At 46.7% G+C, this 57,671-nt stretch carries 46 protein-coding genes (1 of these 46 only partly in view); 7 read left to right on the top strand and 39 right to left on the bottom strand.

Features of this window, described 5'->3' with window-relative positions; genetic code table 11:
• Positions 1-171: 171 nt before the first annotated feature.
• From F4V51_RS13235 to F4V51_RS13160, 16 genes are all read right to left on the bottom strand, one after another.
• Positions 172-564, bottom strand: a complete 393-nt coding sequence (locus F4V51_RS13235) for a hypothetical protein (protein WP_153978320.1) — start codon at positions 562-564, stop codon at positions 172-174.
• Positions 565-754: 190 nt separating this feature from the next.
• Positions 755-1,468 carry a glycosyltransferase family 2 protein gene (locus tag F4V51_RS13230; RefSeq protein WP_153978319.1) on the bottom strand — a complete coding sequence of 238 codons (714 nt, stop codon included), beginning with the start codon at positions 1,466-1,468 and terminating at the stop codon, positions 755-757.
• 122 nt (positions 1,469-1,590) lie between these two features.
• Positions 1,591-2,823, bottom strand: coding sequence for a beta propeller repeat protein (locus F4V51_RS13225; RefSeq protein ID WP_153978318.1), 1,233 nt, complete (start codon positions 2,821-2,823; stop codon positions 1,591-1,593).
• A gap of 19 nt (positions 2,824-2,842) precedes the next feature.
• Positions 2,843-3,211 carry a hypothetical protein gene (locus tag F4V51_RS13220; RefSeq protein WP_153978317.1) on the bottom strand — a complete coding sequence of 123 codons (369 nt, stop codon included), beginning with the start codon at positions 3,209-3,211 and terminating at the stop codon, positions 2,843-2,845.
• A 231-nt stretch (positions 3,212-3,442) separates the two neighbouring features.
• The gene (locus F4V51_RS13215; protein ID WP_153978316.1) at positions 3,443-3,910 is read right to left on the bottom strand and encodes a hypothetical protein; all 468 of its coding nucleotides are present in this window, start codon (positions 3,908-3,910) and stop codon (positions 3,443-3,445) included.
• Entirely contained in the window at positions 3,907-5,934 is a 2,028-nt protein-coding gene (locus tag F4V51_RS13210) for a S9 family peptidase (RefSeq protein WP_153978315.1), read from the bottom strand. The genes F4V51_RS13215 and F4V51_RS13210 overlap by 4 nt, the downstream gene beginning before the upstream one ends.
• A gap of 26 nt (positions 5,935-5,960) precedes the next feature.
• Entirely contained in the window at positions 5,961-6,890 is a 930-nt protein-coding gene (locus tag F4V51_RS13205; protein WP_153978314.1) for an ABC transporter permease, read from the bottom strand.
• Between the two features lie 15 nt (positions 6,891-6,905).
• Positions 6,906-7,823 carry an ABC transporter permease gene (locus F4V51_RS13200; protein WP_153978313.1) on the bottom strand — a complete coding sequence of 306 codons (918 nt, stop codon included), beginning with the start codon at positions 7,821-7,823 and terminating at the stop codon, positions 6,906-6,908.
• 104 nt (positions 7,824-7,927) lie between these two features.
• The gene (locus F4V51_RS13195) at positions 7,928-9,496 is read right to left on the bottom strand and encodes an ABC transporter substrate-binding protein (RefSeq protein ID WP_153978312.1); all 1,569 of its coding nucleotides are present in this window, start codon (positions 9,494-9,496) and stop codon (positions 7,928-7,930) included.
• Positions 9,493-10,704 (bottom strand): M20 metallopeptidase family protein, encoded by a 1,212-nt coding sequence (locus F4V51_RS13190; RefSeq protein WP_153978311.1) that lies wholly within the window; start codon positions 10,702-10,704, stop codon positions 9,493-9,495. The genes F4V51_RS13195 and F4V51_RS13190 overlap by 4 nt, the downstream gene beginning before the upstream one ends.
• A complete protein-coding gene (locus tag F4V51_RS13185; RefSeq protein WP_153978310.1) occupies positions 10,704-11,450 on the bottom strand; it encodes a FadR/GntR family transcriptional regulator in 747 nt (248 codons plus the stop codon). Before F4V51_RS13185 ends, F4V51_RS13190 begins: the two co-directional genes overlap by 1 nt.
• Positions 11,451-11,662: 212 nt before the next feature.
• Positions 11,663-12,754 (bottom strand): Gfo/Idh/MocA family protein, encoded by a 1,092-nt coding sequence (locus F4V51_RS13180; RefSeq protein WP_153978309.1) that lies wholly within the window; start codon positions 12,752-12,754, stop codon positions 11,663-11,665.
• Positions 12,747-13,691: an AraC family transcriptional regulator gene (locus tag F4V51_RS13175; protein WP_236146755.1), complete on the bottom strand. Its 945-nt coding sequence runs from the start codon at positions 13,689-13,691 to the stop codon at positions 12,747-12,749. Before F4V51_RS13175 ends, F4V51_RS13180 begins: the two co-directional genes overlap by 8 nt.
• A 21-nt stretch (positions 13,692-13,712) precedes the next feature.
• The gene (locus tag F4V51_RS13170; protein WP_153978307.1) at positions 13,713-14,717 is read right to left on the bottom strand and encodes a Gfo/Idh/MocA family protein; all 1,005 of its coding nucleotides are present in this window, start codon (positions 14,715-14,717) and stop codon (positions 13,713-13,715) included.
• 302 nt (positions 14,718-15,019) lie between these two features.
• A complete protein-coding gene (locus F4V51_RS13165) occupies positions 15,020-20,236 on the bottom strand; it encodes a S8 family peptidase (protein WP_153978306.1) in 5,217 nt (1,738 codons plus the stop codon).
• 664 nt (positions 20,237-20,900) lie between these two features.
• Complete coding sequence (locus tag F4V51_RS13160; RefSeq protein ID WP_153978305.1) at positions 20,901-22,358, bottom strand: alpha-L-fucosidase; 1,458 nt, start codon at positions 22,356-22,358, stop codon at positions 20,901-20,903.
• A 121-nt stretch (positions 22,359-22,479) separates the two neighbouring features.
• Between F4V51_RS13160 and F4V51_RS13155 the strand changes: the two genes are divergently transcribed.
• The gene (locus F4V51_RS13155) at positions 22,480-23,313 is read left to right on the top strand and encodes an AraC family transcriptional regulator (RefSeq protein ID WP_153978304.1); all 834 of its coding nucleotides are present in this window, start codon (positions 22,480-22,482) and stop codon (positions 23,311-23,313) included.
• Between the two features lie 86 nt (positions 23,314-23,399).
• Here F4V51_RS13155 and F4V51_RS13150 read toward each other — a convergent pair whose 3' ends face one another.
• Complete coding sequence (locus F4V51_RS13150) at positions 23,400-24,455, bottom strand: glycosyltransferase WbsX family protein (RefSeq protein WP_153978303.1); 1,056 nt, start codon at positions 24,453-24,455, stop codon at positions 23,400-23,402.
• Positions 24,456-24,483: 28 nt separating this feature from the next.
• Positions 24,484-25,575 (bottom strand): glycosyltransferase family protein, encoded by a 1,092-nt coding sequence (locus tag F4V51_RS13145; protein WP_162009930.1) that lies wholly within the window; start codon positions 25,573-25,575, stop codon positions 24,484-24,486.
• 218 nt (positions 25,576-25,793) lie between these two features.
• Here F4V51_RS13145 and F4V51_RS13140 point away from each other — a divergent pair, with 218 nt between their 5' ends.
• Positions 25,794-26,192, top strand: coding sequence for a hypothetical protein (locus F4V51_RS13140; RefSeq protein ID WP_153978301.1), 399 nt, complete (start codon positions 25,794-25,796; stop codon positions 26,190-26,192).
• Between the two features lie 62 nt (positions 26,193-26,254).
• On the opposite strand, the gene F4V51_RS13135 is transcribed toward F4V51_RS13140, so the two are convergent.
• The 6 genes from F4V51_RS13135 to F4V51_RS13110 form a co-directional block, all read right to left on the bottom strand.
• On the bottom strand, positions 26,255-27,607 hold the full coding sequence (locus F4V51_RS13135; RefSeq protein WP_153978300.1) for a glycoside hydrolase family 30 protein: 1,353 nt from the start codon (positions 27,605-27,607) through the stop codon (positions 26,255-26,257).
• Between the two features lie 21 nt (positions 27,608-27,628).
• Positions 27,629-29,263, bottom strand: a complete 1,635-nt coding sequence (locus tag F4V51_RS13130; protein ID WP_416226536.1) for a type 2 periplasmic-binding domain-containing protein — start codon at positions 29,261-29,263, stop codon at positions 27,629-27,631.
• 94 nt (positions 29,264-29,357) lie between these two features.
• Positions 29,358-30,245, bottom strand: a complete 888-nt coding sequence (locus F4V51_RS13125; RefSeq protein ID WP_095287395.1) for a carbohydrate ABC transporter permease — start codon at positions 30,243-30,245, stop codon at positions 29,358-29,360.
• A 15-nt stretch (positions 30,246-30,260) separates the two neighbouring features.
• Positions 30,261-31,256 carry an ABC transporter permease gene (locus F4V51_RS13120; RefSeq protein WP_236146754.1) on the bottom strand — a complete coding sequence of 332 codons (996 nt, stop codon included), beginning with the start codon at positions 31,254-31,256 and terminating at the stop codon, positions 30,261-30,263.
• Between the two features lie 116 nt (positions 31,257-31,372).
• Positions 31,373-32,395, bottom strand: a complete 1,023-nt coding sequence (locus F4V51_RS13115) for a LacI family DNA-binding transcriptional regulator (RefSeq protein ID WP_153978298.1) — start codon at positions 32,393-32,395, stop codon at positions 31,373-31,375.
• Positions 32,396-32,501: 106 nt separating this feature from the next.
• The gene (locus tag F4V51_RS13110) at positions 32,502-32,834 is read right to left on the bottom strand and encodes a thioredoxin family protein (protein ID WP_153978297.1); all 333 of its coding nucleotides are present in this window, start codon (positions 32,832-32,834) and stop codon (positions 32,502-32,504) included.
• 201 nt (positions 32,835-33,035) lie between these two features.
• On the opposite strand from F4V51_RS13110, the gene F4V51_RS29255 reads away from it, so the two are divergent.
• Positions 33,036-33,167, top strand: coding sequence for a hypothetical protein (locus tag F4V51_RS29255; RefSeq protein ID WP_260504145.1), 132 nt, complete (start codon positions 33,036-33,038; stop codon positions 33,165-33,167).
• A 133-nt stretch (positions 33,168-33,300) separates the two neighbouring features.
• Here the strand turns inward: F4V51_RS29255 and F4V51_RS13105 are convergent, their stop codons facing one another.
• From F4V51_RS13105 to F4V51_RS13085, 5 genes are all read right to left on the bottom strand, one after another.
• Positions 33,301-33,906 (bottom strand): pentapeptide repeat-containing protein, encoded by a 606-nt coding sequence (locus F4V51_RS13105; RefSeq protein WP_153978296.1) that lies wholly within the window; start codon positions 33,904-33,906, stop codon positions 33,301-33,303.
• Positions 33,907-34,105: 199 nt separating this feature from the next.
• Positions 34,106-34,399 (bottom strand): DUF3817 domain-containing protein, encoded by a 294-nt coding sequence (locus F4V51_RS13100; RefSeq protein WP_153978295.1) that lies wholly within the window; start codon positions 34,397-34,399, stop codon positions 34,106-34,108.
• 145 nt (positions 34,400-34,544) lie between these two features.
• On the bottom strand, positions 34,545-35,549 hold the full coding sequence (locus tag F4V51_RS13095) for an ROK family protein (RefSeq protein WP_153978294.1): 1,005 nt from the start codon (positions 35,547-35,549) through the stop codon (positions 34,545-34,547).
• A gap of 192 nt (positions 35,550-35,741) precedes the next feature.
• Positions 35,742-36,905: an MFS transporter gene (locus tag F4V51_RS13090; RefSeq protein WP_153978293.1), complete on the bottom strand. Its 1,164-nt coding sequence runs from the start codon at positions 36,903-36,905 to the stop codon at positions 35,742-35,744.
• A gap of 92 nt (positions 36,906-36,997) precedes the next feature.
• Positions 36,998-37,750 carry a TrmB family transcriptional regulator gene (locus F4V51_RS13085; RefSeq protein ID WP_153980685.1) on the bottom strand — a complete coding sequence of 251 codons (753 nt, stop codon included), beginning with the start codon at positions 37,748-37,750 and terminating at the stop codon, positions 36,998-37,000.
• 151 nt (positions 37,751-37,901) lie between these two features.
• Here F4V51_RS13085 and F4V51_RS13080 point away from each other — a divergent pair, with 151 nt between their 5' ends.
• Positions 37,902-38,030 (top strand): DUF4023 family protein, encoded by a 129-nt coding sequence (locus F4V51_RS13080; RefSeq protein WP_095358309.1) that lies wholly within the window; start codon positions 37,902-37,904, stop codon positions 38,028-38,030.
• 641 nt (positions 38,031-38,671) lie between these two features.
• On the opposite strand, the gene F4V51_RS13075 is transcribed toward F4V51_RS13080, so the two are convergent.
• The 5 genes from F4V51_RS13075 to F4V51_RS13055 all read right to left on the bottom strand — a co-directional run bounded on the left by F4V51_RS13075 (position 38,672) and on the right by F4V51_RS13055 (position 45,741).
• Complete coding sequence (locus F4V51_RS13075) at positions 38,672-40,315, bottom strand: extracellular solute-binding protein (protein ID WP_153978292.1); 1,644 nt, start codon at positions 40,313-40,315, stop codon at positions 38,672-38,674.
• Positions 40,316-40,437: 122 nt separating this feature from the next.
• Positions 40,438-42,096, bottom strand: a complete 1,659-nt coding sequence (locus F4V51_RS13070; protein WP_153978291.1) for a response regulator — start codon at positions 42,094-42,096, stop codon at positions 40,438-40,440.
• Positions 42,074-43,849: a sensor histidine kinase gene (locus F4V51_RS13065; RefSeq protein ID WP_153978290.1), complete on the bottom strand. Its 1,776-nt coding sequence runs from the start codon at positions 43,847-43,849 to the stop codon at positions 42,074-42,076. The genes F4V51_RS13070 and F4V51_RS13065 overlap by 23 nt, the downstream gene beginning before the upstream one ends.
• Before the next feature lie 80 nt (positions 43,850-43,929).
• Entirely contained in the window at positions 43,930-44,820 is an 891-nt protein-coding gene (locus F4V51_RS13060) for a carbohydrate ABC transporter permease (RefSeq protein ID WP_127535962.1), read from the bottom strand.
• 15 nt (positions 44,821-44,835) lie between these two features.
• Positions 44,836-45,741, bottom strand: coding sequence for an ABC transporter permease (locus F4V51_RS13055; RefSeq protein WP_153978289.1), 906 nt, complete (start codon positions 45,739-45,741; stop codon positions 44,836-44,838).
• Positions 45,742-46,040: 299 nt separating this feature from the next.
• Here F4V51_RS13055 and F4V51_RS13050 point away from each other — a divergent pair, with 299 nt between their 5' ends.
• A complete protein-coding gene (locus F4V51_RS13050) occupies positions 46,041-46,706 on the top strand; it encodes a potassium channel family protein (protein ID WP_095287409.1) in 666 nt (221 codons plus the stop codon).
• Positions 46,690-48,087, top strand: coding sequence for a TrkH family potassium uptake protein (locus tag F4V51_RS13045; RefSeq protein WP_153978288.1), 1,398 nt, complete (start codon positions 46,690-46,692; stop codon positions 48,085-48,087). The genes F4V51_RS13050 and F4V51_RS13045 overlap by 17 nt, the downstream gene beginning before the upstream one ends.
• A 118-nt stretch (positions 48,088-48,205) precedes the next feature.
• Here the strand turns inward: F4V51_RS13045 and F4V51_RS13040 are convergent, their stop codons facing one another.
• Positions 48,206-51,979 (bottom strand): alpha-L-arabinofuranosidase C-terminal domain-containing protein, encoded by a 3,774-nt coding sequence (locus tag F4V51_RS13040; RefSeq protein WP_153978287.1) that lies wholly within the window; start codon positions 51,977-51,979, stop codon positions 48,206-48,208.
• Between the two features lie 344 nt (positions 51,980-52,323).
• Here F4V51_RS13040 and F4V51_RS13035 point away from each other — a divergent pair, with 344 nt between their 5' ends.
• Entirely contained in the window at positions 52,324-54,726 is a 2,403-nt protein-coding gene (locus F4V51_RS13035; RefSeq protein WP_153978286.1) for an arabinan endo-1,5-alpha-L-arabinosidase AbnB, read from the top strand.
• A gap of 140 nt (positions 54,727-54,866) precedes the next feature.
• Here F4V51_RS13035 and F4V51_RS13030 read toward each other — a convergent pair whose 3' ends face one another.
• From F4V51_RS13030 to F4V51_RS13015, 4 genes are all read right to left on the bottom strand, one after another.
• Positions 54,867-55,088, bottom strand: a complete 222-nt coding sequence (locus F4V51_RS13030) for a cupin domain-containing protein (protein WP_153978285.1) — start codon at positions 55,086-55,088, stop codon at positions 54,867-54,869.
• A 93-nt stretch (positions 55,089-55,181) separates the two neighbouring features.
• Positions 55,182-56,156, bottom strand: a complete 975-nt coding sequence (locus F4V51_RS13025) for an MBL fold metallo-hydrolase (RefSeq protein WP_153978284.1) — start codon at positions 56,154-56,156, stop codon at positions 55,182-55,184.
• A gap of 35 nt (positions 56,157-56,191) precedes the next feature.
• Entirely contained in the window at positions 56,192-56,836 is a 645-nt protein-coding gene (locus F4V51_RS13020) for a protein kinase family protein (protein ID WP_153978283.1), read from the bottom strand.
• A 288-nt stretch (positions 56,837-57,124) separates the two neighbouring features.
• Positions 57,125-57,671, bottom strand: partial view of a DHA2 family efflux MFS transporter permease subunit gene (locus F4V51_RS13015; RefSeq protein ID WP_153980684.1) — the end only. 935 nt of this gene lie beyond the right edge of the window; 547 of the gene's 1,482 nt are visible here — the last part of the coding sequence; its start codon lies beyond the right edge, outside the window; it ends in the stop codon at positions 57,125-57,127.

Genomic DNA, 57,671 nt, shown 5'->3' with positions numbered 1-57,671 from the left:
GAAAGGAATTTAGTTGCTATTCGATAAATAATATTTATCAATTTGTTATTTTTCAAGAAAATCATTTTATAGCATTCTTTGGATTCGACATGAGGATTAATGACAGTACATAGGCATAAGAAAAAACCGCATTGCTGCGGTTTTATACGTTAATTGGTTTGAAATGAATTGTTACGGGATGTAAGCATCCACAACCTCTACCTTTTTCACTGCCCCATCCTCTATGTATTTCACATCTATTACGCTTCCTCTCTGAAATTTGGGGACATGTATGATTGGAATATACGTCTTCACAATAGTTTGAAAGGTCTGACCATCTTCCTGAGTAACTAACAGATCAAGACGCACGCCAGGCCGTCCATCCATGCTGGATGAAGTCTCAGCGATATCCTGGATGATTGCTTCTGCAGGCATTCCGAAGCTCAAAATCTCCTTTTTGTTCTGCATCTTCTCTTGACCCGTTCGCAGCCTTTTGGTGACATTTAAGACGAGAATCAATCCTGTGGTCAGCCCGAACACAACAATTACTATACCAATGATTACGGTCGTTAACGCTGTCGTCATTTCATCCTCCTTTAAATGAGACTTCATACAAGATTACTTCAAGATTAGATATGATATTCCTGCAACTGTTTGAATCTGTGTGCATTGATCTCGTGTGTACACCAGGTTTGATTTCAGCCTTATCTTCGATCACTCGATAGTTCAATAGGGCGCTCACAGGAGCGCCTTTTTACTTCATAGATGCCGCCTATTAAATTTCCTTGTCTGCGAATGGGCGAAACTGATCTGTAACGGTGAGTAGCTTACTGCCTTGCAGATAAAATGTATCATCCGCTTTCCACGTATGGCTTTTCTTGTTCTGCCTCCGGTGATAGACATAGTTATAGGGTGAGGTCGCAAATGTTTTGAACCCTTTCCTCCTGCATTGCCTCAGAAAAGTAACATCTTCGCCCACGGAACGGTCGGAGAATCGAACCTTCTTGAGGACTTCCTTTTTGAACAGGATCGTGCCCCCCTGCACGAATTCTGAGAATTTACTGGCTTCTTTAGGGGATCTGATCAGTAGTTTTTTCGAAGCCCCGAGATATACCAGACAGGAATGTTTGCCCACAATATCACTTCGGGTCCGTCTTAATGCCCCTACTTGTTCTTTCAGATAATAGGCAGAATAATAATCGTCGTCATCAAACTTAGCAATTAACGAATACCGGGCACGTTCAATCCCTGCATTCAAACATTGTCCCAACGAGATTCTCTCAGGAACCTGATATACATGAATATTGGCTTGGCCTCGAACACGGTTTCGATATGATTCCAGATTCATGCCGTCGTGATTCAGAATGATAATCAACTCTTTGCTCCGGTACTGCTGTCTCTTAAAATTCGTCAGAATGTTATCAAAAAACTGTGACCGGTTCGTACATACAATTATGGAAACCCCATGTCCACCCTCTGTCTTGTTCAAGGCTTAACCTCTCTTCTATGAATGATCCTTCATCATATGTAGAAGAATAGATCAGGTGTAGGCTAATAGAAAAGAATTATAGATTGAGCCCTGGCTGACCTGCCAAGGCTCCCCAAGCATGGTTACGTACCAAAATACACGTCCAGTTTTCCTGTTGGTGGCGTGGTCGCCATCCACACGGCAGCCAGATTATCAGGAGCGGCAGTAGCAGCCGTAATATAATCCCCAATGAGCGGTGTGGGAACCGGATTATTTCCATTCGGATTAAAAGAAGTCGTCGTGAGTCTACGATTACTGAACGTAACCCCACCGTCAAAAGATTCAGCAACGAATACGTCCAGAAGGAATCCGTCGATCCGGTTGGTCATATAAATGACCCGAATCGTTCCGGCAAACGGGGACACGGTAATAAATGGGAAGAAGTTCTGTGTACCTGCAGGGGCACCCGTTATACTTATGGGAGCTGACCAGAGCAGTCCATCGGGAGATTGACTGAGGAACACATCCGTGTAACCATTTCGGGCATCGTTCCAGACCCCGTATACGGTTCCACTTTTCGGTCCAATGGATATGTCGGCCCCCAGACACAGGTTGGTTTGAACTCGAAAAGCATAATTTGGCACTGGTAGTGGCGAAGGAGCTGGTACAACTGAGGAGATAAACGTAGCCTGACGTTCAATGGGAGGCTGATAAATGATTCCTCCATCATAAGATATCCTCAGTAATGCAGAAGGACTGGCAGGTCCTGTAATAATATACCCGGCATAGACCTCACCAGAAAAACCAACGGCTAACGCTGCACGGTCATGGATCCCACGTGGGTTGGACTGTCTGTCCGGTGGTTCCCAGGTCAAACCCTGATTCACTGATCTTTGCGTAAAAATGGCAGAAGATGTCGTCGCAAGAGGTGTATACCCCACGTAGGCATGCCCCCGATAAGGACTGCCTGGAGACCGATCCACGGCAATGAATGGCTCATCATTATGAACAATTGTCCCATATCCTGCTTGCACGATTACGGGAGGCTGCCACGTTTCACCATCATCAAACGAAGTATAACTTACAATTGTCCCATCATTGATTCCATTGAACACGTGAACGGTCACTATAAAGGTACTTGGAAAAGTATAGTCAATGGTAGGTGCCTCTGCTCCCGAATATCCGGCTGGCTGTGGAAGCACTGTCGTCGACCATGTGTTGCCACCATCGATTGAACGATAGAAACCTGTTAGCGTGGGCCCTGTACTGGTATCCACAGCAACAACACACATAATATTCGGATTTAGCGTATTTACAGCAATGGAAGGTTCAAACTGGCTGCCTGCCAAGGCGCCGGTAATATTCACTACTGGCAATATGCTCACCTCTATTCCTTTAAGGGATATTTGTAAATCGGTCTATTAACGTCATTTCCGACTGGAGAATTCGCTGGATAATTTGACCTGTAGAGTCAATAGCATATACATTGATAATGGTGCTTGTAGCACTGAAATAATCACTTTGCACTTCAAAAAAAGCAGCGTTAAGCAGTGGATAGATAAATGTTCTCGTAGCTTGGGGAGTCAATTGAAACAGCTCATGACCAACTGGAATACGCGTAGTTTGGGTTGTGTCCCACCGGAATACTTCAAGTTCAATATTGACGGGGGCATTAAGTGAATCATTGATGCAGTTTACAATGACCTGAGTGGATTGGGTCGCTCCAGTTACGGGATTATAGACAAGACCTGTACTATTTGGCAAAAGATTTCACTCCCTTCACTTTAGAAAAAGGTACTATTCTTCCGTTTAGACTATACTATGTTCCTGTCTATCAGCCGTCACGGCTAATATAAGTGCCTCATCGAAGGATCCTGCTCCTTTTTCATGAACCGCATAATCGTGCACATCTTGCCCTTCGCTCAACAAAACCAAAAAAGCCCTGGGAACCCCCCAGGACCTTGGCATATAGGATTGCGATTTATATAGGTTGAATTATTGATATTTTAGTTTAATCTCCACGAGAGGGAGCGTATCGGTTGAGAGCACTGCACCTGCCTCATTATTTTCTTCTTCAACCACGTCCCACTGCCTGCCAATAAGCATGCACAGCAATTCTATCTCTTGAGCGCTTAATTGGATATGCCGAAGCGTTAACTCCTCTTGGCTGTAGTCCCGATCAATCTTACGATCAAAACGAAAGTCCAGCACCCTTTTCAGACCGTTGATATGCAAAAACTTAAACTTGTATCCGCTCCGAAGAGCCTCCGCCCAATCCTCGGCAACTTCTTCTGCCGCCTGCAACCGTTCTTCCAAATCCATGGTCGGTTCCTTGATCTTGGACAGCAAAGGAGCGAGATCTCTCCGCTGCAAACGATCGATAATAGTCTCAATCGGTTCACCACTCGTCAAAACATTCTCCACCAGCATCCCTACAGGAATCGATAGCCGCACCTGACTCATGCTGAGACCCCCTCTTCTCGAAGATACTGATTGAACCAGGCATTGATCTGTTCGTAACTGTCCACTCGTAGTGAAGGCTTGCCGCTTTTCAGCAGCGAATGATTGGAACCAGGGTAGCGAATCAGTTTGGTTGTTTTGCCGTAACGTTTGAGCGTGGTATAGAGCTCCTCCGCCTGGGCAATCGGAGTCCGATAGTCCTGCTCTCCATGCATGATAAGAAGCGGTGTGTCAATCTTATGTGCATGAGCCAGCGGTGAACGGGACCATAACAGCTCAGCATTCTCTGCCGGATTGTCCCCAATGACTCCCTCCACATAAGATATGCCTATATCACTGGTACCGTACATGGACAGCCAATTGGAGATGCAGCGCTGGGTAACAGCTGCCTTGAACCGAGTGCTGTGGGCAACGATCCAGTTCGTCATAACCCCTCCGTAACTGCCGCCTGCAACACCCAGACGTGACTCATCTAATAGTTCATATGTGTCAAGGGCATGGTCAACCGCCTCCATTAAATCACGGAAGTCTCCACCCGCGAAATCGCCACGACAAGCTCTGGCAAATTCCTGTCCATATCCCATACTCCCTCGCGGATTCACCCATAAAACGGCATACCCTTGTGCTGCAAGTGTCTGCATCTCATAACTGAAAGTGCCCGTATACATTGCATGCGGGCCTCCATGGATTTGCAGAATCAGTGGAGTTTTGGCACTCGAATCCTGCCTCGCAGGCTGCAGCAGCCAACCCTGGATGCGCCAGCCATCTGTGGATGTAAATTCAATCCGTTCAGGTACATTCACTTGGAGTGCGTTGATCCATTCGTCGTTTCTCCGGGTGAGCCGGATCATTTCGCCAGTCTCAACATCCACCCGATATAGCTCTGCAGGGTGATCAGCTGTCAGTGCAGCAATGACGAGTGTAGCTCCATCAGGTGACAATGTATATTGGTACACATCCTTTTCCCCTTTTCCCGTCATGGGCTGGCAGTCTCCATTTGCATGGATACGGTACACATCCACGCTTCCATCGTGCGTACCGAGTACAAGCATGCCTCGTTCAGGATGGTTCGCATCCCAGACCGGAGATGGAGACGGACCGGCAGATTTCATATCTCCAAGTGCAGCGTTGCCTAACTGCATATCCAATTTCGCTGTGATCGGCTTAGGCGTTCCGCCTTGTACGGGGACGGTATATAATCGGTTATGACTGCCGCTGCCGAATTCCCGGTCACTGGCAATCAGATTGAACATCTGTCCATCGGGAGAATAGGAGAACTGGCTCACCAGCAGACTGGAATCCGTCACTTTGAAAGGCTCACTCACTCCCGGCCGAATAGTATACACGTCAGTGAAGTACAGCAGATCCGCATCGCCCTCCTTATCCTCCACCTGCTTCGAGATAAAAGCAATGCTCCGGCTATCCGGGGACCATGTTGGTCCACTGACGTTCCATAATCCGGTGATCACTGAAGTGGCCACCCCACTTCGAACCTCATAAACAAACAGATGGCTGTATAGACCGTCCCACCAGCCGGATCCCTCCGCTTTCGGCGTTGTACGTTCATATACTTTGCCACGCAGCTCAGATGCCGTTTGATTCCTCGGCTTATCTTGGTCATCTTGGTCACCTGCATCTGTTAACTGCGCTTTGCTGGTGAAGGCAATATACTGGCCGTCAGGCGACCAAGCGTAATCCAATATTTTTCGCTCGGGCGGAATAAGTTTAACAGGTTCGTCCTCACCTGACGCAAGTATCCATAATCCTTTGCCGCCCTCTTCCAAACGCAAGAAAGCAAGCCGTGTTCCGTCCGGTGTCCAGCTCGGCGCTGTGTCCTTGGTGCCATTCGTGAGCTCGACATCATTGCTGCCATCCAGCGAGATTCCCCGAATCCGGGTGTTGTACACGTTCTTTTGCCGATCTATAGTCTGTTCTACGTAGGCCACCTGTCCATTCGGATGGATTACGGGTTGGCTAATGGAACGATAGTGATATAAATCCTCCGGTATGATCGGTCGTTTGTTCATATGAAGGTCCCCTTTCCCCAGTCCTGTTATTTTTTATTCGTTTCCGTACGTGGATCAAGTACATCGCGCAGCCAATCCCCGAGGAAAATAACACCAAGCACTGTGAATGTAATGGCTAGTCCCGGGAATGTGGCGACCCACCAGCTTGTGGCTACATATTGTCTTCCATCACTGAGCATGCCTCCCCATGAAACGTCCGGCGGCTTAATGCCGAGACCGAGGAAACTGAGCGAAGCTTCCATAATAATGGTCGTTCCGACGTTCATACCGCAGATGACGATAAAGGAAGACAGGATGTTTGGCAGAATGTGTTTTACAATCAACCGTCCATTCTTGGCTCCTATGGACCTGGCAGCATGAACGAAGTCACGCTCCTTGATGCTGAGAACCTCACTTCGAACGATACGGGTAAACGGAACCCAGTTGGTCACGCCGATGACAAAGATCAACGTCGTTATTCCCGGGCCAACGATGGCCATCACAACGAGCATGAACAGAATGGTAGGAATGGCCATGAAGGCATCCCCCACCCGCATGATGACCGCATCCAGCCATTTCCCATAAAATCCGGATAGCAGTCCCAGTATGGCTCCGATCACTCCTGAGACAATGACTGCCCCCATACCGACGATTAATGAAACGCGTGCACCATACACGATTCGGCTCCACATATCTCGGCCTAAATTATCCGTACCAAGCCAATGTTCCGAGGCTCCTCCGTCCAGCCAGGCAGGAGGTTTGAGGCGATTCAGCGGATCGACAGCTGCAGGATCGTGACTCGTTAGCAGAGGTGCACATATGGCGATCCAAACGACCAACAAAACGAGCACAGAGCCAAGCATCCCGGTCTTGCTGATGATCAGTTGTTTCCATATATAGCGAAATCCCCCTTGCGTATGTGAACTCTCCTTTTTCTGTTCCGAACCCGGAATTGGCATTTCATTGCTCCCTGTCATAGATTGCACCTCCTTCTAGTCGAATTTAATGCGCGGATCAAGCAGCCGGTAAGCTACGTCCGTCAGAATATTGGTTATAACTACGATTAATGCAATGACAAACACGGCCGCCTGAACAATCGCCATGTCATGTGTATTGACGGCGACGACCAGAAGCTGTCCCAAGCCCGGCCAAGAGAACACCGTTTCCGTAATCAGTGTTCCGCCGATCAGACTCGTAAACTGCAAGCTCATAATCGTTACAACCGGGATCAAGCCGTTCCGAAACGCATGCTTCCCAATCACGACCATCCGGCCAAGCCCCTTGCTGCGTGCTGTACGAATATAATCCTGACTTAGAATTTCCAGCATACTGGAACGAATGAGACGGGTCATCTGTGCGGCCAGACCTACGCCAAGGGTAAATGCGGGCAGGATCAAGTGCGACAGACCACCACGGCCCGAGACGGGCAGAACGCCCAACATAACGGAGAACAGCAGGATCAGCATGATACCCATCCAGAAGTTTGGCATCGCCTTACCGATCACGGATATCCCCGAAATGATCAGATCGGTAAACGTATTACGTTTAACCGCCGAAATGACTCCCAGCGGCACAGCCATAAGCACCGCAAAAAACATGGCTGCTACAGCCAGTTCGAAGCTGGCAGGCAATCTCTCCAGAACAAGCTGCAGAGCTGGTTGTCCATAGCGAAAAGATTGACCGAAATCGCCCTGCAATGCGCTGACGAGGAATTTCATGTATTGCGTGTAGAGCGGTTGATCCAGCCCAAGCGCTTCCGTTAGCACCGCGCGGTCTTCCGCTGTGGCAGTCTCGGGCAGCATCAGGGCAACAGGATCACCCGTGACCCTGACCAATATGAAAACAATCAGCGATACAATGAATAATACCGGTATGACTTGCAGTAAAGATTTGAATACGTACTTCCCCATCCTCATTCACCTCCATGCGATACAAAAGAACGGCAGGAACTTGGTCAACCCAGTCCCTGCCGTTCACGGCCTATCGTTGCAATGACCAGTTGTTCTGCCGGGTCTTACTGTGCTGCAGGTGTAATCTCGTCGGCATAGAACATTTCATCACTGCGCGGCGTGAAGTTCACGCGTGCATTCGTTCCGTAGACCCCTTCCATCTGGTACAGATACACGGCTGGACGTTCCTCTGCGAAGATCTGCTGTACTTGTTGGTACTCTTTTTCACGAGCCTCAGGGTCCATATTTACCAATGCAGATTGAAGCAATTTCTCCACTTCCGGATTATTGTAATCCGATTCTCCTTTAGCTTCTTCCAACATGTAACGGTTGTAGTTATTTGAAGCGTCGAACAAGGAGTTGCCGATACCGATCATGAAAATTTCCTTGAATGATTTGGAGCTGTAACGTTCACTGAAAGCACTTGGCTCCAGCACGTCCATATTGATTTTGAAGCCTGCTTGCTCCAGCATGGCAGCAACTACTTCAACCTGTTCCTTATATTGTGATGAAACGGAAATGGTCATCTCGGCTTCGCCTTCAGCGTAACCCGCTTCTTTCAGAAGCTGTTTGGCTTTTTCCAAATCATATAGGGATGTTTTGTATAATGACGGATCTGCACCAAAGTTACCTGGCGTTACAGATGTACGAGTGACGATACCTGCTCCGCCTGCAATGCTGTCGACAATACCTTGTTTGTCGATGGCCAGATCAATGGCTTCACGGACTTTCGGATCAGCTGTAATGCTGCCTTCTGTCTGACGGAAGATCAGCTGCAGCACGCGCTGGATTGGCGCTTTGACAATTTTCTTGTCTGCTTCACCTTCAATGCGGGCGATGTCTGTAGATGGAATCGATGCAGCGACGTCAACTCCACCCGCGAGCAGTTCGGATACCCGTGTGGAAGCCTCAGGAATTACGCGGAATACGACTTCATTCCATTTCGGTTCATCGCCATAGTAGTTCTCATTCTTCACGAGTACCACACGATCATCTTTGGTCCATTTGCTGAATTTATATGGTCCGGTTCCTACCGGCTGTTTCAGGAAAGCATCCATGCCATTATCCTCGATATATTTGGCAGGAAGGATGCCTGCTCCCATTTTCGAGAGGCGGTTAAGCAGGAGCGGATCCGGACCGTCTGTAATGATATCCACCGTATGCTCATCAACAGCTTTAACTTCAACGATATTCTTGAAATAGCTGTTTTGTTTAAGCGTTTCATCTTTGGCTACACGCTCTATTGTATATTTGACGTCTGCTGAAGTGAATGGATCACCATTATGGAACGTAACCCCTTCACGCAGCTTGAAGCGCCAGGTGGTGTCATCCACTTGTTCCCAGGATTCAGCAAGTCCAGGCACTTTATTTTGTTCACTGTCGTTTTTGATCAGATAATCGAATACGTTAACCAGAACCGCCTCACTGGATGTATTGTTGTTGTTATGCGGATCGAAGCTCTCAATATCCGTTGCTGCTGCGATCGTAAGTGTTGTGCTGGCAGCTCCGCTGCCTTCCGTTCCACTTGATGCCGAATTGCTGTCTGTACCCGTGCTTGTTCCACCGCATGCGCTGAGCACCAATACTACAGCCAGTAATGTAATCCACATGCCAGTCCATTGTCTTTTTTTCATTTGGAACGTTCCCCCTCAGAAGTTGTGTTTCTTGCCAAAAACTCAAGTGCTATGGATGACAGCATGCCTACACCATACGGCATTGCTGTTTCATCCAGATCAAACATCGGATGATGAAGCGGATATCTTGTCCGCTCTTCCTCATTGCCCGAACCAAGACGGAAGAAAACGCCAGGAATCTGTTCGCAATAGAAGGCAAAATCTTCACCGCCAGTAGAAGGCGGAATGCTGCTCCATCCTTTTGCCCAATCCAATCCATCAACAGTTTCGGTAAGCAAGTCCACCATCGCATGATCGTTAACCACGACCGGATATCCATCGCCATAAACAACTTCATGCCCTGCGCCGAAGGAAGCGCACACCCCACTAACGACTTGTTCAATCAATGCAGGCATGCGTTCACGAAGGGTGGGTGAGAGTGTGCGCACCGTACCGATCATCTCCACCTCTGGCGCAATGGCTGTGCCCATATACCCGCCAGTGATTTTGCCAATGGTGACTACAACGGGCTCCAGCGGATCCACCAAACGACTGGCGATATTCTGCAGCGCTGTGATGACCTGAGCCGATACGGCAATCGCATCGATGCCTTCATGCGGCCGTGCAGCATGTCCACCTTTGCCGTATACACGAATCACCAGACGGTCTGCCGAAGCAAAAGCTACCCCTTTACTCACACCAACGGTACCCGTATCCTGGCCAGGTGTCACATGCAGACCTGCGATCGCATCCACTTTCGGATTCTCCAGTACACCGTCCTGAATCATGGCGCGTGCACCGGCAAGCCCCTCTTCTGCTGGCTGGAACACAAACTTGATGTTGCCCGATTTCGGTCTGCCGAGACCTGTAAGCAGTTCTGCCGCTCCCATCAAAATGGTGGTGTGGGCATCATGACCACATAAGTGAGCCTTGCCTTCAACCTGGGAACGATACTCCGCCGATTTCTGATCCTGGATCGGAAGAGCGTCCATGTCTGCCCGGAGTGCAATGGTTGGACCATCCGTTTCCCCGCGAAGCAAACCGACAACCCCGGTCCTGCCAACATGACGGGTCACTTCAAGCCCGAGGCTCTCCAGATGCTCGGCCACGATGCCTGAAGTCCGAATCTCTTCGTATCCAATTTCCGGATGGCGATGGAAGTCTCTCCGCCAGTTCGTGAGCTTCGGCTGCAGCTGCTTTGCGAGTTCAAATAGTGAAGTTTGTTCCATTAGTGCTCATTCCTTTCCTGTGGTTCTGATGAGACCAACCTTGAATAGATGGCATCAGCGGAAAATGCAATGTGACGTTTCATCGTATCTCGAGATTTCTCCGGATCACGTGATTTCAGTGCTTCAAGGATCTCGGTATGTACTCCTTGGTTAAGAACCCGAATGTTTTCATCGTATGGCATCAGATCCAGCGCAGGATTGATCTTGGTACGAATCTGTCTGACTGCCGTTTCCAGGTAAGGATTCCCTGAGGCCTTGGCAATCGTCAGATGAAACTTGACATCCAGTGCCCTGAACCATTCCCGGGTACATTCTGGCTCGGTACTCTGTTTGATGTAACCTTCCAGCAGCTCCAGTTCGCCTGCGGTGATCCGCTCAGCAGCCAGAAAAGCGCCTTCCGGCTCCACGATTGTCCGATATTCAAACACATGTAACATCTGATCCCAGTCACGCATGATTTCTTCCTTGGTTCTTTTGTGTGCATTCGCCGTGATGGGGAGTACGAATGTTCCTCCCTTGGCACCAACACGTTTTTCAATCAATCCCTTACTCTCAAGAGCAGATAATGCTTCACGAACCGTAATTCGGCTTGCATTGAACATTTCGGCAAGTTCACGTTCCGAAGGCAGCTGATCTTCACTCATGATTTCTTTAAGGATAATAGCTTCCTCTAACTGTTCTCTGATGAACTCACTGACCTTTATTGCCGAAACTTTCTCAAACTGGAAAGTCGCTTGGTTGAACATATCAACACTCCGATCGATATAATGTCTAAACCTTATACCATTAAACTCATACTCATAATATAATTCCGACTAAACAGATATGCAATGTTTTTTTCAAAATATCACATATATTTTTTTAAATCCGACGAAAATCCCTAAGCTAATAACGAAAAAGACGCTACCGATTGACAGCAGCGTCTTCCCTTTGTTTAATTTGTGGTGCTTCGAAACAATTAGTTTTGCTCGTTCAAGTACACCGCTTTTCCCGTGCGGGCAGATTCATAGAGTGCTTCGAGAATTTGCGATACAACCAGAGCTTGTTTAGGTGTAACTACAGGCTCTTGATCCTTATCGATCGCTTCAATCCATTTTCTCATCTCAACATCCGGCGCACTTTCCGACTTCCCGTCGTAGAACGCTACGCCGTCTGCACTTAGCGAGATCTCATTCGTATACAGACGGCTGAATTTCTCGCCGTTAATGCGCAGGCCATTCTTCATGTCCGCTCCGGCTTCCGTTCCGCTAAGACTGCATTTTGCTTCATCCACATCCAGCGAATTCAGCGCCCAGCTGGATTCCAGCATAATGGTCGCCCCATTTTCCATCACGATCATGCCGAAGGCCGAATCCTCAACCGAGAATTTCTTCGGATCCCACGGACCCCATGCATTCGCAGCGTTTTCCTTTTGGGAGAGCTCATGATACGTCGTGCCCAGAACCACTTTCGGTTTGTAATTGTCCATCATCCAGAGTGTCAGGTCCAGTGCGTGTGTACCGATATCGATCAGTGGTCCGCCGCCTTGTTTTTCTTCATCGAGGAAAACACCCCACGTCGGTACGGCTCTTCTGCGAATCGCATGTGCCTTGGCAAAATAGATCGATCCCAGCTCGCCTGCTTGGCACATCTGCTTCAGGTACAAGCTGTCTTCTCTGAAGCGGTTATTGTATCCAATGGTCAGCTTTTTGCCTGTGCGTTCAGCTGCTTCAAGCATGCTCTGTGCTTCGGCGGATGTCTTCGCCATCGGTTTTTCACACATGACGTGTTTGCCCGCTTCAAGAGCAGCAATGGAGATTTCAGCATGAGAAATATTAGGTGTGAGGACATGAACGATATCAATCGTTTCATCCTTCAGCAGCTCCTGATAATCCGTGTATACCTTGGCTTCTGCACTGCCATATTTCTCTTTGGCTTCCTCAGCCCGTTCAGGAACAATATCACAGAATGCAACCAGTTCAACATTATCGAGCTTGCTCAAACTTGGCAGATGCTTGCCATTCGCAATCCCGCCACATCCAACAATTCCAATTCGATACACTTTACTCATATCCATTCACCCTCACTTTTGATTTGGTTTGTTTCATCTTCCGAAAAGCAGACGGGGTCATGCCCAGGCGCTTGCGGAAGACGGCATGCAAATAGTTGGCATTGGTAAAACCGGAGACAAGCGCAATTTGTTCAATTGATCCATTGCTTTCCTCCAGATTGCGGCACACCGCGCCAAGGCGAATATCCTCCAGCACACGGCTGAACGGCATGCCTGGCTGCACCTGATAAAATATCCGCTGCAGTTGTCTGGTGCTGATATGTAGCTTCTCTGCCACATTCTCCAGTGTTACGGCATTGGAATAGTTGGCCTCCATATACTGGACAGCGTATTCATACCTGTACATGGACATATCCCGCTCCGGTGCTTCAACCCGGATTTCGCCGTTATCATGTGCACGAACGGTTCTCAGCAGAATGCTGATCACAAGTTGTTTAATGGATGTATAATACCCGATCAGTTTACGATCACATGCTTCATACGCTTCCAAAAAACAGTTCATGGCCCGGTGATAATCATGCACCGGAACGAGGGGCAGCGCTTTGAGCTTGGCGATCGTTTCCTCGGATTCTGCAGCTTCCCACGGATCGACATCCTCTCTGGGCTGCTCAACAATATCTACATGGAGACATAGTTCATCCATGTCCTCTTCGGCATCGGCCTCCTGATAGTGAACGACGCCAGGCCCGGTCAAATAAAGCATGCCTTCGGACAAGGAATGCATCTGGTCTCCCAGAATAACTTTCCCCTTGCCCCGCGGTATAAAATGAAATTCAAATTCCGCATGGTTATGAAAATCAACGATTCGTCCTGCCGGAAACGACGTCAAGTGAAATCGTAAAACCCGTATTTCGTAATGTCCCCAAGCAATGGTGATGTCCAAACGCTCGAGGAGATCCTGTCGTTCAAGCATTTTTTCAAAAGGATATCGGTTCAATATCGTACCTCCCCAACCCGCCTAGCCTTGCAAATCACTGAGGGAGATCCTGCGTCCTTCCTTGGAAGAGGTATTGGCAGCTTCCATCAGGCGTGTCAGCTCGGCGGCAATCTGCAGATTCTCTGCAGCCAAGGAATCATTCTGAATATGGGAAACCCACTGACTGAATGCGCTTTCTCTTTTCTCCAGCAACGGAAGCTCAGTCCACTCTTTAACCGCCTCTGTACCCGTATTGGTCCGGATCAGCAGCCTGTCGTCAGGTGTACCATACAACAAGGTGCCTTCCGTTCCATGAACTTCAATGGTAAATGGAGAGTGACTGTTCACGAAACCGGCCTCAACCACACCGATCGCTCCAGAATCCGTAAACAGGGTTGCAACTGCATTATCTTCTACCTCTTTGCCTGTGACATAGCCGAAATTGGCACTCACAGCTGTCACTTCCTGACCCAAAAAGAGTCTGGTTAAATACATCGGATGGCACCCCAGGTCAATCATAGCACCTCCCTGACATTCCTCCAAGTTATAAAAATGCTGCGGCAGCCAGTCTGCAATCGCTCCGTTATGAGACAGGCGAACCCGGACATAAGTCACTTTCCCCAATAAACCTTGCTGGAGCACATCCTGAATGGTTAGCGTATACCCGTCATTCAAGCGAGGTAAGGATACGGTCATCTTGACTCCCTGCTCACGGACTTCAGCCAGGATGGCATTCACCTCTTTGACCGTTGAAGCAATAACTTTTTCCGTAAAAATATGTTTACCTGCTCTTGCAGCAGCGGTGATGACGTCTTGGTGGTCACGAGTAGGTGCATCCACGATCAAGGCGTCAATGTCCTTCTGTGCCAGCATCTCTTCAAGAGATGAAAAGTAGGGTACATTCAGTCGTTCGGCAGCTTCCTGCCCCCGCTGAACATTGTCATCCCATACGGCTGCAATTTCAGTGTCCTCATGTTCCTGGACTTGCTTGATATAATCCCATGCATGCACATGCCACAAGCTTATTTTACCAATTCGAATGGTCACGATGTCTTACCTCCTAGTATATAATATCCTGACATTTAAATATAAGTTATCACAGACTTCATTTAATTTTAATAGAATCAGACGACAACAAATATATAAAATTACGACATCCCATTCAGAGTCGACGTTCTGAGTTCAACAAACCAAGAAGCTGTCTTCTCCATGATTTTGCGGTTAAAAGGCTTTCCATTGAGGTTGAATGGCTAATCATGAAAATGCAAAAAAAAGAACCAGGGCTCATGCTAACGCATGGCCCTGGTCTTGCTTCATTGAATGGATTCTATTTCATGGACATTCTCGATTTAAGGAAGCAAATTCTCTTCGGCAGTTACTTCCGGTTCCGGTTCAGGGGTGTTCTCTTCCCCGGCAGTTACGTATAACCGACCTGGTGCTTCGGTCTCGATTTTGTTGCCCGCTGCATCCTGAACGCGAATAACAATGACTCCACCCTCAAGGACTAACGAGGAAGGTGTAGTATATGTTCCCGTATAATGACCGGGCTCTGTCTCCACCAGTGGAATCTCCGATCCGCCTTCCGCATTCAGATTCAGCGGCAGCTGGATTCGGAATGAAGCCTGCAGTCCTGGAGCACTGTCGAAGGAAACTGTTACGGTTTCTCCGGATGCAATTCGCACATCTTCGGCAGGTGCAATATTGGTCAACTCAGGCAGCGTTGTTTCCACGTAGACTTTACGGGTTACCGTTGTTTTATTGCCCGCGACGTCCGTCGCAATGACCGTAATCGTGTTTTCGCCTTCATTGACGAGAATACGATGACTGAAGCTTCGGTCTTTCTCCAATTTGACTGTCTCGCCGTTTACGGTAACCTTGTTGAGGAATTGATCCACTGCGCTGCCTGTAACATGCACCACTTCAGCGTTGGTTCGACTTCCTTCCTCAGGCGTAAGAATAGTCAATTGCGGAGGCGTCAGATCCTGGATAATAACAACAGGAAGTGAGCGATCCGTTACTTTACCATCAATTATTGCCTCTGCAGTAAAGGCATTGACTCCTGAACGAAGTTTGGCGTCAAACTTGAACGTTCCGTTGGTTACCGTTGTTGTTCCCGCTACATCTTTGCCATTGTAGATTTTGATCTGAGCTCCATTCGCCGGAGAAGTACCTGATACGGTGAATGTCGTTTTATTGGAATACGTATTGCTTGGTGCCGTAAGTACGGGTGCGTTTACCGGATATCTCACCACCGCCCGAATCATATAGTTACCTTCTTCTGCCGGTGCTGTGTCCCATACGCCGCTTACGCGCTGCCAGCTTCGTCCGGCATTGGTTACGTTCTCGTCGGTAGCCAGTCCCGGTGCACTTGTTCCTGCAGCGGATTGTATATACACAATATAGAAATCTCCACTCGTGATGACCGGTTCCGGGAATTCAACGCTGGTCCACTGATCGTTGCGCAGTGCAGTTCCCTCAAACGGTCCTGCCAGCAAACGCCCCGGTGCTCCATTCGCTCCGGAAGCATCATAGACAGCATATTGGAATGCGGTCCCACCAGGCACAGGCCACTCTGTGTTCCAGAATCGGAACGATGCGCCTGTTACTTGAGCGGTTGCTTGCTCAGGTGTCATCCGGACCGCCCAGGCATTATCTGCCGCTACAAAGGCTCTTGCATTCTCCGCTGTACCGTCATCATATGCGATTTCTCCAGGGAAACCGATAAACGGCTTCAATGCCACACTTGCATCCGCAGCACCATTCCCTGGTACCGTCACAGTAACGGTTTTGCTGTAATAGTCTGCAGCTCTGACGGAGACGGTATAACTTCCTTCCAGCACATCCAGTACGAAACTACCGTCCGACCCGGTACGAACCTCACCTACCTGGGCATCTTCCAGTACCAGAACGGAAGCATCGGCCACCGGTTCGCCTGTACGCTCGTCGGTAACGATACCTTCAATCGTACCATGAGGTATAGCTTCCAGATTGAAATTGGCTTTTGCACCACTACCGTCGGTAATGGTTACTGCTTGTGTACGCGGATAATAACCATAAGCCTCCGCTTTCAAAGTATAATCACCCGCCACATGAGTGAAGCTGTATTTCCCTGTGGATGGATCTGTTTTTACCGAACGCCCGGTTTCAATGACCGTAACCGTTGCACTTGCAGGCAGGCTTTGTGGATTAACGGAGCCTGTTTCCGGTTTCTCAGCCTCAGGCTGCTGCTGCTTGGATTGATTGAATTCTGCCTTATCGGTTCGTGTAACCTTATACCAGGAATTGTCATATTCCGGTTTTGGCTTGTCACTGCTGAGCACTACCGAACTATCCTGTGTAACCGTCTCTGGAGCAATGCTCAAGATGCGGAAATCATCAATATACCAACCGGTCTTGACCACACTGCTATCGGAGGTCAGGCGGAATCGGAATTGAACTTCGTTTCCAGTCAGCGAACTCAGGTCATAAAATACCGGTGTCCACTGCTTGCCATTCGAATTATGTGAGAACTTGCCCAGCTCTGACCATGTGCTTCCACCATCAGATGAAGCTTCCACATAGCCAAAATCATATCCGCCCTCAATTTCATACCAGTGGTTGAATGTCAGGGTAGCATCATTGGTATCCGTCAAATCCACAACAGGTGAAACCAGTGAATAGTTTGAACCATTCTCATACGTACTGTCCAGATCCGTTGCCCAGACATTTGGCGGAGAAACGGCACTTGCTGGTCCATTGACTGGAACCCCGCGTTCCCATTCATCCTTCGTTCCCGAATGAGTCCAGCCATTATCGTCACTACCGTCAAACTGGTCGACGTAAATGTCTTCCGGCACCTCAACCGAGATGGATACCTCATTCGACTTTCCACTCTCATTGCCGCTATAATCCAGAGCCGCAACGGTGTAATAGTACGTTGTATCCGTAACTGTAGCTGTATCCGTAAATGTTGTCGCTCTTGTATTTCCGATCGCCTCGTATTCGTCACCCGAAGTTGTCGAACGATACACGACATAAGACTCCAGATCCTCATCGTCAGGTCCATTCCAGGATAACGCCACATTACCCAAAACGTCAGCTGTAGCGCTAAGTTCTACAGGTGCACCCGGGGCGATATCATCAGGTGCTTGTACAGAGAAGTCATCGATATACCAGCCTGCCTTCTGTACAGTGTTGTCACTGGTCAGATTAAACTGGATGAACACCTGTTGTCCTGCATATTCATGCAGGTCCACATACTGGGTTTTCCAATCACCGCTTGTGCCCGTAAAGCTTAATAGTTCTTCAAATACATAGTCACTGTCTTCTGTCGCGATGTATACCTTACCGAAGTCAATATTGCTCTCCAGATCAAACCAGTGTTTGAACGAGAGTAATGCCCCTTCTGGACTTTCCGTTAGATCAATAGGTGGAGCGAGCAGATAGGCGTTGCTATTAGCTGCGTACGTACCTTCCAGATTGGTCGCAATGACCTTCTCGCCGGAGGCTGCACTGCCAGGTCCGCTGGTTGGCGCACCCCAAACCCATGTGCTTCCTGTACCTCCTGTTGTGAAGCCCAACTGATCTTCTTCAAAATCCTGAACATATCCAGGCTGGACTCCATTGGACACAGCCACTTTATACACCTGGCTGTCGAATCCGTTGTTCCCGTAATCGTTAACCCGAATATAATATTCCACGCCTTCAGGCTCGATCAAAAATGCCGGAATGGAAGTGGAATAGGTACCATCCTTGCTGTCCCCCGCTATGCGATTCATCGGCAGATAGACATACTGGCTTGTTCCCGTCGTTTTGGCAAAGGCATCTACGGAAACCACTCCCACATTGTCCGTTACATGAGCCGTCAGCGGAATATCGAGTCCGGTAAAAGCTGAATTCACAGGTGTATGCTGGAGGACCGGCTCTTCCAGATCATCTCCTGCCGTTACCACTCGTCCGGATACGGTTCCTATTCCTTCAAGCACCGAACCCACAGCGTCCAAGGCATTGATAATGCCATGCCCGTAACCGTTGTTGGGCGAAGTTGGAAATTGACTGTCCGTTCGCGGTGTTGCTGTATCCATAATGATCTGTTCCAGTTGATCTACAGTCAGGGAATGATTGGCCTGGAGCAGTAATGCAGCAAGTGCTGTCGTATGGGGACCCGCCATGGATGTTCCATCCCAGCCTCCCTCGTACACCCCGCCAGGAACAGCAGATCGGATATTGACTCCTGGTGCCGAGACTTCCGGCTTGATCTCATCATATGGAGATGGACCCTGAAGTGAGAATGAGGCCAGGTTACCGTTAATATCTGTTGCTCCTGTGGCGAAGCTTTCCGGATAATTCGCTGGATTCGCAACTGAGCCTGGGCCACCCGGATTCGTTAATCTCACATTACCAGCCGAAAACTCAGGGAAAATCTGTGCATCCCGCCAGGCTTGTACCATGGGCCGGAACCACTCATCCAGTCCTGCGCCACCACCCCAGGAATTGTTGACAACATCCGGGGCAAGCTCAGGATGCAGGTTGCCTTCGGCATCCACTGGTGCGATCAGCCATTGCCCGCCGTCCAGGATGATGGCATCAGTGGTTTCCGGATTGAATATCCGCACACCGATCCATTTGGCACCTGGAGCCACACCGATCTGATTGCTTCCATCTTCCTCCGAACCCACCATCGTACCCATCGTATGTGTACCATGCCCGTCTTCATCCGCAGGCAGGGAAGCGTTACTATGTGGATCATACCAGCTAAGCTCTGGATCAACGATATTACCAGATGCATCGAATCCTCTCCATTTGCTGCGAAGAGCTGGATGATTGTAATCAACCCCACTATCCAAGTTGGCAACGACGATGCCTGTTCCATCGATCCCTCTCTCCCAAACTGCGGGTGCATTGATATAATCGATATTCCATTCGACATTTTCTGTTGCCAGATTATCCTTTGTTGCAGCTGCCGAGTCCTTGGAAGTTGCTGCATCTTCCTTGACCGGTGTTTTTGCAGGATCTGCAGACGGAGCTGCACTTGCCTTTTCTTTGCTCACCTCAGCTTTTTGCAAGTAACGCGTTTCGTTAGGGAGAACTTTCTCCACTTCAGGCAGCAGAGCAATCTGTTCCATGACTTCCTTGGTACTCGTTACGGCGAGTGAATTGACGATAAAATAGCTTTTATATTCTTTAACATTGCCTTTGTCAATTTCTTTCTCGAGATAGCTTTCAAGCGTGTACTGCGTCCGCGAAGCCGTTTCCCGGAGAGTGCTGACAACCGAATTTCGTACGGACAGCTTGGTCGCTGAAGCCGTCTGTTTCTCGATCGTCGCCTTTTCCATGGCCTGTTTCGAGACCGCTGACGTATCCACCTGCTCCTTCATTTTCACGAGATAGGTGACATAGTCGCTATCCTCAAACTGTTTGGTCAATTTCGCGTTGACTTTGGATGTCGAAACCTTGGCCTGGCTTGATTTCATGTCGATTTTTTGTGATGTGGAGTTTTCAGCTGAAACCGGATGTACAATCGAAAATGCAAGGAGAAGCGAGAGGCCCATGGAGATGGGCTTGCGTAACCGATTACTCTTAATCAAACTTTTCCACTCCTTTTACCCGGTTTTTGGATTATTCTGATGCTTAAGCCCTTCTCAATTTAAATCAAAATGGAATTACGGCCTTTTGCGGACACCAATAGACGCCCGAATCATTACATAGAGCCTCACCTCCTTTAAAGGTCTGGTTACACAGGCGATATGAAACGGTAGCAGCAGATTGTAAGTCTTGGAAGTTTAGAAATGGAAGAATGATAGGCCCAAACATGAGAGTGAATGTTGATAAGCATTCATATAGGAGGGTAATCACGTGCGTTAGCAGAAAGCTTGCCAGGGAGTGAATGAAACGTTCATTTGCGATTTGTGCGAGTAATGTGGGAATCTCTTTAAAATTACATGTAATAACCAAATTGCAATTTAACTGGATTTTTATGGAATAGTATATCGCCACCATTTGATATGTACAAGCACTTTTCTAGAAAAATATAGAAAATAAGACTTTTTAATGCTTTTATATGTCTGTTGTCTCTCTTAACTTGGTATCGTTTTTTCACAATTGCGCACCATTGGTACCATCATAGATTCAAATCATGCCTTTATGACTAAGACTTGCTGTGTAAGAGACAGCTGAAATGCATAGCACACTCTCGACACAACGATTGGAATAACAAAAAGAACCGACAATGCTGCCGGCTCCATCCTTTGCTTAGTCCATTTCAATCTTGAATACAACCGGCGAGTCGCTCTTCACATCAGTTGTTGTGATCGTCAGCGCATCTGCTGTTCTTCCCCATTGCGGGCGTTCATCAAATCCCAAAATCTCAATATTTTTGATTATCCCTTGGAAGTGATGTGAATTCTCTTTCAAGGATCGAATACGAACCTCTCCGTTGTCCGGATAGACAAGAACCGTGGCGTAGAGACTGCTGTCTTTTACTGTAAAACGAATATCTTCACTGGTAAACATCTTAGTATCTCCGTCTGTGAATTGGCCTTCCTTCACTTCTGTAGGACCTTCGCCGTAAGTACGCCAGAAGGAAGTATCATAGATGGCCTCTCCATTCACGCCGAGCCACTCCCCTATGGCTAACAAAATATCCCGGTCCTCCTCCGGTATGCTGCCATCCGCTTTGGGTCCAACATTGAGAAGCAGATTGCCGTTTTTGCTCACAATGTCGACCAGATCCCTGATGATTTCATTCGCTGATTTGTAGTTGTTATTTTCCGTGTAGCACCAGGAGTTTTTGGCGACGGCCGTATCGGTTTGCCAGTAGTAGGGCTTGAGTTCGGCAAACTGCCCTCGTTCCACGTCGGGAACGGCACAGCCCAGCACAAACGCATCATGTTTGTAGTTAATGACTACAGGAATTCCCCACTCTTCTCCTTTGTTATAGTAATATGCGCTGAATTTTTTCAGGTAGGGCTTGAAGGCTGCAGTCTGAATCCACCAATCAAAATAAAAGACTTGAGGCTGATATTGATCCACCAGCTCACAGCAGCGAACCAGCCAGTCTTCCAGAAACTCCTTGGAAGGAGGCGAGCCATACAGATCATGGTGATCCGGTTCAGGCATGGCAGGCCAGTAGAAATCTCCGCGTTTTAGGGGTTCCTGGATATCCGATTCGAATTCCTTCCCGTGGGACATGAAGAACCAGTGCTCTGCCCGGTGCGAGGAGACGCAAAATGTAAGATCCTGCTTCTCATAAGCGGTCTTCATCTCCCCGAGAAGATCCCGTTTGGGTCCCATTTCAACTGTGTTATAGTGGGAAATGGAGCTTTTATACATTTGAAATCCGTCATGGTGCTCAGCGACAGGCATCACATATCTTGCTCCAGCCTTTTTAAATAATGTGGCCCATTCGTCTGCATCGAACTTTTCCGCACGGAACATGGGAATGAAATCCTTATATCCAAAATCCTTCGGGTGTCCATATACTTCAAGATGATGTTCATGGGCTTTGGAACCCTGGATATACATATTACGTGAGTACCACTCACTATCATAAGCCGGAATGGAATACAATCCCCAGTGAATGAAAATGCCGAACTTGGCATTCCGGTACCAATCCGGGACCTGATACGCACGGAGTGACTTCCAGTCATCCTTGAATCGCCCTTCAGCAATGGTGGCTTCAATCTTTTGCAAAAATTCGGTATGCTCCATCGTTTATTCTCATCCCTTTCGTTATCCTGTTCCCTTGTATTGTAGCGGTAGGTTGAAGGGATGGACATGCAGAACACTAACTTTTGGATGCACAATAATAACCTTGTAAGGAGATACACTCATGAATCATCAGACGCTGCTTACGAACTACCTGTCCAACCTGCAGGTGGAATTATACATGGTCAACTATAATCGGTGCGATAGCGACTGGCGTGATCTGGATTACACCCCCGACTACAGCAAATTCTATTGGATCAGCGAAGGAGAAGGATGGTTAAAGATTGGGGATCAGGAGTATTATCCTGTACCTGGACAGCTATTTTTGATGCCTGAGGGGGTTACTCAATCCTATTCAGTCATTAGCGATCAGCCTTTTCTGAAGTACTGGTGTCATTTCAGCGCCAAGGTCGGGGGAATCAATTTATTTCAAATTTTGAAGTTCCCTCACTTTTGCACCATAGAACGCCCTGAATTGATCAATGAAATCTTCAATCAAATTCTTCTGTATGCGAGATCCGGTGAAGTATATGCTCACTTGATGGCCAAAAGCAAACTGATGGAGCTGATATCCCACTATCTGATGAATCTGGATCTGGAACAGATCACGTATCTGAATATACCCGTCATGGAGAAAATGTCTGCCATACTCGCCTATATTGATGCGCATATTGAAGAAAATATTACCGTTCAGGATCTAGCCCAGATCGCATATATGCATCCCAACTATTTCATTCGCTTCTTCAAGCAGCAGGTTGGCATACCCCTCATTCACTACATTACGGGTAAAAAAGTGGACAAAGCCAAGGAGCTGCTCAGCTGTACGCCGAACACCATTACCATGATCGCTGAACATCTCGGATTTCGGGATTTGTATTATTTTTCAAGGCTGTTCAAGAAACATACCGGGTTAACCCCGACTGAATTCCGCAAACAAACGACACGATTGGTAACATAATACTGGTTATGTATCTCTGTTTCTGAACATCAAAAGGAGTCCCCTGACTAAGGAACCCCGTGAGTTACAACAGCTAGTTATGAATTTCAATGATTCCTTGCCTGGATGATTTTCTTGATTTCTTTCAAATAGGCATATCCGTACTCTTCATCCGGTTCAAGGTATGCCCCTTCCGCCCACTCGTTCCAGGCGTTAACGAACATGAACTCACTTTTGTACCCATTTCGGCTCCGTTCCAGCTGTCTTGACAGATATACCCCAAATTTCTCCGGAGTCGAGCCGATGGTACTCTGCCCGTCTATGCCCCGACGGGGTGTATTATCCCAATTAACAAAAGCACCAGGGTAGATGATCTCCCCGTTTCGATGCGGTGATCTTTCCAGAATGGCAGACCATACCTTGTCGTAGTTCACCACAATATGTTTGTGACTGCCGATATTCAGCTCGATCCAAATTTCGTTTGTGTGACCATGGGCAAAGGTATAATGCGGCTCAAATTCCATGCTTGCATCAAACACCTGACTGTCGTAAGTCGGGAAACCGCCTATCGTTTCAACAAAATGAATCCCCTCTAGCCCGTGCTTCACTGCGAGCTTGCGCCAGTACCGAATCATATCCTCACAACGGGGGATGCTGGCAGGCCGATAAATAAGGAACATGGGCTTGCCGTCTACCCGGATATACCGTTTGTCTTTAAATGCCCTCACCAAATATTCGAAATGTTCTTTCCAGTCATTCTCATCTCCATAGTCCTGTGAAATGAGAACGTCCGATTCCTGACCATCCCATTTACGTGTCCAGGTTTCATTTGCCCACGACAGGCAAAACGGAAAATCAGGTTCCCCGGTTTGTATAATCTCATCAAACGGCTTTTCGAGCAGACGCTTGCCCTTAAACCAGTAGTGATAATAACAAAATCCGTATATTCCGTGATTCCTTGCAGTATCTGCCTGCCATTTGCGCACTGCAGGGTCGGTCAGATCATAGTAATACTCTTGTAACGGTTTCCTGGGCTGAACATGCCCGGAGTATAAGGGAACTGACTTTTTCACATTGGTCCATTCGGTGAAACCTTCTCCCCACCACCTGTCATTCTCGGCAATACGATGAAATTGAGGTAAATACAACGCAATAAGTTTCAATCGGGATTCCTCCATACGTCAGCCGGATTTATCGGAAGATTCGGTCCAGAAGCTGCAGGCTGCTCTGAAGATAGGAATGATTGTATTTGACATAAGCCATCGCCCTGGAAGCCGCCAGTCTTCGCTGATCCACCCGGTTCCAGTAGAAGTCAAACTTCTCTATGAGCTCCTCCTGCGAGTTAAAGCTTTGGAACACGTCCGTATCCAGATTCCTATTCATCGATATCGAATTCAGCTGGAACGTGCCGCAAGCAGCTACCTCCAACACGCTTCTAACCGGAGAGTTGTCCTGAATAACCATTTTGCTGCCATTGTATAACGCAGCCCGATCCTCATGAGCATGCACGGGGATAAACGATTCGAATCGCTTCCACCCTTTCCCCTCCACTCGAACCACTTTGCCGGATAACAACGCATGATTCGCCAAATCGACAAGGCTGCTGCCCGGCTGAGCATCTCCAATAATATAGACATCTGACTCATCTTGCGTCAGTACGGACTGCGGGTAATATACGTTTGGATCGGGCGGAAAAGGGACCTCATAACATCGTGCATTACTCATGCGTCCATAGGTTGGAATGTTCTCCGCTTTCTGTGTAAACACATAGTCAAATATGGAAATGAATGATTCCGAATGCTTTACACCGGATAGGTCGGTTAACCATAAGGCCTTTTTGACCGGTGAGGTCCTTAAGGCTTCCATGCTCTCCTCTGGCAGAATCTCTCCATCTTCCCCGCCCAGTACGAGAACCAAGTCCGTTTTGGAACGTTCCAAATAAGGTCCAACAGGCTGAATCGCCTTTATTTCGTATATGCTTTTCACCAGATGCCTCAAACTCTGTTCCACAAGAATGGAAATGGAGGAGGATGCACGATCATTACAAGGCGTAATGAAGAGAACATTCAATTGTTTGTAGACGACATCCGGAGGAACTTCCTTGGGTGGATGAATGACATCCTGTAGCGTTTGCATCAAATGCTGCTGCAGATCCGCCTGTTGGGCGGTCAGATGATGCTGAATTGACTTCAGTTTCCGATTCAACGTGGCATTCATCTGTTTTATCAACACTCGGTTGGGCAGTTCTGCAGAGAGCTTGTTTTTTTGAGATTTGACTTGCATCCGTCTCTTTTTAGTGATGACCGATCCCTCCCGTCTCATGCGGATTGACGCTCACTGCCTACAATATGCATGGAAGACTGGCTAGGTTTCTAGAGTTGTATTTTTAGGTGTTCAACCAGGAGTGAGTGGGAAATCTCCTCATAAATGTGCAAGAACCCCGTGTCCATCCGGTTCTTGTCCTCATAGAATATATCAAGACCAGATGGGAGTTGATATGTTTGCCAACATTTAATAGCATTCTCGTAACGGGAAGCCAGACCATCAATCAGGATCTGCAAGTGAATGGCAATGAAACGATCGGAGTAGACCTGCAGGTCAACGGAAGCCAGACCATTGCGAACAGCCTGCAGATTAACGATAGTGCATCCATTACGAATAATCTTGGTGTCGGTGGAGTGATCGAGGCAGGTGACAGTGTAAAAGCAGCTACCCAGATCATGGCTCTGAATCAGCCAACCCTTCCCGCCGTCTTACCAGCTCTGCAGCAGTTGTTATATTATAATCCGGGCGTCCTGAATCAACCCGGCCTTGTCTTGACTGGAACGAGTGGGAATCAATATGTATTATTCGTCGATGATAGTGGAGGAACGCCGAATCTGGCTATTCAGATGTTATAAAAGCTATGCAAAAAGCCGGTACGCAGAGTGGTTTCTCTCTGCATATCGGCTTTTCTCTGTTCTTATGATGGATTGGGAATCAAGATAGACCAGGCGCTTTGTGGCTCCATTGTCAGATTCAAAAGCTTATCATTGCGTATGTTCAATCGGATATTTTCGGACACTTCTCCCTCATTGAAGAGCACTACGGCAATTGAACCATCCTTGTTACGGAAGGCAACGTTATATATGGATTCTTGACTGGAACTCGATTCAATGCGAACGGCCTGCGGGCGAATGATTGCGCTAAAATGAGCCAAAGCATAATAATCCAGCGTATACACAAGCTCACCTGTTTGCTGATTCACCTGCACGATTCCCCGGCAAGTACTGCGACCGAAGCCCGGAACTGTCGGCCCATTGTTTTCATCAAGCGCCATATTCCAAAGTACAAAAGACTTGCTGTAGTTGCGTAATATTTGAATTCCCGTTCGCATGACATTTGAGAAGGCTTGTTTGAACGGAGGAATCCATTCCCCTCCTGATCCTTCTGTAAAATGTACTTCCTTTCCAGCATACGCTTGATACACCTTTGTTTGTGCCGATGCTTCACCCCCGTACCAGTGCCAGGCAACGCCGTCAACGTCCTCTCCCGCCTGCTTAAGCACGGTAAGTGGATAACCCGGTTCATCCCAGTTGTGATCATAACAGAGAATCTTGGTCTGAATGCCTTGGCTGACAAAGGCAGGTTTCAGATGATTTTTGATAAAATTGGCCTGTGCTTCCGCAGGCATCAGCATGCCTGGATAATGGCCCGGTTCATACAATGCCTCATTCTGCGGTGTCACTGCATGGACAGGCAGTCCATGTTCCGCGTACGCTTTGATGGTTTTGGCAAAATATTCGGCGTACACCGGATAATACTCGTGCTTCAGTTGTCCCGTAATCATGGACCCGCTTGTTTTCATCCAACCCGGAGCACTCCAGGGCGAAAGAAAGAGCTTCAGATCCGGGTTTAATTCGAGCGCCTTCCGGGTTAAGGGAATTACATCCTCCTCATCATGGGCAATACTGAAACGAGCGAGATCCGGATCAGTTTCCCCTTCAGGCAGATCATTATAACTGTATACCGTTCTGGCATAATCTGAAGCGCCCATTGGATTGCGAATGACCGACAAGCCGATGCCATCCTGCGGGTGAAATAGCCTGATCATCAGCTTCTCTCTCTGTTCTTCACTCAATATCTGATGAATCAGATACGCTGACGAATCGGTAAATGAAGCTCCGAAACCATCCATCTCCTGAAAAGTATGCCGATCATCCAGCTTGACTTCAATTGGCTCCCGGTCCGATTGAAGCAAGTTCAATTGTTCTTCTGATACCGGCTTAAATAGTTCATGTTCTCCTGTTGATCGATAGATCTTGAATTGGCTCATCTGATCCCCTCCGGTTTTCTTTTATTGGATGCCTAATTTCTCCTTATTCTGTTTCATCTTCTCACTGCGGACCTTCACGATCTCATCCCAGCGATTTTCGTCCAGGAATGCCTTGTAAGCGGCAAGTGCACCATCAAATGCAGCATCATCCTTCGCTCGAACCATGCTTACCAGTGTCGAATTCCATTTGGTATTGATGGCAGACAAGGCACGTGCTTCCTGGGTTCCTTGATCCGGATTGATATTCTCCAGAATAAAATGAGGTTTCAGCTTGCCTTTGCCCCATTCCTGCATTTGTTTAATCGACTCAGGAAAAGCATCGGCGCTTAACGCTTTGTGACGATCATGACCGAAGAACATGAATTCGCCCATGCGATAATCCTTTTTGAACTTATCCGCATTGTTGAGCTGCAGGTCCTTCACGGCTGGCAGTAATTCAACCGTACCGTCCGCTTGGGTCTCGTAGGTTTCACCTTCGATACCGTAGTTCATCAGCGTCTGCCCCTCCTCACTGAGCAGATATGTGAAGATCTGAATGGCTTTGGCCGGATCCTTGCTGTCCTTGGAAATAAAGTTGATCATCCAGCCCGTTATGCCGGATTGATTCAACGTTGGAGCATGGCCTTTGGTACTCTGTGGACCGTCAATTGCGATATACTCCTTGCCAGGGTTAGCACTCATATAAATTTGAAGATTGCCTCCTTGCTGTGGTGTGCCGTCCAGCAGCATCGTTGCATATTTTCCCGATTTCACTTTTTCCTCGAAGGCCGTACCGTCATCTGCGAAACTGTCATCGCTGATATTGCCATCTCTGTATACGGTGTTCAGCGTTTTCAACCAAGTGAGGTAGTCTTCATCCAGATTACGATCATAAAACTCGCCGTTCTCGTTCTCCAGAGGTACACCGATGAAATCCTGCAGCGTATCTCCCAGCGAACCAGTACCTTCTCCGATGGCGTTAAATCCGAATGGGATCAACGTTGGAAACTTTTCTTTGATCTGCTTCATTACGCTCTGGAATTCTTCTGGTGTTCCAATAACTGGACTTCCCAGTGCCTCATAGACATCCTTACGGATGATAAATGCTGTTTTGGCTGGAATGTTACCGCTATCATAATCAGCTTGTGTATTGGAATAGTTCGGATATCCGTAGGTCTTGCCATCAGCCAGCTGGAACCAGTTAAGAGTATCTGCCGCAGCCACCTTGTTGAAATACGGATCATATTTCTCAGCCAGATCATTCAGCGGCAGCGCCCAGGTTGCAGCCTTCTGCACGACAGGAGAGTTCGAATCGAATACGGTCAGCAGGTCCGGCATCTCCCCACCGGCAAAAAAGGTATTTAGTTTCGTGTCATCCCCTGTAATGAATTTGATGTTAATGTTCAGATCCTCTTTGATTTTCTTCGTGACGATGTCTTTGCCAAAATCGGTATTCCACCAGTCCGCGTTAACGTACCAGGTTAGATCCGTTACCTCTTCTTTTTTGTCCAGCTGCCATGCCGGCGTCTCTGGATCAACCGTGTATCGGTCTTCAATGGAAACCCAGTTCCCCTCACCGGAGCCACCTGCTCCTCCTCCGCATCCTGTAACCAATAATACTGCTGTCAGCAGGGCAGCACTCAGTTTAACACCCGTTTGACCGATGGCATTCTTCATGTTTAACATCGAGATTCCTCCTCAGAATGTGGTAAATGCCTGCACAGGCATTCAAAAACCTTTTTAGATCCAACTTGAGTTGGCAGAGTTGGCATTACTCTTTGACAGCTCCCAGCATCATTCCTGATATAAAATATCTCTGAAGAATGGGATAGATCAGCACGATGGGCAAAGTGGTAATGACGATCGTGGCGAGCTGCACACCTTTGGTCGTGGTTTCAATGACTGCAGAGCCTCCGATATTTTGCATGGATTGCGTCTGGGATTGCACAATAATCTCATATAACATCATCTGCAGTGGATATAGTGACTGATCCGTAATGTACAACTTGGTTGTCATAAAATCATTCCATTGCCCCACTCCATTGAACAGCGCAATGGTAGCCATTGCCGGCATGGAGAGCGGGATGAAGATTTTGAGGAAGATATGCCAGTCTCCGGCACCATCGATTTTGGCTGACTCCTCCAGAGAATCCGGGACGTTCCGGAAGAAGTTCATCAGAATGACGACATCATAGAAACTGAACAGCGCCGGAATGATATACACCCAGAAGCTGTTGAGCAAGCCGAGTGATTTGATCAACAGATACGTTGGAATCATCCCGCCCGAGAAGAACATCGTGATTACACCCATGGCAACATATAGCTTCCGGCCCCGTATGTATTTTTTGCTCAAGCCGTAGCCCACCATGGCACAGAAAAATACGTGAGTAACCACTCCAATCGTCGTTTTGGAAACCGAGATAAAGAAGGCTTGCCAAATGCTTGAATCATTAAATACAGCCCGGTAGTTCTCCAGCGAGAACTCCGGTGACCAGAAGATGAACCCGCCTTCCGCCAGCGCCCTGCCGGAACTAAAGGAAGAGATAACCACATTCCACAGCGGGACCACAATAACAATGGTACATATGACCAGCAAAATAATATTCAGCGTATCAAAGATCCGGCTATCGAGATCTTCTTTTGCCACCTTTCCATTCACGCGTTACGCCTCCTTCTACAGCACAGATTGATTATCGTTCAGCTTGCTCGTGATCTTGTTTGCGGTAACCAGCAAAATGACGGACACAATCGAGACACCGAGTCCAACCGCTGTCGCATATGAAAAGTCACCCTGAGACATCCCCATACGATATACATAAGAGTTGATGACTTCTGCTTTTTCACGGTTTTGCGAGTTCATCAGAACCAGTGTCTGATCCAGGTTGGAGCCAAGTAGACCGCTTACCGTTAGAATCAGATTCAAGCTAATGATGGATCTCATATTCGGAAGCGTAATGTTCCAGATTTGTCTAAGCCTGCTTGCACCATCTATTTTGGCAGCTTCATAGTACGTGGGGTCAATCTTCGACATAATGGCCAGATACAGGATGGTCCCCCAGCCTGCCTCTTTCCATATATCCGATAACGTAGCAATCCACCAGTACTTTCCGGCATCCAGCAGGATGTTTTGCGGCTGTTCAATCAAACCCAGACTGAGCAGGATCTGATTGAACAGTCCCGTCGTTGAGAACCAGGTGATGAGCATGCCGCCAAGTACGATCCAGGACAAAAAGTGCGGCAAGTATGAAACCGTTTGCACAAATTTCTTGAACCGTCCACTGTTCAGCTCGTAGATCATGATTGCAAGAATAATGGGAATGACGAAGCCGATCCCCAATTTGAGAAAACTGATGCCGAGCGTATTTACAACCGCATCCCAGAAATATTTGTCCGACAGGATAATTCTGAAATTCTCCAAACCTACCCACGGAGCGGTAGCGAGCGTATCAATGACCGTGTAATTCTTGAAAGCAATTGTTAGACCGTAAATCGGAATGTAACAAAAAATGATCATAAAGATAATGCCCGGTATAATCATCGACTGAATTTCCCACTGCCTGCGATAGTCAATGAAGAACTCTTTAACCCGCTGTCCTAGCGGCTTTCTGTGTTTAGGACCTGGCCCAATTGGCGTATTCCCGGCTGCCTTCTCAACAGCTAATTTACTCACGTTCCATAGCTCCCCTCTGACTTTCCATACTTATAAAAACGTTTTTATTTTTGTGCATAAAAACCCCCTTATTCTGCTTCCTTCATTTAAAAAAAGACCGAAATGATCCTACACAACTATGCTTCGATATCATTCCGGCCGATCTTTACGTGGCTTGAACCTCTGACGATGAGTTCACCCGATAATTTTTGAGCTGAACCTTGCTCTTCCTTCTTGATCATGCCAACCAATTGGTTAATGGCCAATATTCCTTGCCTTGCAATCTGATTCCTTACCGTCGTAAGCGGCGGTGAAAAATATGGAGCGATATCAATATCGTCAAAACCCACCACGCTTACATCTTGAGGAACCTCATACCCTTCGGATTTTAATGCATGAATGCAGCCAACCGCACTCAGGTCATTCCCCGCGAGAAATGCATCGGGACGCTTGCCTGGATGCAGGTGCAAAAAGGACTTAACGGCACTGTACGTGCTCTCTTCCTCAAAATAACCCTGAATGATATAGTCATCATCCACCGGAAGCTGATATTCACGCAAAGCTGCCAGATACCCGTCTCTACGCTGCACGCTGTCAAACATCGTATCCACACCGGAGATGTAAGCAATCTTCTTGTGCCCAAGTGAAATCAGGTACTTCGTTGCTTCATATGCTGCCACATACGAGTCGAATATGACACTTCCCATCGTTTCACTCTGATAGACACGGTCCAGGAAGACGGCCTTGATCTTGTCTTTTTGCATGGACAGAATATCCTGCTCATCAATTCGCAGCTCTTCATAAATAATGACACCATCCACACGGCGCCCCATGATATTGCTCATGATGACCTGCTTATCCTTGGTGACAAATACATTAAGCCCATAACCAAGACGGTCACACTCGCGGGACATGGACTCAACCAGTTTGTAAAAATACGGGCCTGATACACTGGTCGTGAAGAAGCCCAGCATTTTGGTTTGTCCGGATTTTAACAACTTGCCATTCAGATTGGGAATGTAATTTAACCGCTCAGCCACCTTCAGCACATGAGACTTGGTCTCCGGATTCAGTACGTCCACACCATTCAGCGCATTGGAAACGGTGGATATGGAAACGCCTGCTTCCCTTGCAACATCTTTGATCGTAATCTTAGCCATAATGATTAGTCCTTTGCTATAAAAACGTTTTTATATTGTTAAATTAGCATAAAACCGCTTTCAGCACAACAATTAAATTTTTTAAGCTTCAGCTTTCTGCTTTTTTTTATACGTATGAGCTGTAAATCTGCTGCAATTGCTCTGCCAAACGATCCAGACGAACGAACCGATCCGCCCGCACCACTTCTTTCTGCTCCATCAGAACAAGCATCATCGGAACGGTGAAAATGAGGAACTTCGATGCCACCTCTTCCACCTGATTCGCATCGATGTGTCCCAGAGCAATCGACGGGTAAGGCTGGAGCAGTTCTCTGATCTTGGGCAGCAAGGCATGACACACACTGCATTCCTGCCTGGAGACGTACAGAAAAGTCAGGTCATGCTGTTGGATAAACGAATCAATCATGTCCATGGATGTTAACTCATATATTTCTTTCATTGGTGCCTCCGTCTCAATTCAAAATATTATAGCAAGTATGAGTGTACCATGATTAAATGCACTTATAAAATGCACAATGGATTGGATGATCTATTCATTACAGGCGACGTTCAACTGAATCTAATATTCCACTTTCCAAAATCATACAATATGGATTACACTGGATAAGAATAACCATCTTATATGAAATGAGGTTTATCTATGAAAAGAAAAAGCATGTTATTCCTCGCTGCCCTCTGTCTGTTCGCTTCATTCGCTGCTTCCGCCTCCGCTGCTTCGGTTGACAACGGATTCAGTCTACTGTCAGATCGTGAAACGGGTACAGTTAAATAAACAATTCGTAACTTTTTAACACAATTCAAAAACTAACTTCTTAGTGATTACATATAACGTTGACTTCATGATGGCACGAAAATGGACACAAACCTGTAGATTCATACGGATTTGTGTCCATTTTAATTTGTTGTCAATCTATCTTTGCGCCATAAGAACGCATAAACAATACAGCCTGTTCCGTATCTATACGTGCCCCTTTGACATCCAGGGATTTCAGATCAATGCCTTCCAGATTAGCTCCGCGCAGATCCGCTCCCATTAGCTTGGCCCTGCTCAGTGTTGCTCTGGTCATGTCACAATCTCTGAGATCTGCCTTCCCGAGATCCGTATCCGAAAAATCCGTTTCGTAGAAGCGAATGCCCCGCAGATCCTGTTTGCCCAGCTTCGTGTGTCTCAGATTCGTATAGGACCAGTCCCCCTTGATAAGGGTAACGCCGTCCATCTGTGCTCCCGAGAAATCAGAGCCGGTCATTTTACAGGATGTAAATTTGGAGACAAAAAGGTTAGCTCCGCTAAATGTACAGTTCTCAAAAGCAGATTCCGTATGAAACGACCCGTTCATGCTCGCTCCTCTGAAATCGCATTCGATAAACCGGCAATTGCTCGTCTCGATCTCTTCCATGGAGGCATTCATAAAGGTACACTGCTTGAAAACACAGCGCATCAGTTCTCCGTATCTCAAGTCATGCCCGTCAAAATGCACTGCTTCATATTCCTGATCCTTATATTGGTACACGATTAAACCTCCTGCTTACATCTACATTCTATGAACTCAAACTTTTTATACTATACCATACCCCTGTCAAGTACCTGCCTAAGTGAACGTAAAAGTCAAGGGTTTTAATTTGTCACGATCAAGACAACAAAAAAAGGCGTCTCTTCTGCTACTGTGCTCTACAGTAGGCTGATCGCCCTTTTTCATCATGTGTTAAAGTTTAAGTCCAGTTTCTCTTCTTCAAATAAGACTCAAAAACAAAGGTTCCAAATGGCAGCAAACCAGCCACGACACCCATGAACCAGCGTGCCGCCTTCCACCTGTTTACAACAGCCAAATGTACCAGTGCAATAAGATACAGTGGGAACAGTATCCCGTGAATCATGCCCATAATGGCCACCGGAGAAGATATATCCGCGAAATATTTCAAAGGCATGGCAATAAGAACAAGCAAGAGCAAGGAAACACCTTCGCATATTCCTGCAATTTTGAATCGGCCGATCACAGTCTTCATCAGATTCCATCTCACCTTTCCAATCCTCGTTTGTGAATTATGTAACGTTCTCCACATTCAGTATAACGCATGGCTTGGAAGCAAAAATGGTTCAAATTTGAATAATTATTGAATCTGCGGGTGGATTCTTATTATCATGAACGATTCACGTAATCTGAATGATGTTAGGCTCCAGCTCTTTTAAGGTTAACCACCGCATGCCAGCTTCAAAATGCTCCTGAAATGATTCATTTAAAATGACTTCCGGGAAAACAGGCATGAGCTGCTCCGCTTGATACGATTCCCAGCCCTGAATAAACGCCTCTGCTTCTACCTGACTTTGATAAACAACAACCCTGTCCGGTGCGAGAATTGCATTTACGGTATGAATGATTCGATAGACCGTTTCAGCAAATACGTTTGACTCCATTGGACTGTACCAGTCGATCTCCAAGGGGAGAAATTTAATTTCCCCAGCCATGCCGTTCTTGCCTTTAACTACTCTGCCATTAAGGTAAATGCCCATGCCCGGAGGATAATGGGTCGGGAAGTAAATCCCAATGACGCTATTTCCCTCATCCAGTTCCTGCTGAGAACAATAACCGCTAACGGCAGCATTCACGTCATTTTCCACCATGACTGGCAGTCCAAACCTTGCTTCAATCTCTTCAGCCATACGAACACCCTTCAGCTGCTGATGACTGCTTACCGTAATCTCTCCGTTCACCGTTTGCCCGGGAATCCCGATTCCAATGCCTTTGATGGAAGGATGCTCAGCGAGGATAGGTTCAATGATTCCGAGAAATTGTGTTTGGTCAAATTCAGGCAAGGTATGTTCTTCTTTCAGCAGAATGGTATCCTCCAAATTGATGACGGTTGCCGTGATGACATCCTGTCCTTGCTTGTCATTCATATAGATCACCAAGGCAAGGCTGAAATCATAATTGTAGCGATAAGTAAGCGCCGGTCTACCCCCATTGGATGGAATTGTCTCATCCTCGTACAGTTCCCCAAGCTCGCACAATTCCTTAACCAGTGAATTCACCGTAACCACACTCAATTTGGTCAAGGACGCAAGTTGCGGCTTGGTTGCTGTCTCCACCTGTTTCATGACTTGGCGTACGTTGTTTATATTAATCTCTTTCATCAAATTAGCGTTTGCTATTTTCATAAGCGTTCCAGCCTCCAAATTTCGAACGTCAATGTAATCACTATACAATATCTTGAAAGTGATTAAAAACGGCTGCTATAAAAACGAATCATTGACATGACACGCATTCTGCGTTGTCAGGTTTACGAATTTTAAAAAGAGCACACCCTCTACCCTGGTTCGATAGACTGATGCACTCTTTTTGTATCATTCTTATGCAGGGGCCTGTACCGATTGTTCTTTGCGACTAATCGCATATATGGCCGAGGCCAAGCCCAGAAGAATCAGAATCGAACCAACCCAGCCGTTATACATAATAGTGGAATGATCAATCACCATCCCGCCAACATACGTGCCCAGGGCAATCCCTGCGTGGGCAATTCCCGAATTGGTGCTGATCAGTGATTCCGCTGCTTCTGGAGATGTTTTGATAATCAGACTATTCTGCACTGGCGTAACCGTCCAGCTCAAGGCACTCCAGATGCTCAGCAGGACGAGGAATGCAATTAAAGGCAGTTCAACGCTGAATGGGATCACAGCCATGCTCACAATGAAAGGAATTAACACAATGACAATTGCTTTAGCGGGATGCAGGCGGTCCGATAACACGCCCCCAAGTCCCCCACCGGCAACAGCCGCGATGCCAAACATCATGTAGATAAAGGTAACCATAGTCGAACTTGCACCGATCGTTTCCTGAAGAAATGGTGTGAAATACGCATATAACGTCAAATGACCCGCCAGCACCAATAAGGTCGTCGCATGAATCGCTAACATCCTCGGATTCCACAGTGCAGCAAACTGACGCTTCAGAGAAACGACAGGCACCGGCTGAACCCGCTGCATGACAAGACCAATGGCTACCATGACAATGGCAGTCAATATGGCAATAAAAATAAACACTTCACGCCATCCTGCTATATTACCCACGAATATTCCAAGCGGCACACCGAGAATGAGTGATGCACTGCCACCCATAGTAATGATCCCCACCGCACGTCCTTTGTACTGCGGCTCCACAATGCGAGCAGCAAGTGTCAGGGACAATACAAAAATGAGCGAACCTGTCGCAGCCCCGAGTGCCCTGCCTGCCATCAGCATATAAAAGTTGGCACTGAAAGCGGAAATAAGATTGCTGACCAGGAAGATCAGCAGGGTGTACATGTATACCTTTTTACGTTCAAATCTGGCCGTTACGTTTAACAGAATCGGTGCAGATATGGCATATACCAACGAAAAGATGGATATTAAATAACCGGCCTTCGACAGAGTCAACTGAAGATCTGCAGCAATTAGATCGAGAATACCACCCAAAATGAGTTCCACGGTTCCAACCACAAATGCCGCAATCGCAAGCAAATATACTTTTTTATTCATTTCATGAATCCTCCCCAAAAGTTACAACTACGATAGTAACCTAATTGGAGTGAAAATTCAATAAAAAAACTATTCCATAAAAGAATAGCTTTCTAATAAATCAACCGGGCCAGCAGCTTGGATATTTCTTCGTCCTGCAGCAGTTGATCTCCATATTTTTTGGTGATTTGAGTAAGGGCAATATCGTGATAAAAATAATCCGTCATCGCTTTGACAATCGGCTTGGACGTCGTCTTAATCGCTTTCCAGGAGTCATTTTCAATGCCTGCGAACAGCAGATAGGCATGGTCTACAATCAGCAGCTGCAATGGTTCAAGCTTGTCCAGCATGGGAATTAAAGCGTACTTGTTCGTTAAGGATGTCTCTAATCCTCCCACCGACAATACCTCAACATGCACACCTTGCTGTTCCTTTTGTTCCAAGAGTGTACGGTAGTTCTCCATCTTCTCATTCCAGGCTAGAAACAGAATGGATGAATCGGCCTCTGCCATAAGCTGCTTGATATTGGAACCAATCGATGTTTCATCCTTCAATGTCCAAATATGCTCATCCGTAAACGTTCGTTTGATTTTATAGGTGTTCAATTCCTCGATATCCTTCTCAAAATCCGCCTTGATCTTCAAAATAACGGACTGGAGATCCACCGCCGTATACAATTTTTTCTTGCCATGCATGGTAGTTAATACAATTCCTTTATCAATAAGCCGGTTTAATACTTCGTAAATTTTGGCTTTGGGCACATTGGAGTGATTGACGATGGATGATGCATCGAGTGGTTCCTGTTGAGCGAAGATCGCCTCGTACACCTGACTTTCGTATTGTGTAAACCCGAATTTCTGCAACATGTTTGGACCCGCGCTCCTTCTGGTTATGTATCCTTCTGTTTGTTTTAGTTTAGACATCGTACTACTCCTTGTCCAGTTTCATATAACGGACTTCGGGTGGTTATATTAAGATCCGGGTACACATTTTGATTATAAAGGAGCTGGATCGTCCATGGAAAGCACCCATGAATTTGTGCAAAAGGTAAACGAGAACGCCGAGAAGGCCCGTCATAACAAGAACAATGGTAAAGGAACACCCAGCGACAAGCTGCCAACCAAACAGCACGGAACCAAAAAGTAAGTTGACTGACTGAATTGTTGTATTTCCGACTAAGCTTCCTTCGTAATCAATGTTCCCGCAAGAGAAAGGATCTCGCGATAGCGATCCTTTCCTCTTCTTTCCTTTCTATCAAACCGACTTCACTTTCAAGCTTTCTTCAATAGTATTCGCCTGTTTATATAGCATGGAGTAGTTCGTCCAGCACATCCTATCACTACTTTTCATTTAATATAGCGAACCTATTATTAATAGAGAAGAGATGATACGATGGCTTGTCGAACTTGTACAAAAGCACCACGTCAACCTGATCTCGTATTAATCTATTGGTCCAGAAACCCGCTTGTGCCGGGGTCAGCTCGAAGAATCAGAAGTGTTCGTGTGATTGGAAACACATCACCATGCACATTCTCCCTGGTACCTGGTGCTTTATTAATCAATGCTCTAAACTGTTTGCTGGATCATGATATCGGTTTTAAAGTCGTATATCGTAAAAACACATCCGCGATCTCCGGGGTTATCTTGTTGAAACGCAAATAAGAAATGAAGCCATCCCGTTTTTTAACCACATGGAGAACACTATAGTCCTAATATATTCCAAGTATATTCAAGCACCAAAAGTGCCACAATACAAATTCAATTGTACTGTGGCACTTCTTGTTTTTTTATTTATTGGCATTAATGACTTCATTGACTTCCTGTGTAATCTGATCTCCACCAAGCTTTCTCCAATTGGCCACAAAGTTATCAAATTCATCAATCGACAGGTTACCATAGATAATTTTCAAAAATGTCTCCGCTCTAAGCTTATCCAGTGTAGCCTGCTTCGTATTCATGGTTCTCGTTGGTGCATATATAAATTCATTCATCACGATCAGGTCATTGTCACGGTAGTACTTGATCACGCCTTGCGAGCTCTCCGGTCCAAAGATGCGTTCCATATGCCATTTATCCAGATTGCCGTTACGGTAATCCATAATATCATCATAGAACAGCTTTGCTTCAAGCCCAAGTCCTGATAGGTCTCCCGTTTTCAGGGCCTGTTCCACTTCGTCCTGGGCTTTTACGTTTTTGTTGGCAGGCAGATTGGACACCGTTGCGTTATGAAAACCAAGCCCGGTTAAACCATTCAAATAATCTGCGCGTTCCTTCTCAGCCGATTCTCCGAACATCTTCTCTGCCTGGAAGTTCAGCAGCTTAACGAGTGCTTCCGGATGCTCATACCCTTTGCGGACTGCAAATATGCCGCCCAGACTGAGGTGGTTCTGTGTTTTGGCTGGCTGATCATCGATGGATTGTACCGGATATGGCAACCAATCGACATTCTGGTCTTTCTTGATCATACTGCTGACTTGAAATGGAGCCCATTGCGGCAAAAAGAACATGCCAGACTTCCCAGCGTTCACGTCCTCCATCATCTTCGCAAAATCCTTTACCCCGAATTCGGGGTCCAGCACACCCCTTTGATATAAATTCTGCAGTTCTCTCAAGCCTTCCTTCACCTCAGGCTGAATGGTACCATTCACAACCTGTCCGGATGCATCCTTGATCCAGGTTTCGAGATACCCATGGTACCCCAGCAGGAACGCATTGATTGGCAAATCCTTGTTCAGCGCGATTCCGTACGTATCATCTTTACCATTGCCATCCGGATCTTCGAACGTAAACGCTTCGGCAATCTGAATGACATCCTGCATCGATTTTGGCGCCTCAAGCCCAACCTTTTTCAGCCAGTCCTGTCTGATCCAGATCATGTCCGATGAATCCAGTGAACCCGGAAAGCTCACCATGGCGTAAATCTTGCCATCTTTGGTCACGGGTTTCAATCCTGCTCCACCTTCTGCAGACATAAATTCCTTGACCAGATCCGATGCGTACTTATCATATACATCCGTTAAGTCTTCAAGCATGCCCGCTTCATGCAATTGCTCGAACTGCACTGCACTTACTTTCAATACGTCAGGCAAATCTCCGCTCGCAAGGGTCACATTCATTTTATCGTTGTAATTGGCATCCGGCACAATCCAGTCATACGTTACTTCAATGCCGAGCTCGTCTTTGTATCCGCGGGTCCAAATATTGTTCGCATGTGTATCCCCTTGAGCAAGCGATTCCTTACCCGTTTCGTTCATCGTCGAGGTTAATTTAATTGGTGGGTCATACTTCGTGAGTGGTCCTCCAGCGTCCTGCTGTGTACTGGGCTTGGTTTCGCTCTCTTCATTACCAGCATCTGATGTACAGGCTGCAAGAGTCCCTGCCAGGATCATGCTAAGCGTTAACAATGAAAGCCTTTTGAATGACATATTCATACGACGAATCCCCCTTTTTGTTCCTCCCGTGAGGTATGTGTTTATTGTATTAAGAAAGCGCTATCAGTTCGAGTGGATCTCGTTTACATCTGGTATCTTTGATTTACCATTTTAAATGGTTTTTAACTTTTTTGATCCCTATACTCCTGAGGTGTGCAGCCGATTGCTTTTTTGAAAAAACGATAAAAGTAATGCTGGTCACTGAACCCGACCTTAGCGGAAATTTCATGCATTTTACACGAAGAACCGAGCAGCAGTTCCTTGCTTCGTTCAATACGGCGATCATGAATGTATTCCGAGATGCCTTTACCCGTGATTCGTTTATACCAACGAGACAAGTACGAAGGATTGAGAGAGACTTCCTGCGCAATACGGGTAAGAGAGAGATCGTCCTCCAGATGATGCTTGATGTATTGATGGATCGAGATCAAGATTTGAGACTGGTCATTCAGGCGGGTATCGCTCCGCTTCGATATCATCCATTCAAAGGCAGACTGATAGAAGATGACGAGTTCGGGCCACGGTGTATGGATATCAAAATGCAGCATGCGGGAGAGACCCACCTCTTCCTTCGCAGGCTCATATAAACCCAATTCATGAAGCAGTTCAATCAAGATACTCCCTGCTTCGGCGAATACCTTCATTCGAAAGAACGGATCTTGAAGCCCCTCCTTCGAACTTTCAGACCATTTCTGAAATGAAGTCATCCATTCGCTGTCACCCGCTATGATGTGCTGCTTGACCTGATCCAGATGCAGCGACACAACCGCTTGCTGGCTCAATGGGCTTGGTACCACGTTCATATTCGGCTGCACGTTGACACGAAGCAGCTTTTCCATCCCGAGTCCAGGTCCTTCATGAATGGATAATCGCAACTGAGCGACCGCCTGATTCAGTTCCATCCAGGCTACAGCCTGTTCACTCACCATGATCGACACCGAGAGATTAAGGCAATCTGCACACGATTGCTGCACAGACTCCAGCGTTCCATAGACAAAGCGAAGCGTTTGCTCCCACTGCTCCTGTGCATTCACACGATACGCTGTACTTTCCGCAGCTGGTTGGATCAAACAAGCAATCACCTGATAATCCAGATCAATCGCCTTGACTGTCGACTTGTCCTGAAGCAGCTCCTCTGCCACATTAGCCACAGCATACCTGATTAAACTTCGATCGGCCTGCGTCTGATAGTTGTTCCATTCCTCCACTCGTATAATGACTGGAATAACACACTCCCCTGAGCGAAAGGGAAGCTGTACAGCATCCAATTCCTCCTGAAGTGAGGCAACATCATGCCTTTCCGTTCGTTTCATAAGATCAAGCATTAACTGGCGCTGCAGCTGGGGCAGGGCTCTTGGCAGCTTGCTGCGGAACCAGGCATTCTGATACCTGAAATCATTTTCCTCCGAGATTTGTGCCAAAGCACGTTCTACTGCCATACGAATCTGACTCATGCCCTCCGTCTTGAGAAGGTAGTCCACCACACAGGGATTGCGTATGGCCTGATGTGCATAATCGAATTCGTTATGGCCTGTCAGCAGCAATACTTTGCATCTGGGCCATCGGTCCATGATTTTCTCAATAAGCTCCATGCCATCCATTCCAGGCATACAGATATCGCTAAGCACAATATCCACCTTTACGGAATTTAACCACTCGATCGCTTCAAAGGCAGAATGAGCCTTGATAATCTCCATGTCCTGAAGATTCGCCTTCTGAAAGAAGGCATATAATCCGTCCAAAATGACCGGTTCGTCATCAACGATCAGCATCCGCTGCATGAGGCAGCTCCCCTTTCCATGGAACATTCACTACAATACATAAACCACCCAGTTCACTGCGCCTTGCAGCGAGACCGTACTCTGAACCAAACTTGATTTTCAACCTTTGGTTCACATTGATAAGCCCCGTAATCTCTTCATCTTCCTGTCTATGCGCAGGCTCTCCAAAGGACTGATCCAGTTGAGCCAGCATCTTGTCCGTTAACTGATCACCATCATCTTCGATCAAAATGGACAATATGCCCTCTGCCGTCTGATAGGAGAGTTTAAGAATACCTCCCTGACTTCGTTTGGCAAGTGCATGTTCGAAGACATTCTCTACGATTGGCTGAACAATGACTCTCGGGATTGCAATCGATCTGTACATAGGGTTCATATCCTCAATGAGCAGTTGCACCCTTGATCCAAATCGGATCTTCTGAATCGCAGCATAGACCATCGCATGGTCTACCTCCTCACCGAGCGATACTTCGGTATGGGAGTCACGTGACATATACCTGAAATACTGACCCAGATAGTCGGTAAACTCCTGGATTAATTCGACGTTCTCTACCTCTGCCATCTGTTTAATACTGAACAGACTGTTGTATAGAAAGTGAGGCTGAATCTGGGATTGAAGATGTTTGAGCTCTGCTTCACTCGTTCGTATTCTGGCAACATAATTTTCTTCGATCAAAAGATGTAAGCGCTCTATCATATGGTTGAAACGAGAGTATAAATATCCGAATTCATCCCGTCTTGAATGCGGAATACGGATGTCAGGCTGCCCTTGCTCCGCCATTCTGAATCCTTTAACGAGTGCAGATAACGGCTTGTGAATCGACTTGTACGCGGATAATGAGAAGATGACAATGATGACTATCGACATCACAGTTAACATCCATAACCATAACTTATATCGTTCCAGTGGTGCCTGAAGCACTTCTTCAGCAATACTGGAGGTTAGTGTGAATGAATGATCCGAATCATAGAGGGAGTAATACAAATGATCATCGGAGTGGTATCTCGTTACCTGCTGCGAATCCTGCGATTCCGTTGGGAGCATCTGTAATAGTTCAGTAGAGACAGCCTGCTCTGAGGAGGAAATGACGACTTCGTGCTTGTCACCAAAACTCAGGGTGATATCACTACCGCCCGTTTCTGACAGCTGCTGCAGCCTATTCTTCAGCTCATCTGCAGATAAGCGTATACCCAATATAAAATTGGGCGGCTCCTCGTGATTCATATTGTACGGATTACTCTTCAGGAAATAGAGATCATCTGCAGAAGTCGATAACTCCCCATTCAAATTCCCCATCGTGGCCAGCAGATCTTTCCACTCGTCGTCCTCAACGCTGCGGATGCCATCCACTGCACTTACCCGCTTATGAAGCGCAGGCACATAGTACACAACATCACTGATGTAAGGACTGGTCACCATGATCTGACTGAGTTTCTTATGGATGTCATTCAGACTGGATGTAATCTCATACCGGCTCATAATGGGTGCTCTTGTACTTAGCGTGGACATCGGTTCATCGAACGAAAATTCATTGACGAGACTGCTCATTCGTTCCAATTCGAATTGCAGATGATTGTGGTAGAAGTGCAGCTTGGAATCATGCGCATTTTCCACTTCGGTCTGCATTTGCTTGGAGCTATTGTGTGTAATTATGATGCTGCTTCCATACAACGGGAGAATGACCAATACAAAAGCAATCATCAGTTTGACCACAATGGAGTTGGTCTTCCAGCTGCTCCCCAATAATCTCATTGCCCCTTCCACTCCTCTCCTCAAGCAGCAAAAAAGGAGCCGGAAATCGGCTCCTCTACTCGGTTTTCCTCCTACCGATCTTATCCCTTTACACTGCCGACAACAAGCCCATGGACGAAATACCGCTGCAGAAATGGATAGACGAGCAGAATGGGGATCACGGATAAAAAAATCTGGGACGCCTGGGTCGTTCGATCGGACACCTGGCTTAACAGCGTTGCATCCTCCAGCGTCATCATTTCACTCTGGATCATCGTCACCTGCTGCAGCATGGATTGCAGATACGTAGCGAGCGGATAATGTTCCGGGCTTTTCATATAGATCATGCCATCAAACCAGGCATTCCAGTGTCCGACCATGGCGAACAACGTGATGGTTGCAATGCTTGGCAGGGAAATGGGCAGATAGATGCTCCACAGTGTACGGAAATGCCCTGCACCGTCCATCCATGAGGCTTCTTCCAATTCTTTTGGCAATCCTCTGAAGAAGTTCAGCATCAGCAGTACATTGAAGATGGGAACCGCCCCAGGTAATATCAGTGCCCAGATCGAGTCCAGCAGACCTGCTTCCTTGACGACCAAATAACCTGGAATCAACCCTCCACTGAACAGCATCGTGAATACAAATATCCAGGCATAGAATGTTCTGGAACGAAATCTGGAAGCTTCTTTGGAGAGAGGAAAAGCCACGAGAATTGTGAAGATCAGATTCGTGGCAACTCCCAATACCACCCGAAGCAGACTCGTGCCAAACGAGTTAAGGAACTGTTGATTTTCCAAAATGTACTTATAGGACGATAGCGTGAAATCCACGGGCCAGAACGTAACATTCCCTGCTTTTACTGCATCACTCGAACTGAAGGATATCGCCAATATATTCACGATTGGAAACAGACAGAGCAAGGCAAGAATCGTCAGGATGACGTAGTTAAAACCTAAAAACCAGCGATAGGCTCTCGATGCATGGTGCATGATTCTGCCTCCTTTCTAAAATATGCGATAATTGGCGAACCGATAGGCCAGGAAATAACCAAGTCCGATAAAGATAAATGAAACTACCGATTTAATGAGGCCAAGTGCCGTAGAAACTGAATATTGGGCATCCTGCAAACCAATTCGATAGATCATCGTATCCAGGATATCACCGGATTCATAGACGAGCGGGTTGTATAAATTGAACACCTGATCGAAACCGCCATTAAGTACGTTTCCTAGACTAAGGGTAACCATCAGAATGACAATCGGACGAATTCCCGGCAGCGTAATATGCCAGGTCTGCTTCCATCGCCCTGCCCCGTCCATGACGGCGGCTTCATAGAGAGACTTATCAATGCTGGTCAGTGCTGCCAAATAGATGATGGTGCCAAAACCGAACTCTTTCCATTGATCCGTAATGACAAGTATGTACGGAAACCAATCGTTGCTGGCCAGAAATTGAATGGGCTCCATCCCGAGTGACTTGAGCAGCATGTTCACGATTCCACTGCTCGGGGATAACACATCCACGATAATGCCGGCCAAGATGACCCACGAAAAAAAGTGGGGCATATAAATGACCGTTTGAATCGTTCGTTTAAATCCGGTTTTGCGTACTTCGTTGAGCAGCAGGGCGACGAGCACCGGAATCACAAGGCCGGAACTAATTTTCATGACAGAGATGAATACCGTATTCCACACAACCTGGCCAAACCCTGGAAGATCAAACAGGTATCTGAAGTTATCCAAGCCTACCCAGTTCATGTTCTTGAATCCGGCAATCGGAGAGAAATTCTGAAAGGCAATCGAGAGACCTGCTATTGGAATGTAACCGAATACAATAATGATGATCAAACCTGGCAGAATCATAAGATGAAGCGGAATGTTTCTGATAAATTGTTTGTAGTTGGAACGCATGAGCTGTCTCCTCCTTCAAAATTTATTATAGGAGCAGGCATGCTGAGGAAATAGTGTAGGTTATTTACTTTGGGTATCTTCTGTTGACTCTGACTTTGAATAGGGAATAATGGTTGCAATGATGAAAATAAACAGTTAAAATGAAAAACTTCATCAGATCCATACATATCTCAGATTACGGGGTTAATTGCCAAATAAATCCTCATATCTGAAACCTTATTATCCTGTGTTCGTAATGTTATTCACTTATTAGATCGTGCAAGTCAGATGCTTAAATTTGATTACAAATGAGGGATATCATGAAAAAACAGTTTATTGTGCTTGGCCTTGGACGGTTTGGGTCTAGCCTGACACGCACACTCATTAACAATGGACATGAAGTGCTCGCCGTGGACAAAAATGAAAATTTGGTACAGGAAATGTCATCCATAGCCACCCATGTCGTTCAGGCAGATTGTACTGACAAATCAGTTCTTATGGAACTCGGAGCAAGCAACTTCTCACATGCTATTGTTGCAATCGGTGAAGATTTGCAAGCCAGCATTTTGACGACACTTATATTGAAGGAACTGCAAGTGCCCGTCGTAACAGCCAAGGCTAAAAATGATAATCATGGAAGTGTGCTTAGCAAGATTGGTGCAGATCAGATTGTTTATCCGGAACGGGACATGGCTACCCGACTGGGGAATCAGCTTAGTTCCGACAATATTATTGATTCCATTGAATTATCAGCTGATTACAATCTCGTCGAGATCAAAGCATCCGAACGCATGAATCAGAAAACACTGCAAGAACTCAATGTTCGGGCAGCCTATGGCTGCACTGTTATTGCCATCAAAACGGGAGATGACCTGAACATCTCACCCCTAGCAGAAGATATCATCCGGACTGGAGATATGCTCTTGTTGATCGGAAGTAACGAGGACATACGAAATTTGGAGAGTGACTATGGTAAAAAGAAATAAACACGTAACGATAGGTTCTTCTCTTAATAAAATGGAGTCAACTGTAAACAAGCTAAAAAATAACATGAATCCTCCACAGCTCATCATGATTATTTTTTTCGCTCTAATCTGGATTGGAGCGATATTGCTAGCACTACCGTTGTCAGCCAGTGACGGAAAATCAATCGGATTGCTTGATGCCTTATTTACGGCAACGTCTGCCATATGTGTTAACGGGTTGGTTGTCGTCGATACCGGGAGTGTATTCTCTAAGTTTGGCCAAGTCATCATTATGATTCTGATTCAGGTTGGCGGATTGGGATTCATGACGCTAGGCGTTATGGTTGCCATTATATTGGGTAAGCGGATTGGGTTAAAACAAAGGCTCCTTATTCAGCAAGCCACCAACTCCACTTCTGCACAAGGACTAGTTAAGCTTTCGCTTTATATCGTCCTGATCGCATTTGCATTTGAAGCTCTGGCTACACTGGTACTTACCGTTCGATGGCAAGGTGATCTTGGATGGGGACAAGCCCTCTATTATGCACTTTTCCATTCGGTATCTGCCTTCAATAACGCGGGATTCTCACTATGGTCTGACAGCCTTTCACCCTTTGTCGGCGATCCGGTTGTGAACCTTACCATTATTACGTTATTTATTAGTGGTGGGTTAGGCTATATCGTGGTTGTGGATCTCTTTCGCAAACGTTCATGGAAAAAGCTTTCTTTGCATTCCAAAATCGTGATCATCGGCAGCTCTTCGCTTTATCTGATAGGATTTATCATCATCTTTTTACTAGAAAATTGGAATCCATCTACGTTTGCGGATTTGTCTTATAGTGAACGTGTATGGGCTGCCTTATTTCAAGGTACCGCTCCGAGAAGTTCAGGATTCAACACCATCGACATTGGCAGTATGCTTGCAACCTCCCAATTTTTTATTATTATTCTGATGTTTATTGGGGCTTCTTCAGGCGGAACAGGTGGAGGCATTAAAATAAACACCTTTGTCGTGCTCGTTCTGGCGACTATACAAACCTTCCGAGGCGGCGGGCAAATACATGCTTTTGAGCGCAAAATAGCAGAAGAAACGGTTATGCGTGCACTTGCTGTTGTCATGAGTTCCTTGGCCTTTGTGTTAGGTATTTCGATACTTCTATCCATTTCTGAAGGAATTCTTGAAAAGCACTTTCTCGATGTTCTGTTTGAAGCGACGTCTGCTTTTAGCACGACAGGGCTTTCGATGGGTCTGACCAGCGAGCTGAGTATCCCTGGTAAAATCATTGTCATTTTTACAATGTTTGCAGGTCGGTTGGGTCCATTGACGCTGGCTTTTGCTTTGGCTCAGAAAAAACGTACGTCCAAAATTGGTTATGCCGAGGATCATGTCCTTATTGGGTAGCTGAAGTGCAACCTCAATGAACCAACAGCCTTGATTTACTTTTTGTTCACACCTAAATACCCTCTTCATGCAGACATTACAGCGTCTGTATAAAGAGGGTATTTTATTAATATTTGCTCTAGAAACGACTAAGAATCAATACATTAACTGAATGAGCGGGTAACTGGAGAACTACGGATTCACCGTCCAGACCAATCTCCTGTTCCTGTGGAACCACCTTCTCATCATTCTTCTGGTTCACATTCGGAACATGAACCAAGGATTGATCTCCGCTGAGTGTGATCAACCGTGCTGCAGATTTCACATTCAGATCCTCAAATAGGACGTGTGTGGCTTTGTCCACGCTATCGGCATTCACCAGTTTTACATATACATGCTGTTGATCTCTCGTTACGGAATGGAACACCTCACGGTTATATGCTTCGAGCTTATAATCCAGCACTTTACTGGTTGTATGTCCGTCTGTGTATGAGCAGATCAAGTTCTTCCCTGTATCGCCACCATAATTGACAGTGATCGTATAATCGGTACCGCTCTCCAGCGGTTCATAATTCGCAGCTCTCAGGTTACCCGCTGCTGAACTTGATGAATAATCACCGAGAGTATATCCTTCGATACCTTGTTTGTACACTTTTACTCCCGTTGCATCACCACCGTAACCAATCGCATATTCAATGACATCCTTCTTGTCAGATGAAATATCCGTAAGTCCGACGCCAACATAGAAACCGTCATCACCCGCCAAGCGCTTGGTTTCCACCTGCACCTTGTAATTGGTCCATTCTTCATTCAGAAGATATATCCCGTTCAGACCGCTGGTCTGCGCCTTCAGAATAAGTCCGTTTCCAGCTTCAAGTGTATATCCGTTCGAACCAGGAATCAGACCCCACTGCTCACTCAGTTCCGTCTGCTCCCTGAAATCTTCACTCAACAGCACGCTGCCATCCTGATTGGATGTGACCGTAACCCGTTTCACGACGATCTCCGCATTCCCTGTTGCAATCTCTATCCCTCCGTGAGGGATGAGTTCCACCTGTTTTCCTTTGCTGTACGTCTTAAACGAAGTGCCAATCACTTGATCTCCAACGTATTTCGCAAAAAGGTGCTGAACGTAGTAGTTCGGGGTATACCATACCGTTTCATCGTCAAACCAGATGCAATCCGGTGTCCAGCGATAGGTTCCATCCGTCAGCACTTTATTGAACAATGGCGCGTAGGCAGCCAAACGAACGACATCTGCATTGTTTTCGAAGCCGGTCATAATTGCTGCTTCTGCAACGGCACCCGCCAGTGTATTTTTGTCCGTGGATGCGTACTCTCCAACAAATACTTTGGAAGTCTCTTTCCAGTTAATTTGCCCATCTTCATGATATACCCGATGGTAGTAGTTATAACGATCCACGTTATTAAGCAAGTAATCATTGGACCGATAATAATGTTCGTCTGCAATGGTATCCATGTAATCATCCTGCTTCTCATACCAGGTTACCGTTTCTTCAATGACCTTCTGTCCATCTGCAAACGCAACTTGGGCCGAACCCGTAAGGTTACCGCTCAGGAACTTCCAGCCTTGTTGGTATGCATCATCGTCCGCTTGTGCACCAACGGTTGAAATGATATGCAATTCATGATCCGGATAGTTTAGTTTCATATAATCATCAATGGATGCTTTGAACACTTCAAAATTGGCAAAAAATTCGGTTCCCCAGTTCTCGTTACCTACACCAAGGTAGCGCAGATCGAACGGCTTAGGGTGCCCCATCTGGCTGCGTATTGCCGCCCATTCGTTATGTTCAACATCTGTACTCAGAGCAAAATCGATCAAATCAGTAAAGTTTTTGATGTAATAATCTCTTAAAGCGCCGCCAGCTGGATGTGCGTAATCCGAACGAGCCTGACACAGAACTCCACAGGCCATAACGGGAACCGCAGCAGCATTCAAATCTTCCGCGAGCTGGAAGTACTCCATGTATCCAAGCCCCATCGTCATCATGTAACCCCAGACATTGTAGTTCTCTTTGCGCAGCTCAACCGGACCAACCGAGTCCTTCCAGTCGTACACATTATCCCATATAAAGGACCCCTCCGAGATGCAGCCACCCGGAAAGCGTAGAAACTTGGGATGCATATCAACGAGAGCCTGAACCAGATCCTTCCTCAGTCGATAGTTCGGATTCCCCTTGTAGTTGGCATGCGCTGAGGCGGAAATGCCTGCTTCATCCGGAATTGCGCCCCATACGTTCCGTGGGATCAGAGACACCATATCGATGGAAATATCTCCTTCAAACGTAAGCGCGAGCTGTCCAAGTGCTGTCTCTGTTCCGGTAAGAACAAGAGCCTGATTACTCGTTTCCGAATCTACCCTGACTGCACCATACTTTTTCCAGGTACCTCCTCCATCTACATGAACCTTGACGGAATCACTGATTGCAGCATCCGAGCCATCTTGCAGTTGTATGGTGATCGTACCGGCCGATTCTGCCTTTGCCCAGATGGTGAAGTCGTATTGTTCATCTTTTTTGATGGACATGGCACAATGTTGATTGGTATCGGAAAAACCGCGATTTCGTATTGTAGCGCCATCCTGAACCGTCACATAGTAAGCATTTGCATCCGGGTCTTCGAGTTTGAAGTGTTCATTCAATCCACCTTCGTGATGTACATTCATTTTGCTGGTATCACCGGACCAGGCGAATAACGGATCCCGGTTCCGCCCCGTCGAACATCCGCATTCACCGGAGGTATGTGAATATGTATCAAATGCAAAAGATTCAAATGAACGGTTCTGGACCAGCTCGGCATAGATTCCGCCATCCGCCGCATTGTTAATGTCCTCGTAGAACAGACCGTACATGACCTCGCTAATATCAGCGACTTGCTGATCGCCGTGGATTGTTATGGTATAAGGCGGCAGATCCTCCGGCAATACGGATACGTCAAAACATTTACTTAGCGTGCTTTCACCTTTACTCATGATCGCATTCAAGCTTGCTTCCTGTGCCGAGGTAATGGGCTGCACTTCCCCATCATGCGACAGCACTTCTGGGTGATTGGACTGCCAGCGGACCTGCACTTTACCACCTAGCAAGTCAACAGGCAGCGAAATATTTTTCGTAATAATTGTGGTCGGAAATGATAAATATTTATCTCCTGCCAACGTAACAATCTCTTCATCGGTTAATGATTCACACATGACTTCGATGACTTCATCCATGGTTAATCCGGCCTGATATATCCGAAAATCAGACAGTGATCCGGCAAAATCAACGTCGGCTGCATACTGAGAGCGACCAATGTAATTCAGGCTGTAATTGGCCGAATCATTGAAGGAATCGAACCATCTGCGCAGCTTCGCATAATTACCACTAGACGTCTGACTGATGGACCCATCCGCTATTCTCTCTCCATTTACATAGACGATCGGGCCAGCACTGCTAAGCGTACCTCCCTGAGTACCAGCTACCGACAGAGCGATATGCATCCATTCCCCCGTTGCAAATCCTCGGCCCGGATCCACAACCAAATCCCCTTCTGCAGACATCGTTCCTCTCAGTTGTCTTGTCAAAAACAGATTGGGGCTCTGTTCTCCTTTTCCAAAGTCAAAAATGCGTTCCCACACATTGGAGCCCTTGTTCAGATGTACCCAGGCTGTAACAGTGATGCCTGTTTTATCGCTTACATGTTGAAATAGATCTGAAGGTAACTGCAGGTACGACGTTCCATTGTCCCCCCCTGCAAAAGTAGCTGCATTCCTCCCACTCACTTTCGCCATTGACGGCACGGAAAGACCTGCAGCAATGCCATCCTTGCCTTGGCCGGAGTAATCCTTACCGATGTTGCCCGCATCCTCAAATTTGTAGTGTGCAATGATATGATCCTGATAACTGCTCATTGTTATGCCTCCTATGTAAATCATCGATTAATTCACAAAAGCATGAATCATTAACAAATTTATAAATGTATTATATATTCGTTATAGTACTCATTTCGAATTGAATTTTCAACAAAAAACTTATAATCGGTGTTAAATTCAAAATAAATTTAAACTTTAGCTATTCATTTCGAATTTTTAACTCGTTTCAAAAACATGGTTTACAAAAATATAAATTAATTGATATTATAGCAAATGTAAGCGCTTGATTCGAGCAATAACAGAAAGGAGGACTGCACTACCACGTATATTCGCATAGATTTTTAACTTGTTTTATATTTTGTGAATGAAGAAAGGGGACACGTATGAAGCGTTATTTGGTCATTGCACTTAGTACGGCATTGCTCTCTGCACCAGCTCTTTCGCCAGTCTCCGCTTTGGCGGACAATACAGCCTCAACTGCTTTTAATTCGCAAAGTTCCACTATATTAAACAAAAATCAGCTGCCTGCGTTTAAGAACGTCTCCGTTCATGACCCTTCTGTCATCAAGGTAGATGACACCTACTATGTATTCGGCTCACATCTACAGGTGGCTAAGTCCAAAGATTTAATCAGCTGGGATTCCGTCGCTTCAGGCGTCACGGATGATAATCCCGTCGTTCCCAATGTAACCAAGGAATTCGCAGAAGCTCTGCAGTGGGCTCAGACGGATACGCTCTGGGCAGCCGATGTCATTCAACTGGCAGATGGCAAATTCTATATGTATTACAATGCCTGCAAAGGGGATTCCCCGCGGTCCGCCCTTGGCGTCGCCGTAGCGGACAACATTGAAGGCCCATACAAGGATCAGGGACTTTTGCTAAAATCAGGCATGTGGGATGAAATTAGTGAAGATGGCACCATCTATGATGCGACCAAGCATCCAAACGTGGTCGATCCGGATGTGTTTTATGATAAAGACGGCAAGCTATGGATGGTGTACGGATCTTATTCCGGAGGGATTTTCATTCTTGAAATGGATGAGACCACTGGCAAACCCCTGCCGAATCAAGGTTATGGCAAGAAGCTGACCGGAGGCAATCACAGCCGAATCGAAGCCCCTTATATGCTCTATAGTCCCGAAACCGATTATTATTATCTGTACTTGTCTTATGGCGGACTCGCGGCTGACGGTGGATATAACATTCGTGTTGCCCGCTCCAAAACACCGGACGGTCCCTTCTACGATGCTGAAGGCAACGATATGATTAAGGTTATGGCAGACAAGGATAAACCGTTGTTTGATGATGAATCCATTGAGCCATTTGGCGTAAAACTGCTCGGGAACTACCTGTTCGAGAGGCAGATCGGGGACCCCGGCACCGGCCAGGGGACAGGATATGTATCTCCAGGACACAACTCTGCTTATTATGATGAAGAGACCGGCAAGCACTTCCTCATCTTCCACTCCCGCTTTCCGAATCGCGGAGAAGAGCATGAGGTACGGGTTCATGAGATGCATATGAATTCCGAAGGATGGCCTGTCGTATCTCCTTACCGTTATGCAGGCATAGAGAGCGATTATGTTCAAGTGACCGAACAAAGTGCAGCCGGTTCATATAAGTGGGTTAATCACGGGAAGGATATCACAGCTGAGATCAAGTCCTCACAGATTGTTCAGTTTGCAGCAGACGGCCAGGTTACTGGTGCTGTAACAGGGACATGGAGCCTCTTGGAGGACAACAAGGTACGAATAACGTCCAACAATGTGGTATACGAAGGCGTCTTCACCCAGGAATGGGATGCTGAATCCCAGCAGAACGTGCTGACCTTCAGTGCTCTCTCTTCATCTGGTGTAGCGGTCTGGGGAAGTCAGATGAAAGCGATAAAGGATCAGGATGTGGTGCAGGCGGTGAAAAAGGATCTGACGCTTGGAAATACGGAGAATATTTTCTATGACCTCTCCCTTCCCACCACAGGTACACGGGATAGTCAGATCACATGGAAATCTTCTCTTCCCTCTGTCCTATCGGCTGACGGAGTAGTTAATCGGCCACGCAGCGGCAAAGGGGATGCCAAAGTAAAATTGACCGCAATCATTCGAAAAGGGACGGCCACCGCTACCAGAACGTTCAGCGTGATCGTGCCTGAACAGGCTGCTGGCCCACTGCTGGGCGAGTATACGTTTGATAACAAAAAACTCGCTAAAATCGCACAGGATTATAGTAAAAACGGTTATCATGGACAGTCCTTTAATGTAGTAGGCTCAGCAATTAGCAGCAAGAATCAGGCTGCTGCCTTTAACGGAAAAGACAGCTACATTCAACTGCCTGGACTCCTCACAGACACCACGGACTTTACGTTCAGTGCTTGGGTAAACTGGGATGGCGGCGGGGCTTGGCAGCGTATATTCGACTTCGGCAATGGTTTGACCAGACATATGTTCCTTACACCATCCCAACATAACGGTGCTCTGCAATTCACCATTCATGATCAGGGCCGGGATCAGAGTCTGATCTCGACTGAAGCACTGCCCATCAACCAATGGGTTCATGTGGCTGTTACATTGCAAGGAGATACGGGCACCATATATGTAAACGGCAAATCAGTCGTAAGCAGCTCTGAAATTACGTTTAATCCGAAGGATCTAAAAGCTGCGGAAGCCTATTTGGGCAAAAGTCGATATGCTGCCGATCCGTTCTATCAAGGCAAAATGGATCAGGTGAGAGTATATGACAAAGCGCTAAGCGCCAAAGAAATCCAACGTCAAGCAGAAATCAAACCTTGAACGGTTGGACTGGATTCCCCCTCATGATCTGAGTGAAATAGATAATTGCACATAAAGTAGCCGAGCTTGACTGGCTACTTTATTTTTTTGTTTCAAGGACATCTGAAAATAACTCCAAGCTGCAGACTCCCACCTACTATTTATCTACCCGGGTAATGAATAACCATGCTAAGTCGGTTCTCTGAAACTCCAGAGTTTAGATAACGATGCGGCTTGTCTGCTCGAAAGCGAATGGACTCCCCTTGTTTCACCGTAAACTCTTCTCCCCCGACATGAATTGTCATTTCCCCTTCAAAGACGGTAATAAACTCCTCAGTTCCATCAATGTGCGGCTCTGCACTCCATGAAGCTGCCTCATCCATCTCCAGGACATCCTCTTAATTTATAGTGCAATTTCAATGTTAAAATAAACAAAAAAACGTCCACTCATGTGCTGAGTAGACGCTGTAAGATGATTAGAAACCGGATTTCCACCAATGTTCCATCGGATAAATTCCGGTATGGATCTGCACCTTTTCTCCAATTTTCGGAGTTGCGATATTGATATGTGCATTACGTGCTGCCTGGGTAATTCGTTCAACTGGATCAGTCCAGGCATGGTAGGCTAAGGTGAATGCTCCCCAATGAATAGGAATGAGGAGCTTTCCTTTTACATCCAGATGGGCTTGTACGGTCTCTTCCGGCATCATATGTATGTTGGCCCACCGTTCGTCATATTGTCCACATTCCATCATCGTCAAGTCGAAGGGGCCATACTTGTCGCCGATTTCCTTGAAGTGAGGTCCGTACCCGCTGTCCCCACTAAAAAACACCTTTGTCTCGTGTCCCAAGATCACCCATGAGCACCATAGCGTGGAGTTACGATCGAATAATCCTCTCCCCGAAAAGTGCCTTGCAGGCGTGCATGCCAGTGTCAGACCCTTGAATTGAAGTTCATCCCACCAGCCATGCTCAGTAATTTTATCCGAAGGCACACCGATTTGAATCAAACGCCGACGTACGCCAAGCGGTACGATAAACCGTTCGGTTTTATTCATCAGCCTCCGAATCGAGGAATAATCCAGATGATCATAGTGATCATGAGATAAAATGATGGCATCCAGTGGCGGAAAATCTTCTGGCTGGGCTGGCAAATTAACATTGTAGCGCTTCGTCCCCACCCAGGATATCGGAGATGGACGGTTACCCAGCATGGGATCAAAAAGCAATCGGGTTCCTTCCATTTCAAGCAGAAATGCCGAATGTCCGAACCATGTCACTTGCGGATGATCATCAATGTTTACCGCTTCGATAAACTCACTTTTCACTATCGGTATATGACTCATAGGTCTTCGTTCCTGACCACTCTTAAGGGAATCCCGAAGCATGCTCAGCATAGCCTTCAAGCTCATATTCATCGATGTTGGAATCTGATTTTCGTATTTGGTCATCTTATTACCTTCTGTTCTTCATAATGGCTGGTTCACTATGAAATAATGGATTCATTCTCCTGGGATTGAAACTGCTCCAATGCGTGCTGAACTTCTGAAGCTGTAAGACCGTGCCGAAACAGATATTCCTGTATTCCCCTCACTTCTGCTTCATCACCAGCCTGAACGCCATTGATTTTACGGATCACCGCTTCTTCCATACCTTCTCGCTCGGATCCTGCAGGCTCACATAGCCAAAAATCAGTTCTTTTCACATGTCCCTTGTGGGTCCAGAGCAAATTTTCATAACGTATCACATCCCAATCCCGATAGCCAGACTGAATCTGCTCAAGTTCGCAATATAACATATCGTAGATCAGGTTGCACGGAATATGCCCGAAGTACTCTCGATACTGTCTCAGATTATATCCATCTATCCATTCGGTCAAGATAAAATGTCCTGGAGAGTAGGCATACAGTTTCGGGACATGACGGTTGCTTTGCATGGACATGATGGCTTCGCTCTCGAGTTCTCCACCGATCTTCCCACGCTTGGTGTACACTTTGAGGCAATACTCCTGTACTTTATAGACGACAGACTGTTTTCCCAGCAGCGAAGCCTGCATGTTCAGATGCCCGTTCCGTTCATAGCGCAATAGCATATCTTCCAGATGTGGTGGTAATGGTTGAATGATTTTCATAAAAGAGTTCTCCTTGATCGATTATCAGAGCTAAAACGTTTTCCACTTTGTGATGAATCTTACTTCACTTCACTATTATTGTCGCTAAACTAGACGTTGAACATATCCAATTTCGCCAGAACATGAACTATTTGCTTTCATATTTATATATGTGACTTTTGACGTACTGCAGCTGATCTTTTCCACTCTAATGGATGGAACCCGTTACATGTCAAGGTGTCAAAATATAAAAAACGATGTCCCCCAGCCGCACTGGAAGAACATCGTTTAATGTTGCGTGATATTGAATTAATGCATAGGGCCTTGTTGACCTTGTTGTGATCCAACCTTCACCCGTTTAACGAAGAAAGAGATCACCAGACCAATCACGGCAAGAACCAGTGCAAACACAAATGCGTTCTGTACCCCTGATGTGAAACCAGCGAGCTGGTTTTCCGGGCTCTCCGGGTTAGTTACATTGCTCAAGAAGCGAGTCTGACCCGCGCTCAGAATACTTACGGCAACCGCAGTACCGATCGCACCGGATACTTGCTGTAATGTATTCATGATCGCTGTACCGTGAGGGTAATACTCAGGCGGCAGCTGGTTCAAACCGTTCGTTTGAGCAGGCATCATAATCATGGAAATCCCGATCATCATGAACACATGCATCGTAATGATTGTTCCCAAAGCCGTTGTTGGCGTGATGCCAGTGTACATGAACAGTACAACAGCCACGATCGCCAGGCCAATGATAACGAGCCATTTGGGACCAAATTTATCAAACAAACGTCCCATAACCGGAGACAGGAATCCGTTCAGCAAGCTGCCCGGCAGCAATACCAGGCCTGCAGTC

The sequence above is a fragment of the Paenibacillus xylanilyticus genome (assembly GCF_009664365.1).
GTDB classification, from domain to species: Bacteria; Bacillota; Bacilli; order Paenibacillales; family Paenibacillaceae; genus Paenibacillus; species Paenibacillus xylanilyticus_A.
The sequence above is the reverse complement of the archived record's forward strand: the minus strand, read 5'-3'. Positions and strand labels throughout refer to the sequence as shown.

Bases quoted from the DNA above. Each gene is read 5' to 3' on its own strand.
- F4V51_RS13210 (WP_153978315.1), bottom strand. From the start codon at position 5,934: ATGAACAAACGACCGATCATACCGGAGGATTTATATCACTATCGTTCC.
- F4V51_RS13145 (WP_162009930.1), bottom strand. From the start codon at position 25,575: ATGCAAGTCAAATCTCAAAAAAACAAGCTCTCTGCAGAACTGCCCAAC.
- F4V51_RS13025 (WP_153978284.1), bottom strand. From the start codon at position 56,156: ATGACCAAATACGAAAATCAGATTCCAACATCGATGAATATGAGCTTG.
- F4V51_RS13095 (WP_153978294.1), bottom strand. From the start codon at position 35,549: ATGAAAATAGCAAACGCTAATTTGATGAAAGAGATTAATATAAACAAC.
- F4V51_RS13090 (WP_153978293.1), bottom strand. From the start codon at position 36,905: ATGAATAAAAAAGTATATTTGCTTGCGATTGCGGCATTTGTGGTTGGA.
- F4V51_RS13235 (WP_153978320.1), bottom strand. From the start codon at position 564: ATGACGACAGCGTTAACGACCGTAATCATTGGTATAGTAATTGTTGTG.
- F4V51_RS13190 (WP_153978311.1), bottom strand. From the start codon at position 10,704: ATGGAACAAACTTCACTATTTGAACTCGCAAAGCAGCTGCAGCCGAAG.
- F4V51_RS13035 (WP_153978286.1), top strand. From the start codon at position 52,324: ATGAAGCGTTATTTGGTCATTGCACTTAGTACGGCATTGCTCTCTGCA.
- F4V51_RS13060 (WP_127535962.1), bottom strand. From the start codon at position 44,820: ATGCACCATGCATCGAGAGCCTATCGCTGGTTTTTAGGTTTTAACTAC.
- F4V51_RS13020 (WP_153978283.1), bottom strand. From the start codon at position 56,836: ATGAAAATCATTCAACCATTACCACCACATCTGGAAGATATGCTATTG.
- F4V51_RS13065 (WP_153978290.1), bottom strand. From the start codon at position 43,849: ATGAGATTATTGGGGAGCAGCTGGAAGACCAACTCCATTGTGGTCAAA.
- F4V51_RS13040 (WP_153978287.1), bottom strand. From the start codon at position 51,979: ATGAGCAGTTATCAGGATCATATCATTGCACACTACAAATTTGAGGAT.
- F4V51_RS13050 (WP_095287409.1), top strand. From the start codon at position 46,041: ATGAAAAAACAGTTTATTGTGCTTGGCCTTGGACGGTTTGGGTCTAGC.
- F4V51_RS13115 (WP_153978298.1), bottom strand. From the start codon at position 32,395: ATGGCTAAGATTACGATCAAAGATGTTGCAAGGGAAGCAGGCGTTTCC.
- F4V51_RS13110 (WP_153978297.1), bottom strand. From the start codon at position 32,834: ATGAAAGAAATATATGAGTTAACATCCATGGACATGATTGATTCGTTT.
- F4V51_RS13180 (WP_153978309.1), bottom strand. From the start codon at position 12,754: ATGAGTAAAGTGTATCGAATTGGAATTGTTGGATGTGGCGGGATTGCG.
- F4V51_RS13100 (WP_153978295.1), bottom strand. From the start codon at position 34,399: ATGAAGACTGTGATCGGCCGATTCAAAATTGCAGGAATATGCGAAGGT.
- F4V51_RS13195 (WP_153978312.1), bottom strand. From the start codon at position 9,496: ATGAAAAAAAGACAATGGACTGGCATGTGGATTACATTACTGGCTGTA.
- F4V51_RS13155 (WP_153978304.1), top strand. From the start codon at position 22,480: ATGAATCATCAGACGCTGCTTACGAACTACCTGTCCAACCTGCAGGTG.
- F4V51_RS13205 (WP_153978314.1), bottom strand. From the start codon at position 6,890: ATGACAGGGAGCAATGAAATGCCAATTCCGGGTTCGGAACAGAAAAAG.
- F4V51_RS13200 (WP_153978313.1), bottom strand. From the start codon at position 7,823: ATGGGGAAGTACGTATTCAAATCTTTACTGCAAGTCATACCGGTATTA.
- F4V51_RS13160 (WP_153978305.1), bottom strand. From the start codon at position 22,358: ATGGAGCATACCGAATTTTTGCAAAAGATTGAAGCCACCATTGCTGAA.
- F4V51_RS13130 (WP_416226536.1), bottom strand. From the start codon at position 29,263: ATGAAGAATGCCATCGGTCAAACGGGTGTTAAACTGAGTGCTGCCCTG.
- F4V51_RS13055 (WP_153978289.1), bottom strand. From the start codon at position 45,741: ATGCGTTCCAACTACAAACAATTTATCAGAAACATTCCGCTTCATCTT.
- F4V51_RS13185 (WP_153978310.1), bottom strand. From the start codon at position 11,450: ATGTTCAACCAAGCGACTTTCCAGTTTGAGAAAGTTTCGGCAATAAAG.
- F4V51_RS13030 (WP_153978285.1), bottom strand. From the start codon at position 55,088: ATGGATGAGGCAGCTTCATGGAGTGCAGAGCCGCACATTGATGGAACT.
- F4V51_RS13215 (WP_153978316.1), bottom strand. From the start codon at position 3,910: ATGAGTCAGGTGCGGCTATCGATTCCTGTAGGGATGCTGGTGGAGAAT.
- F4V51_RS13085 (WP_153980685.1), bottom strand. From the start codon at position 37,750: ATGTTGCAGAAATTCGGGTTTACACAATACGAAAGTCAGGTGTACGAG.
- F4V51_RS13045 (WP_153978288.1), top strand. From the start codon at position 46,690: ATGGTAAAAAGAAATAAACACGTAACGATAGGTTCTTCTCTTAATAAA.
- F4V51_RS29255 (WP_260504145.1), top strand. From the start codon at position 33,036: ATGAAAAGAAAAAGCATGTTATTCCTCGCTGCCCTCTGTCTGTTCGCT.
- F4V51_RS13070 (WP_153978291.1), bottom strand. From the start codon at position 42,096: ATGCAGCGGATGCTGATCGTTGATGACGAACCGGTCATTTTGGACGGA.
- F4V51_RS13080 (WP_095358309.1), top strand. From the start codon at position 37,902: ATGGAAAGCACCCATGAATTTGTGCAAAAGGTAAACGAGAACGCCGAG.
- F4V51_RS13075 (WP_153978292.1), bottom strand. From the start codon at position 40,315: ATGAATATGTCATTCAAAAGGCTTTCATTGTTAACGCTTAGCATGATC.
- F4V51_RS13135 (WP_153978300.1), bottom strand. From the start codon at position 27,607: ATGAGCCAATTCAAGATCTATCGATCAACAGGAGAACATGAACTATTT.